This is a genomic window from Parapedobacter sp. GCM10030251, from assembly GCF_042666505.1.
Taxonomy (GTDB): domain Bacteria; phylum Bacteroidota; class Bacteroidia; order Sphingobacteriales; family Sphingobacteriaceae; genus Parapedobacter.
In genome coordinates this window covers 345,151-402,821 of record NZ_JBHTDN010000003.1, presented here as the reverse complement: position 1 = coordinate 402,821, position 57,671 = coordinate 345,151, and the positions used below count along the sequence as shown (strand labels likewise).

Below are 57,671 nucleotides of genomic sequence, written 5' to 3'. Positions count from 1 at the left end.
AATGGCCGACGAAATCCAAAAAGTTATCAAAGGTATCGTCAAAGACCCCAACGGTGCGCCTATACCGGGGGTTACGATCTCTGTCGGAACCAGCAACAACCACACTACCACGGATGAAAATGGTGGCTTTATGTTGGACGGTGTCCGCGTAGGCGATGTATTAACCTTGACTTCCATCGGTTATCAACGAACGCAGATAACTGTAGGCAGTAGCGATTTCATCAACGTGACCATGGAAGAAGACCAGGAAATGTTGGGTGAAGTCGTCGTAGTGGGTTATGGCCAGCAAAAAAAGGAAAGTGTCATCGGTTCAATCGTACAGACCACCGACAAAGAATTGAAACGGCAGGGAAACCAGCCGGACCTGGCACAAGCGCTTACCGGGCAATTACCCGGCATCGTTACGCTGACTTCTTCGGGTGAGCCTGGGGGCGTCACCACCGGTGAAAGCGCGACCAACATCTTCATCCGAGGTAAAAATACCTGGAACGGCGGACAGCCGCTGATTCTAGTCGACGGTGTTGAGCGGGCGATGAATAACATCGATGTCAACGAAGTAGCCAGTGTATCCGTACTGAAAGATGCATCGGCTACCGCCGTATTCGGGGTAAAGGGGGCCAATGGCGTTATCCTCATTACGACAAAACGGGGGATGGAAGGCAAAACCCAACTCAACTTCAATTATACCGCTATGGGAATGTCGGTATCCAAACTTCCCGAGAAACTGGATTCGTACGCGGCCATGATGGCCAGAAATGAGATCATCGAGCGAGAGGGTGTGTTGAATGAGCCTTCCTGGAACAACTACGTCCCTTATGATATCGTACAACGCTACCGGTTACCGCAAATACCCGAATACGCAGAGATTTATCCCAACGTGGATTGGCAAAAGGCCATGTTTAAGGATGTCGGATTTTCACACAAGGCGACGTTGAACGCCCGCGGCGGCAGTAAGATGGTGCAGTATTTCGGATCGCTTGCCTATCTGCATGAAGGCGATATGTTTCAGGACATGGACAACGGCAAAGGATACGAGCCCAATTACAACTTTGACCGCTTTAACTTCCGAAGTAACATCGACGTCGCGTTCACCGAACGGACCAAAATGAAAATCAATCTCGCTGGCTTCTATGGCCAGAAAAACACAAACTTCAACAACGAAGGCAGTACAAGCCGGGCCGACGCATGGATGTGGCGTTCGGTATATGGACTTGCACCCAATCTGTATCTGCCGCGGTATTCCGATGGCCGATGGGGGGCTTATCAGGAAGGAGGAAACAATACCGCAAATCCATTGGCTGTCGCCTATAACCTGGGAATACGGCAAGCCCGTTATACCGAACTAAATTCGGATTTCCATTTAGAACAAGACCTCGGCTTTATCACTGAAGGCCTAAGCGCGGTGGGATCTTTTTTTTATGATAACAACGTCCGGTCAGAAGGCGGCATTTACGATATTACCAATCATACCCGCCCCGGGGAAGCCGTAACCAACGTAGCATTTAAGCAGATTTATCCGCTACTATATAAAGGCCCCGATCAGGATCCGAATGAATATACCGTATACCTGCCCGTCAGCGACGAAGAATACGATTGGACTATCCGCCCGTGGACCATCCGCCAGGAAGAAATTGCCAACTCCAACTGGATCGGCTATATTCCCATTACCCGCCGGATGATGTACCGGGCGCAATTGAAATATGCCCGCCAATTCAACGATCACAACGTAACCGCCATGGGCTTGTTCCAGCGGGAAGAATCGGCCAGGGGCAGCGCTTTTAAAACCTATCGGGAAGATTGGGTTTTTCGCGCAACGTATGACTACAAGACCCGCTACCTCTTTGAAGCCAATGGTGCGTACAACGGTTCGGAGAAATTTGGACCGGGTTATCGATTCGATTTCTTCCCCTCATTGGGCGTGGGTTGGTACCTGTCAAATGAGCCGTTTTTTAAGGTTAATTGGGTCAATGCACTCAAATTCCGGTATAGCATTGGCGTAGTGGGCGATGACAGCGGAGGAGGGAGATGGCTGTATGCTTCGCAATACGCCTTCGGGACGGCTGCCCGGCTCAACAATGCCACCGACGGGCAGAGTCCGTACACCTTCTACCGGGAAGCAACGATCGGCAATCCGAATGTCCATTGGGAAACCGCTACCAAACAGAACCTGGGCTTGGACCTCGCCCTGTTCAAGAACCTTGTGACCGTAACCGCGGATATATTCAACGAAGATCGCACCAATATTTTGATTGCCGGCGGTAGCCGGAATGTTCCCCCGTTCTTTGGCATGACACCTCCGGCCGCAAACCTTGGGCACGTGAAATCCAAAGGTTACGAACTTGAAGTCGGCTTCAATAAAAACTTTAGTCCATCGACTTCCCTTTGGGCAAAAATTGCCATCACCCACAACGAGAATACCGTGATATTCCGTGACGATCCGCCCCTGCAATACGACCACGTCAAAGCGGCAGGATATCCCATTGATCAGCGAAAAAGCCTGATAAATACGGGATTCTACAACAATTGGGATGAGGTGTACGCTAGCGTACCCACCGAAACGAACGACCTGCAAAAATTGCCGGGCTATTACAATCTGCTCGATTTCAATGCAGATGGCATCATCAAGGCAAATGAAGATTCCGCACCGATTGGCTACTCCAGTGTCCCACAGAATACCGCCGCCTTTACACTTGGATTCGATTATAAAGGATTCAATGTAATGGCGCAACTCTACGGAGCCAGTAACGCCACCCGATACATTCCTTTCAACAACTTCAACTACGATACGGATATCGTCTTCGGGCACGTAAGCGATTATTGGTCGAAGGATAATCCCAATGCTTCCTCGTTCCTTCCCCGGTGGAAAACACAGGCCGAAAACATTGGCGACTATTACGTGTACGACGCGTCGTTCCTTCGCCTGCAGAACGCTGAGATCGGCTACTCTTTCAGCAACAGCGCATGGATCAAACGCATAGGACTGGATAATATGCGGGTCTTTGTAAATGGAACGAATTTATTTTTCTGGTCGGATCTTCCCGATGACCGCGAAGGTTCATACAGTGGGGGTAGTGACACCGAAGGATCCTATCCCAATATGCGGCGGTTTAATCTCGGGATCGATGTTTCTTTTTAATTGTTGAAACCATGAAGACTAAAATACGATTCAAACAAATACTGTTCAGAACCCTAAGCGTACTGGCATTCGCCGGAACTATTTCCTGCGAAAAGTACCTGGATAAGGCCCCTGAGGCCGATATCTCCGAGAAAGATGTGTTCGGGAATTTCATCAGTTTCCAGGGATTCGTGGAAGAGATGTACAACTGCATCATGGACCCCAATAAGGGCGGAGCGTGGAACCAATACCTGTTTGCCGACGAAACCCTTAACAACAGCCCGTATGCCTTTGACGACGGCAACTATTGGGGTAACCACGCGTACTTTTATGGACAGTCTGTACAAATGACGAACCGGGATACCCGCACCAAACGGGTTTGGGAATATGCGTGGTATGGTATCCGGAAAGCTAACGTAGCCCTGGCAAAACTGGAAGAAGAAGGGCTGTTCGAAGGCTCCCAGGAGGAACGCGATCACTTACGTGGACAAGCCCTGTTCTTCAGGGGTTGGTTTTACTTTGAGCTAGCACGCTACTGGGGCGGTATGCCTTATGTTACGCGCGCACTGGAAGCGACCGACGAACTCACCTCGGAGGAGTTCAAACGCTTGAATTTTCAGGACTGTGCCCTCCGCATGGCGGAAGACTTCCGGGCGGCGGCGGCTATACTGCCTGTCCATTGGGATCAATCCGGCCCGGGGCAGCGGACACTGGGACATAATCGCGACCGGATTAATAAATTCCACGCACTCGGCTACCTGGGTAAAGCGCTTCTCTATGCAGCCAGTCCAATGATGAATGAAGAAGCAACCGGAAACAATAGCTTTAACGCCGAATTAGCCAAACAGGCTGCCGAAGCGTTTGGTGAACTTCTCCAATTGGCGGACGAAACCGGTACGTATCGGATGCAAAGCTGGGACGCGTGGACCGACAACTTTTGGCGCTGGAACTGGGAACGACCAGGTGGCACCGAAGGCATTATGATGCCTACGATCTATCAACGCGACCGGGTACGGTGGTCCGCGCTGGGGGGCACCGTGCCCTCTTCACTTGGCCTGAACAGTGGAAGCTCGGCGGATGTACCGACCCACAACAACACCAAAAACTACGCCATGGCCAACGGTCTGCCCATCGACGATCCCGAGTCGGGTTATGATCCCAACGATCCCTGGACCGGACGTGAACCCCGGTTTTACAAGGACATCTTGAAAGATGGCGACCAGATTATCAATGAATCGGGTCCTGACCGGTATGCAGAGTTATACAACGGAGGTCGGCACCGCTCACAGATCAATCCCCCAAGTGTTACCGGATATTACGCCAAGCGCTATTCACCGATGGGCACTGAACTGACCATCTCCCGCACCGGCGCACTTCAAGCGTATATACCGTACCTGAGGCTGGCCGATATTTACCTCATGTACGCAGAAGCGGTTCTTTTCAGTCCAGGTGGAACACCGAAGGCATCGGCAAGCAATTATTTCATGACCGCCGAACAAGCGATCAATGTGGTTCGGAATCGCGCCCAACTACCGAATATGGCCGATAAATACACCGCTACAAACGATGCGTTTTTTGAGGAAATTGTACGCGAACGGGCCGTGGAATTGAATTTCGAAGGCGCCCGCTTTTGCGATCTCCGTCGGTGGAACCGGAATGGCGATCCCAGGTACCTCAATAAGACGGCTATCGACTTCGATCGTGGAAGTGACGGCAAACCGATCAACCTCCGCGAACGCGTGATCGTTAGACGGGTAGCGGAAAAAAAGCACAATTGGCTGCCGATCCAGATTCAGTTCACCACGCAATACGAAGGTTTCCCACAAAATCCGGGATGGTAGGTTAGTTCAAGTTGTAAATCTAAATGGAAAAATTGATGAACTGGAAATATAACATTCGAAGGAAGACGGTGTTGTGGGCGCTGACCGCAGTTCTAGGACAGCCGGTTATCGCTCAGGAAGCCGACACTTCTGCAACCGAACAAGAAGTGAACGTCGCTTTCCGACGCGTGAAGGCGGGCGGAATCGTTGGCGCCGTTACGAAAGTGGATGCGGTAGACGTAAACAACAAAGACAATACGATCTGGACCAATAACGTCCTCAACGGACGGGCGCTGGGAATGCTTGGCGCGACCAATATCCGCGGGCTCGGCATCAATATTAACACATCCGACGTAACCGGAACCGGAACGGAGTCTGGTAATGCGCTCTTCATCGTCGATGGCTTGCCCCGCGATGTGGAAAATATCCGTCTTTCCGAGATCGAAAGCATAACCGTATTGAAAGATGTCAACGCCGCTGTGTTATATGGTAGCGCCGCTATCAACGGCGTGGTGTTGATGACCACGAAACGCGGACAATCAGATGGCAGGCAACACGCGAATTTCGCACTCAACTATGGGGTATCAACCCCCTTGGAGTTGCCTAAATTCCTGAATTCGGCCGACTACATGCGCTACTATAACCAAGCCCGACTGAACGATGGTTTGGACGAACAGTATTCGCCACAAACTATCGAAAACTTTCGTAGTGGCAACCGGTATCGGTATCCTGACAATGATTATTACGGAGACGACTATTTGAATAATCATAAGCCGTATTTCGATTTTCTGAGTGAATTTTCGGGAGGGAATGAAAACGCCCGTTATTATGCCAATATGGGCTGGAATTCCGTGGGTAGTTTAATTGATTTCGGCGATTGGAGCAAAGCTCGCTACAACACGTTTAATGTGCGGGGAAATGTGGATCTTAAAGTGGCCGAATGGATTACCACACAAGTGGATGTAGCTGGTTATTTTGCCGTGGACCGCGGGCAACGCGGCACATTCTGGAACGGTGCCGCAAACGAGCGCCCATATGAATATGCACCTTTGCTTCCCATTGACCTGATCGATCCGGAGGACCCTGTCTTACAAGCTCGGAAAAATGATATCGGCGATCAATTTCTGCTAGGCGGCACGGCAAATTATTTGACTACCGCTGCTGGTTTTGGTTATTCAGGCGGCAGAAACGAACGGGTAGACCGGAAGTATTTGTTCAACAACCGGATCAATTTCGACCTGAGACGCATCACGGAAGGACTTTCCCTCCACACCAACATCAGTTTTGATTACTTCCTCCGATATGATCAAGCCATCAACAATCAGTTTGCCGTGTACGAACCGGTGTGGGCAGAAGACGAAGATCGGATTGTGTCATTACGGCAACATGGCACAGACGCACGACCGGGATCTTTGGATATCGGTTCACGTTCATTCAGGCGTCGCTTCGGCTTTTACGGCATGCTGGCATACGATCGGGTGTTTCAACAAGACCATCACGTGTCGGCAAACTTAATCGGCTTCGGGAGCCTTTTCAAAGAGCCGGGCAACCTACAAACGAGCTTTCAAGGGGTGAAACAGGCTCACTTGGGTATGCAGGTTACCTATGGGTTTAAAGAAAAGTATTTGGTAAACTTCAGCGGTGCCTATGTCAATTCGGTAAAGTTACCGGAGGGAAATCGGCTGGGATTGTCACCCACCCTCGGCCTCGGATGGGTCCTAAGTAAGGAAGATTTCATGTCGACCGTGAACTGGGTCGACTGGTTGAAACTCCGCTTGACTGCCGGATATATCAACTCCGACATTCCGATAGGTGATTTTTACTATTACGACAGCCGTTATGCTACTTCGGGAAGTTACAACTGGTATGAGGGTACGCGCAGCCGGAGCGGCGTGATATCCAGTTGGCCCAGCAATCCAAACCTCGGATTCGTTAAACGCAAGGAAGTTAACCTTGGATTGGAAGGCCGGTTCTTCAACAACCTGCTGGGGGTCGAGGCCAACCTCTTTTACGATCGGTATACCGACTTGATTGTCAGGCCGGCTACCCAGTACCCGAGTTTCTACGCGAACTTCATTCCTTACGAAAACTTTGGTGAAGACGCGTATAAAGGAGCTGAATTGGGTATCGATGTGCAGCGGTCATTTGGTAATTGGCGGCTCTTTGCAGGCGTAAATGCGCTCTATGTGACCTCTGAGCGCTTAACGGTGGATGAAGTCTATAACGATGCTTATCAATACCGCGCGGGACATCCGGTGGACGCGACCTTCGGCCTTGAAGCCCTGGGATTTTTCCGCGATCAGGCCGACATCGATAATAGTCCGGCGCAATCTTTTGGTACGCCTAAACCCGGTGATATCAAATACAAAGATCAAAACAACGATGGCATTGTGGACGTGAACGATGAAGTTTACCTGCGACGGTGGCAGGCGCCGCTTTCCGGCGGACTGCAACTGCAGGTAGGCTACAAAAACATAGGATTGTACGTCTTAGGTGCGGGCCAATGGGGTGCAAAGAACTTCCGCGAAGGAAACTACTTCTGGATAGACGGCAACAAGAAGTATTCAGAGGTGGTACGGGATAGCTGGACACCTGAAACGGCAACGACGGCAACTTACCCGCGGTTAAGCACACAAACCAATAATAATAATTTCCGTCGATCAAGCTTCTGGCTCTACAGTAACGACTTTTTCCAGATCCGGAAAATCCAGTTAACCTACCGCTTCCCGGATGTGTTTTCCAGAAAGCTGCTGATGGAAGGTCTTAACTTGTTTGTAGATGCGAACGACGTCTATCAATTTGCGAAAAACCGCAAAATCCGGGAAACCCGGATTGACAATGAACCGTATTATCGGACTTTCTCCGTAGGTGTGAAGGCGCAATTTTAAAAGAGAGCAAAATGGAACGTAAAATCTATATCTTTTTATCCCAACTAATGGTGGCAGTCTTATGCCTGCAATCGTGTAGCCTCCTGGAACCCGAGAACGATAACCATAACACCTTGAAACGGGTGTATGATGATCCGGCGTTCGCTGAAGGACTTTTGCTGACGGCATACACCTTGATTCCTACCAATGATTATCGATTTGACGACGTGGCTACGGACGATGCGGTTACTAACGACCGGTTCAATGATTACCTCCGCATAGCTACCGGCGAATGGTCGGCGAGTTACAACCCGCAGAACCTTTGGGACAACTGCAACCGGGCGATTTTGTATATCAACCAGTTTCTGGGCGTTGTAGACAGTGTGCCCTGGAAATGGACAAACCCCGATATTGCCGCGCTGTATATCCGCAAATTCAAAGGTGAATCATACGCCTTGCGGGGCTTATTTAAGTATTTCCTATTACGGAACCATGGAGGTCCGGCGGGTGGAGGTCAGCTGCTTGGTACCCCCGTTTATAATGAGTTCCTCACGTCGGAAGAGCAATTTGCAATGCCGCGCGCAGACTTTCAAACATTTGTAAACAGTGCTACGGCAGATTTTGAGACGGCGTTGAGCTATCTGCCCATGGATTACGGGAATGTGGGAACTCCGCCCACGGGCTTTGAGAACGTAAACGTCGATAACTATAACGAGGTTTTTGGCGACTTCGCTTTACAGCGGATGAGCGGTCGACATGTATTGGCCATGCAAGCTCGCTTAGCCTTACTGGCCGCCAGCCCGGCATTCAACCCCAATAACGATATTGCGGCCTGGGAAAATGCAGCCAACGAATTCGCAGGCCTGCTTACCGACATTGGCGGGATAGAGGGCATCGACCCCAACGGGCATCACTTTTACCTGAAGGCGCAGGTGGACGAGGCCGATATTACTACCGGCAACCGGCTGGATCTTCAGGAGATCCTTTGGCGGCGACCGATCTACAACAACAACGCAAGGGAAGCAGATCACTTTCCTCCGTCGCTTTATGGACGTGGCCGGATCAACCCAACGCAGAACCTCGTGGATGCGTTTCCGATGGCCAACGGATTTCCCATTGACGATCCTAACGGGGCTTATGATGAAGAACACCCCTATGAAAACCGGGATCCACGCCTGTCGTTGTATATCGTTTATAACGGCAGCCAATTTAAAGGGAAGACCATCAACACGAGCATTTCCGGCGGGGAAGATGGGCTGGACCGGCAACAGACTTCCACACGTACCGGCTATTATTTGAAAAAATTGTTGCGTGAGGATGTGAATATGGATCCAGCTTCCCCCTCCAACCAAAAGCATTTCAATACGCACGTCCGGTATACGGAATTATTTCTTTCTTTTGCGGAGGCAGCCAATGAAGCGTGGGGACCCGATGGAAATGCCGCGGGATTCAGTGCCCGGGACGTGATCGCTGCTATCCGAAAACGTGCAGGCATTCAACAGCCAGATGCGTACCTGGCCTCCATTGCCGATAAAGACGGGATGCGCAACTTAATCCGTAATGAGCGGCGGCTGGAATTGTGCTTTGAGGGGTTCCGCTTCTGGGATCTTCGGCGCTGGAAGGCCGATCTAACGGAGCCTGCAAAGGGCGTGCGTATCGAAGACGGCAACTACAATTATTTCACCGTCGAAGCGCGGAGCTATGACAACGATTACATGCACTACGGCCCCATCCCGCAAACGGAAGTGGTTAAATTTGGACTTGAACAAAACAACGGTTGGTAATGAAACGGTTTCTTTTATTTATTTGCATCATAGCGAGTATCGCGGGTTGTAAAAATGGCGATGCAACATTCCCGGACTTTGAGTACACCTCAGGATACTTCCCTTATCAGTTTCCGGTACGGACGCTCGTGCTGGGCGACGATATCTACGACAACACGAATGACAATGCCCATCGTTTTGTCATCTCGGTGGCCATGGGCGGCGTATATGAAAATAACGTAAACCGCGTGTTCAGTATTGAAGTCGACGAATCGTTGTGCGATCAAGTGAGCTTTGGCGGAAGTGACAATCCCATACGTCCCTTACCAAGGGCTTACTACACATTGAGTTCGGACAACCAGATCACGATTCCAAAAGGTGAAATGAATGGTGGCATCACCGTACAGCTTACCGATGCCTTCTTTGCAGATCCAGATGCAATAGGCCTCAACTACGTCGTACCGATCCGATTGACCGGCTCCAGCGATGTGGATACCATACTCAATGGACGCACGTCGCGCCCAGATGCGGATGTCCGATTTGCGGGCGACTGGGACGAGGCGCCCAAGAACTTCACGATGTTTGGCATCAAATACATCAATGAATTCCACGGAACCTATTTCCATTATGGCGAATGTACGGTAAAAGATGCGGCAGGCACAACGATTGATGAAAAGCGCTATAGCGCTGACTATGTGGAGCAAAACTCCACCGCAAAGTTGGTAACTACCAAGCGACATCAGGTATCCTTAAGCGTACCTTCCCAGTCGGAATTGATGGAGGGTTCATTAAATCTGCTCCTCGACTTCGACGGCAATTCGTGTACGGTGTCCGCTCCGGAAGGTTCGCCTCTGACGGTCAATGGGACAGGGGAATTTAAAAAAGATGCGTATTCCTGGGGGAATAAATCCCGTAATGGTCTGGAATTAACGTATACGGTATCGGATGGCACGCATACGTACGAGGCCAAGGATACGTTCGTGGTGCGTGACCGCGGAGTGGTGATGGAGGTTTTCACACCGCAATCGCTGTAGCAGCGTATTTCGTTACCTTGTTGGGCTTTTGATGAGGCATGCCATCGAAAGCCCAACTTATGACATCGCAGGATGTGTTTCACTTGTTTCACTTCGAGAATATGTAAACGTTTGCGCATTTGTTCTTAAATCGTTAATATTGTACACCAGATACCAAAATTATGATGCCCGCATTTAAGAATATATTGCGCTTTTGGCTCCTGTGGCTCAGCTTGCTGCCCGTTTCAACTAATCTTGCCCAACCAGCAGCTGATTTTATGGTAATTCGTGACCGGCTGACCACTTCGTTACTCAATATGCCTGTGAACGCCGAACAGGTGGAGCGGATCATTACCTCCATGGCCGACAATGGTACCTGGCCAACGATTAACTATAAAGATACCAGCAGGACCGGGTTTGAACATCGTATCCATTTGGGAAACCTGCTAACGATGGCCAAAGCGTATAAGCAAGCCGGAAGTACCTACACGCAGGACGCACAACTGCTCTCCGCATTTAAAAAGGCCTATCATCACTGGCTAGAAAAAGACTACCGCTGCGAGAATTGGTGGTGGAATGAGATCGGCACACCGGATGCCATGGCAAATATCCTGTTATTGATGCGCGACGAATTAACTGCCGACGAGCTTACCGCCGGACTGGCAATTGCATCGCGCTCCAATTTTGACGCATTTGGCGCGCGCCCGGGAGGAGATTTTATCAAAATGGCCGCCATTAACGCGGTGACCGAACTGGTACGGCAGGATACGGCTGCCTTCGCCCTCGCGATCAAAACCATGAGCGACCAGATTTACGTCACGGAAGATCGCGGCATAAAGCCCGATATGAGCTTCCACCACCGAACAGACGGCGTGCCCTCTACCTTGTCGTACGGACGGCAATATGCAAGCTCCTTTGCTTATTGGGCCGATCTGGTACGCGAAACGCGGTTCGCCTTCGACCCGCGGGCAATTGCACTGGTAGTCGATTATTACCTCGACGGAATGCGCAAAGCCATGCCCTTTGGCCGCTTCGACGACCCCGGAATCAAAAACCGGGATGTCTCCAGAAAATCCGCGACGGGTCATCGGGTGGATCACACGGCTCGATTGCTGGCGCGCATCAGCAGTTACCGGAAAGACGAACTGGAAAATCCCAACTTACGCAGCAATCAATATTTCTGGTATTCACATTACCACTCCCATCAACGGCCGACATATTTCGCGTCGGTACGCATGTACTCCAACCGCTCCAATAACATCGAATCGCCCTATAACGAAGAGGGATTAAAAAACCATTTCTATGCAGATGGGAGCCAATTTATCTCGCGCACGGGCCGCGAATACGTCAACATTTATCCTTCTTGGGATTGGCGGAAAATTCCTGGCACCACGGTGGTACAGGTAGATACTTTTCCGCATTCGGAAACCTTGGTCAAAAAGGGGACAACCGCCTTCGTCGGTGGTATTTCCGACGGAGAATACGGTGCAACGACTTTTGATCTGCTGAGCCCGCACTCAGGGTTAAGGGCCCATAAATCTTGGTTTTTCTTTGACGACGAAATTGTTTGCCTCGGCGCAGGGATTACGGCTACCGCAACGCAGCCGGTGATGACCACGTTGAACCAATCGCTGTCCAATGGACCCGTTTGGATAAATGACAAGCGCGTAACAACAGAGACGGAACAAGAGTTAAAAGGTCCCCTATGGCTCAATCACGACAGCATCGGATACCTGGTCCTGGATACGAATTCCGTTTGGTTACGTCAGGGAAAATCCACCGGAACCTGGCGCAGCATCAGTCACCAGGATCATGCAACGGACGAACCCGTAACACAAAATATTTTCACATTAGCCCTTGATCATGGCATACACCCGCAAGACGCGAAGTACGCATATGCAGTGTTGCCGGCCGCAAGCGAACCCCAAACCCGGGCCTATGCACAGCAAAAGCCCGTGCACATCGTGAGCAACACCAAGGAATTGCAAGCGGTATCGCACGGAAAGCTTGGCATCCATTATGCGATCTTTTACGAGCCGGGGAGCGTAGCCTTTCCGAAGGGCCTACGGGTAACCACCAACGAACCGGCCCTATTCATGATCAAATCTTCCGAGGATGGGATCGAACGGATTACCGTGGCCGATCCCACCCGTACACTTCAAAAAATCACATTCTCAATGGGGCTAGCTACCGATACGGATACCTCCCTGACGGTGCAACTTCCCCAAGGTGCGCTTGCCGGGAAATCGCTCCAATTGGTCATGCGAAAAAATGCTGACACGTTTCTCCTTCGTTCAGATACGTTAGCTGCTCACCGGAACCAAATTTGGAAAGGAGACGCGTCCTTAGCTGCCGATCTGGACACGGTGCTCCGTGCCGCGAATAAAGCACTGCTGCGCGGGCCCTATTCGGTAATGGAAAAAGAAAAAACTTCTCCCAGTGGTGATAAACACGATTACATGAGCGTAGGCCCCTACTGGTGGCCGGACACCACAAAACCCGACGGTCTGCCGTATATCCGAAAAGATGGCCAGGTCAACCCGGAGCGTTTTGCAATCAATGACGCCCAAAACCTTAAGGATCTATGTACCGATGTGCAGCTTCTTGCCGTAAGTTATTACTTCACGCAAAACAACAAATACGCCGCACATGCCGCCAAATTACTGGACACCTGGTTCCTCAATGCAGAAACAAGGATGAATCCTAACCTGAACTTCGGTCAATCCATCCCCGGCATTACGGATGGCCGGGGTATCGGATTGATCGATACGTGGTCGCTGGTCAAGCTGCTGGATGCGACTCAATTGCTGCGGACGTCTCCCCATTGGGGAAACCAACAGCATACAAGGCTACAAGCGTGGGTAACCGAGTTCCTGCGCTGGATGCGAGAAAGCAACATCGGCAAGGACGAAGCCGATGAACACAACAACCACGGCACGTACTATGATGTCCAGGTAGCCAGCTATGCCCTGTTCGTGGGTGATACCACCTTGGCCCGGCAGACCCTGGAAAGCCAGACAAAGGCTCGTTTGGAAAGTCAGCTGGAAATCGACGGAAGCCAGCCGCATGAACTGGCGCGTACCCGGTCGTGGAGTTACTCGTTGATGAACCTAACCGGATTTTTTCTGACAGCCCGCTTGGGAGAAAATATCGGAATCGACCTTTGGAACTATCAGACTCCGCAGGGTAAAAGTATCCGGAAGGCATTCGGCTTTTTACTGCCTTACGGCCTGCATCGGCAGCGGTGGACGCATCCACAGCTGGGCGAAATGGACATCAACGGATTTTACAAATTGATGCTGTTCGGCGGCCGCCAATATCTATCAGAAAAGCCCGGTCAAAACAAACGGGATCACGTACCTCCTTTTAATCGATTAACAGGAAGTTTCCTTTAAGTGTAATAACCAATAACATGAAATACAGACAAATCATGAAAAAAATGGCAGCCCTTGGACTGGGCTTAACCATGGCCGCATCACTACATGCGCAGGATCTTGCATTGACCAAAGAATTCGTCAATCAAAATATGCACGACGCCATTGCGCAATACAAGACCCTAACAGCCCGTGTGCCAGCGGGTGTTCTGCCCCGCACCATCAACAAAGCGAACGATTCCCTGATTACCGCGAAAAGTAATTCCTGGATATCCGGATTCTACCCCGGAACATTGCTATATCTCTATGAATATAGCCAGGACGCGGATCTCCTAAAGGAGGCCGAAAACCGACTCCAATTGCTGGAAAAAGAAAAAAACAACAAAGGCACGCACGACCTCGGTTTCATGCTGTATTGCAGCTTCGGCAATGCATTACGGCTCACCGATAACAAACGCTACCAGGATATTCTCCTCACAGGGGCAGAATCGCTGGCTTCCCGATTCAATCCCACCGTGGGTTGCATCCGCTCTTGGGATCACAACGGGGACAAATGGAAATTCCCGGTTATCATCGACAACATGATGAACCTCGAATTTTTGAATTGGGCGTCACGTGTTTCGGGAAATCCCAAATACGTAGACATCTCAAAAATTCACGCCAACACCACACTGAAAAATCACTTCCGCCCAGATAACAGCTCCTACCACGTGATCGATTACGATCCGGCTACGGGTGCTGTGCGTAACAAGCATACCCATCAGGGCGCCGATCACGAATCGGCGTGGGCACGGGGCCAAGCATGGGGCCTCTATGGATACACCCTCATGTACCGGGACATCAAAGACAAAGCGTATTTAAATCAAGCTCGGAAAATCGCCGCATTCATACTGGATCACCCCAATCTCCCGGAAGACGGCATCCCCTATTGGGATTACAGCGTCTCCGGTCCCGATGTACCCCGGGATGCATCGGCTGCTGCGATCACCGCATCTGCACTGCTCGAATTATCGGGCATGGTCAAAGGCAAGGAAAGCAAGCGTTATCTCCAGGCGGCCGAGCACATGCTCACCAGCCTTTCGTCGCCCGCCTACAAAGCGCCCATTGGAACAAACGGAGGATTTCTCTTGATGCATTCCACCGGGCACTTGCCCGGTAATAGCGAAATCGATGTGCCTTTGTCCTACGCCGACTATTACTATGTAGAAGCCTTGATCCGATATAACCATTTGTTGAATCGCTAAAAAGCCAAATCATGCATACGAAAACACTGCGTCCGATCCTTCGCCTGTTTGTTGTGTTGATTTCCTTCCTGTCCGTAGCTCCGGCCGTGGATGCGCAGACAGGTGCCGAGGGAATTCCAACGCTCCAGAATCCCATTACTGCTGCCTATTTAAAGAAAAATCTGCGTAAGTCGCAACCGCGTTTGGTGTTGAACCGCGATATTGAGAAGCGACTGAAACAGCAACTAAAAGCCAACCCAGCGGTACAAAACCTATATAAGGCCATCCAGCGGGATGCCGCGGCCATTCAAAACGAGCCCCTGCTGGAACGGAAACAAATTGGCAGAAGGCTGCTTGGTGTTTCCCGTGAGATGCTACGCCGGGTGAATATGTTAGGCATGGTATACCGCATTGAAAAAAACCCGGCTGTATTACGGCGGATCAACGATGAAGTGCTCGCTGTTTGCCGATTTTCTGACTGGAATCCATCGCATTACCTGGATGTTGGCGAAATGGCATTGGCGGTCGCCCTCGCACTCGACTGGACTGCGGGAGATCTGCCGAAGGCAACCATCGAAGAAGCTGAAAAGGCCCTCATTGAGAAAGGCATTCAACCGAGCTGGCCAACTGAAAATAAAAATGCCTGGTGGGCCTATGGCAACAATAATTGGAATCAGGTATGCAACGGGGGAATGATCGCAGCGTCCATCGCCATTGCCGAGCGCGATCCGGAATTAGCCGCAAAAACGATCCACCGGGCGCTCGACGGATTACCGAACGCGCTCCATGAATACATGCCTAGCGGCATTTATCCCGAAGGATCTACCTATTGGGATTACGGCACAGGTTTCTCCGTAATAACCATCGCCATGCTGGAAAGTGCTTTCGGAACCGATTTTGGCTACGGAGATTTTCCGGGATTCCTCGAAAGCGCTACATTCCGGGTACTCACCAACGCCCCTTCGGGCATGTATTATAATTTCGCAGACTGCGGCGACCGCCGCGGAGGAAATGGCGATCTGGTATTGGCATGGTTCGCAAAACGGACAGGAAACGGTGCCTATTTCGAACAGGATCGCTTCCTGAAACCCGTAGATGAAATGCGCCGCCTTGCGCGGCTGGACGGAGCGGGTTTGGTATGGGCGGCCCAGTTCGAAGAAAAGACAGCCGGAAGTATTCCTACTGCTTGGAAAGGCGATGGAGCCAATCCCGTAGTATTTTTCACAGGCGGCCCCAACGACCCCCATCAATATTATTTTGGAGGGAAAGGCGGCCGCGGTACCGTGAACCACGGCAATATGGACGCGGGTTCATTTGTCTTTGAACTGGATGGCATTCGTTGGGTAATCGATCCGGGCAATCAAAACTATGAAGACCTCGAAAAAACGGGCTTCGACCTGTGGGGGAAAAAACAAAATAGCCAACGCTGGACATTGCTTACCAAAAACAACTTCGGTCATAGCACCCTCACCGTAAACGGTCAACTGCATCGGGTAGATGGGATGGCCACGATTACCAAATTCAAAGAAGGAGCTCCGCCTGAGGCTACGGTGGATCTGACGGCCGCTTTCGGCGACCTACTGGCATCCGCCCACCGCCGGTTTGTTAAGGATAGTCCAACATCTTTACTTATCGAAGATCAATTTTCACCGTCCGAAAAAACCGAAGAGGTGACTTGGCAATTGTTAACCACGGCGGACGTAACTATCCAACCCGGTGGCGCATTACTGCAACAGGACGGGAAATCGCTGCGCATTGAGAACCTATCTCATCCTGATCTCCGGTTTTCTGTCATCTCATTGGATCCGGCACCTTTAGCCTTAGACCGGCAAATTAAGGGCTTGAAACGCATCGAACTGCGCATACCCCGATGGACGATGACGCAATCCGAAGAAACGATCCGGATACGCCTTTCCGGAAAATAGATCAATGATCTTGAACGCCAATCGTATCCAGCAGCTTTATCGAGAAGTGCTGGATACGTGGCGTATATTCGGGAGTCAAGGTAAAAAACACCTCCACGTTACGGTGTTCACATTCCATAACGAACGTGCCCCGTAGCTGGTTCCTGGGTGTAACTGCATGCACCCGGATGATCCGGCCCGCTTTATCAAAAACAGCCCCGCACTCTTCCCGAAGCATATCTATATAGAAATCCGCAAAAAAATTATCCGCAAAAATTGGGCTTTGCTCCGCGTTTTCCCACCCCGGGAGGAAGGCCACTAATTCCTGTTGCCGCTTTTGAAGAACCGGAGAGACCGGAATAGCGCGGGGCGAAAGGCCAGCTTTGTCGATAATCGATATCGCCACCAAGTTATTCGCTCGTACAGCCGGCGAGTAGGTCACGTTGCTGAAGCAAACGACACCCAGGTCATAATCCGGCAATACGATCCAGTTACTGCCGTAGCCCGGCAAACCGCCGGTATGCCCTACAGTTTTTATGCCCAATGTATCACAACTCCACCTCAATCCGTATCCGTATGCCAGCGATATGGTCCGGTTATTCATTTCGTCCAACGAATAAAATACCCAGGGCGACTGCATTTCCCGAAGGGAAGACCGACGGAGCGGTTGCGCATCCTTTCCATCGCGAGCTGGCCAGGCCTGCTGATGCAGGGCCATGTAGTTGGCAAAATCGCCGATGGTCGTCAACATTCCCCCCATAGCTCCATAAACCCCGTGGCTTACCAACGGTTGCTTTACCCATTCTCCCTTTACCCAGCGATATCCGCGCGCCAATAGTTCATCCGGCACTTGGGTGTAATCCCAATACGAGTGATCCATGCCCAAGGGCTTCCAAACATGCTGACGGATGTATTCGTCATAATGCTGTCCCGTTACACGAAAGATCACTTCGCCCAAAAGTGCCCATGCGGTATTGCTGTACTCGTATGCCACTCCCGGCGCATTGGAGAACGAAAAACCTTCCTTAATCCGCTCATGGAACTCCTGTTGACTCATATCCAGCCGCCGATCGCCCCATGGGTCATCCTGCGGTAGCCCACTGGTATGATTGAGTAAATGACGGATGGTCACGATCGGAGCATCGGTAGTGAGCGGCTTTTGCGCGGCAAACTCGGGGATAAAATTCACGAGTGGATCATCCAACTTTAGGCGACCCTCATCACGTAGTTGCAAGATGGCCACCGCCACGAAACTTTTCGTCATGGAAGCAATCCGGAACACAGACTGCTCGAATACCGGAATTCGCTTCTCCAAATCGGTATATCCGTACGCACCCGCGTGGATGACTTCCCCTTTGTAAACTACCGCATATGCCAATCCCGGTGAATGCACTTCTTCTGCAAAAGCGCGGTAAGTGCTGTCGATAAAAGGGATGAGCTGTTTGACTTTTTCCTTGGAATCTGCAGATTGTGCGCCTGCGCACAAAGGTGACAACAATAAACAGTTGAGGGAAATAACGGCAAAAAAAAGTAAAGCGAGGCGGTGTTTCATATACTCTATTTATTCTTTATCTTATTATTGTCGGCAATTATCCCGTGTTAACAGAATGGAGCTCAGGGCATATCCCACCATAGCGGCGTATCCAACGATTCCTGTTCCGGAATATTGGCTGCGTTGCGGGTCAGTTCAGACTGGGGAATAGCGACCCGTCGGATGAAATCGGGCAGTACGGCACCGATTGGCATTTCAAACCCTTCGTAGGCATAGTCGTGCCGCCGGGCATCATTCCATGCTTCAAAGTTGAGGTAGGTAACCACGTATTTTTCCTTAAAGATCAGATCCAACGTCAGATTATCCTTGCCCACACTTACTGACGGATCCTTGATATACTCCACTGCTTCGTTCCCACTGACTTCCAACTTGTCCATAGAAGCCTGGATGCCCGCTAGGTAGGCAGAATAAGCCCGTTCGGTAAGCCCGGCACGGAGTGCAGCCTCGGCTTCTACGAACTTCAACTCCTCATACGTCATGATGTAGATGGGTGATTCAGGACTCGTCACTGGGCTGGCGGAAGAGATGTAACACTCATCGTGTACGGTGTTTGCCAAGGGACCCTGGTTGCCACCACCATTGGGTGTACCCGTATAGTCACCATTGACCGTGAGTTCGGTTAGCTTCGATACCCGCGGATCGACCAAGTCATAGGTTTCGCCATTCAAGTGGTTGACTAAGTTAGTAGAAAGCCATCCGCCCAGCAAGGTATTAATATTATCGATCGATATCTGCGCCCAGGGGTTAATGCCCTCGAATACGGCCATGCCCATGTCATCGTCAGCCGATTGGAACGATTGATCCAGTGCGTCCAACACGCCCTGGGGATTGTATGACGCTTTCCGACTTAGCTTATTCAAGTGACGTGCTTTCAAACCATAGGCACTGCGGATCCATTTGTCGACATCTCCCCCATAGATCACATCAAGCGACGCATCGAGTGCATAGGTTGCGTCGGGACTTTGCAACGCCGCGATACCTTCGTCGAGCAAGCGACCAATTGTATCATACAATTGCTCCGGCGAATCATACTTCGGTGTAAGCGTTTCCACTTTGTTAAACGCCTCGGTGTAAGGAGCAGTTCCCCACGTGTCAAACACCAGACTCAGGTTATAGGCCATCAGTATTTTCCCGACGCCGACGTACAGGATCGCGTCTTGTTCTTCAGCGAAGGTAATCAAATCGTATGCATCGGACATGCCGTAGTAGGCTTCTGACCAGGAAGTGGACAGGTCTGTGATGTCGTAAATATCTGTCGCTGATCTAGATGTAGAGCTGGCTGTATACTGAACGTAACTGGAAACAGCGCTACCATACCGATAGGAATTCCAACCCGCACGGTGGGTGACCGACCCCAGCAGCGTAACCAGGGTAGGTTCTTCCACAAGGTTGGGGTTGTTGCCCACGTCGAAGTAATCGCCACAGCTTTGGAATGCCAATAGCGTGGTCAGCAAAGCCAAACCGGCATGTTTTATCGTTTTTTTACCCAATTGTATCATGATGATGCCTCCAACTTAAAATCCAATATTCAATGTAAACAAATAACTCCGCAGCGCAGGATAAGTCATCCCGGCAAAACCTTCGGCGCTTGACCCGCTATTGGTTGTGGAGTTTTCCGGGTCATACCCGTTGAAATCGGTAAATACCAACAAGTTATTACCTGTAAGGCCTAGCGATGCCCTACGGATCGAGCCCGAGCCAAACCACCGGGCCGGAAGGTTGTAGCTAACGGATACCGAACGGAGTTTCACCCAGGTCGCATCCTGCACGAAAAATTCCGAATTGCCCCGGTACCAATCACGGTAGTACCCGTTCGGGTAGGTGCGATCTGTCACCTCATCATACCCCTGGCCCAGCCAGACCTGTTGCGTATTGGGCGACCCATCGGCCAGCACCCCTTCAAACACCACGTGGTCGTTCCGATTCAATGTGTAATCGGCCATGCCGAACGCCGCCAGGAAATTGTCCATCTGGTTGTAGTATTTCTGACCAAACTGGCCATCAATCAATAGGGCAACAGACAAGTTCTTGTAAGTAAAATTATTATACCAACCGCCGATCAGATCGGGGAACACACTGCCCAACTGTTTCACGTCGGCCACGGGGCTCAGCATCGGGAAGCCATCGTTGCCGATCAGCAACGGTCGGTTTTCGTCGAGTTTGATCGATTTGTTAACCCCCGCAGCGATTTCATCCGGACTGTAATACCGCCGGTATGTGCGCCCGTAGAGGATACCATACGGTTCACCCGGGATCACCCGCATGGTGACATTGGAGCTCAGGTAACCAAATTCCTCCGCAACAACGATTTCTCCTCCATCGCCACCTATGCCTTCATTGATCGAAAGCACCTTATTGCGGTTGGCTGATAGGTTTACCTCCGTATTCCAAGTGAAGTTACCGTTCTTAACGGGTGTACCTCCGACGGTCAACTCGAACCCGCTATTGCGGATATCACCGAGGTTGATTGCCTTGGTCGTGAAACCGGTAGTGGTCGAAACGGGCACGCCAAGAATTTGATCTTCCGATACGGACCGGTAGTAGTTCCCGTCAAACCGCAACCGGTTGTCGAAGAAATTCAATACCAGGCCTGCCTCGTAGGTATTGGTAAATTCAGGCCGCAGATCCGGATTGCCCAGTTGCGCTGCACGGGTAAAACCTGTATAGCCCGTTGGTAAATCATCATATGCCGTGTACCCAAGACTGGTGGCATAGGCCAATGCGTCTTTCCCAATCTGCGCATACGACAGCCGTAGCCGTGCGTGATTGATCACATCCGGTAGCTTCAGGTGGTCGGACACCACATAGCTAAGGCTAACTGACGGGTAGAAGAAGGAGTTGTTCGGTTTAAGTAACGACGAGGTAATATCGTTCCGGATCGTCGCATTCAGATAGAGGTAATCCCGGAAGTTCAATGTCAGGTCGGCAAAGGTACCCATTAGCCGGTAGTCCTCCCGGTAGGTTTCGCTATTGAACGTGTTTGCGTTTTGCAATGCAAACCAATTGTAAGCGGATAAGTTGGATCCTTCGGTGGCCGACCGGTAAATACGTCGGTCATAAATGTCATTGCCTAAGCGGAGTGACCCGCCAAAGGCCGGCGTAAACTGGTGGGACAAGTTGGCCATGAACGTGCTATTGAACGCCCGGTATTTGGTGCTGTAAACGTTGTAGAATCCCCGGCCAGGTGCCGCGTCAGTGCCATTTTCCGACACAAGAATCTCATCCTCCAACCCCTGGAAACCCAGCGCCGTGCCCTCCCGGCTGTCGCGATAGGTATCCAACCCGAACGTATAGGTCAGGTCCAGCCAGTCGGTCGGCTTGTAATTTAAGCTGGTGTTACCAATAAACCGGAGCACGTCGTCTTCAAACCGGTTGGTTTCGGCTACATATATTGGGTTGTTTGACAGACCTGAAAAGCCCATATACATGGTACCGTCTTCCTTTTTATAGTTGCGCACATCGTAGCGCGGCACCCAATAGGCCAACTGCTCGTTGTACCGGCCGGCATTCCCGCGGTTTCCGCCACTGTTGGTGACGTTCATATTGGTAGTGATGGAAAATTTATTACTGGCTTTAACCGTGGTGTTGAGGCGTGCTGAAATATTCTGGAAGTCGGAAAACGGCATAATCCCATCCTGACTGAAATGCGAAAGAGAGGAGTAATAGGTGATCTTTTCGGATCCACCCGACAGGCTAAGCGAGTTTTTATATTGAAAACCGGTTTCGTAGGCATCCTCTAGGTAATTATAGAGCTGTGCCGGGTGACTGGGATCGATGGCGCGGGCTTCTTCCACGGTAGGACCAAAAGCCGGCCAAAACGAACCCGTATCGTAGACGCCGGCCCAACCCTGTGTATAAACATCTTGCATCTTTGGGAATTTATTGACCTCATCCAGACCAATGGAACCCTGGTAGTCGATGCGAAGCTGGCCGCTCCGTCCCTGTTTGGTGGTAATCACCACCACGCCATTGGAACCACGGAGACCATAAAGCGCAGTAGCCGCCCCTCCACGGAGGATATTCATCGATTCAATGTCGTCCGGGTTGATATCCACCCCGCGGTTACTCATGCCCCGACCTGCAGCACCTTCACCCTGTGTAGAGGTACTGTTATCCATCAACACCCCGTCAATCACGAACAACGGTTGGTTGTCACGGTTCGGATCCAATGAGTTTATTCCCCGGATCTGGATCTTGGCACCTTGCCCAGGGGCCCCGCCGGTACTCCGGATCTGTACACCGGCAGTCTTCCCCTGCAGTGCGTTGACCATATTCGGTTGTTTATTGACCGTTAGCTCTTCCGCCGTTACGGATTGCGCGGTATAGCCTAAGGAACGCTCCTCACGCCTAATGCCAAAGGCTGTAACCGCTACTTCATCCAACGTTGATGAAGCGGGTGACAACGTTACATTCAGCGTGCTTGAGGTTCCAACCCGTAATTCCTGGACTTCCATGCCAACATAACGGAATTCCAGAACCGCATCCGCACCCGGAATCTGGATTGAATAGCGTCCGCCATCGTCCGTCTGTACACTGATGGGAGTTCCCTTCACAGTTACGGTAACGCCTGAAAGCGTTTCTCCATCCGAAGTGGTTACTTTGCCGTTTAATGTCCGTTGTTGGCCATACCCCACTTCAACCAGCCACAGTAAGGCCAGAAGAAGCCCGCCAAGCCTTTTTAAGTTAACTTTTCTCATAATGCGTGTTATTGATTTTTGATAGTAAACATTCGCAATCGCTATATTTCGCATCCACCGGAGACAGTCTTTGCAATCCGCGCCCTCGATCCCGAATTTAACTAGAATATAATTGGTCTGTCAGCAAGACAAGAATACAAAAAAGTATTTAGAAATACGCATGTTTTCGCATGTTTTTTTGTAGAATAATCAAAAAAACATGCGAAAACCCCAAAATCACTTCAAGATAACGCCCAAAATTCCCATAACACACAAAAATCAGCAGAAAAACGCATTAGGGTATGAACCAGCGATTCCGACTCTGACTAAATCTTAGCTAGTGCTTCATCAACATCGGCAATAAGATCTTCCACATTCTCTATCCCTACGGAAAAACGGATCAACGCTTCGGGAATTCCGAGTGCTGCACGCTGTGCATCGGTCAGCTCCACGTGGCTCGTTGTGCGGGGCGGCCCCACCAATGTCCCTACAGACCCCAAACTAGCGGCCATATGCGAATATGTCAGCTTGGAAAGCAATTTCTTTACCTTTTCAAACGTACCGTCGAGCGTGAAACTCAGCATCCCACCAAAGCCCGACATCTGCTGCTTTGCCAGTTCATGTCCCGGGTGGGTAGGCAAGCCGGGATAAAACACGTCCGCAACCTTGGGATGGTTCTGCAAATACATTGCAATTTTCTGGGCGTTGCTGTTTTGGCGTTCAATCCGTAGTGCCAAGGTTTTCATTCCACGTTCAATAAGATAGGCTGCGTCTGCTTGCAGGCTCGCTCCTGTTATTTCACGGTATTCAAATACCTGTTTCACCAAATCCGCTCGCCCGGTTAGCAATCCTCCCATGGCGTCCGAATGGCCACAGAGAAACTTAGTGGCGCTGTGCAGCACCAAATCCGCACCCAGCGCAAGCGGGTTTTGATTGATAGGGGTTGCAAATGTATTATCAACCACCACCAGCGCCCCTACTTTCCGGGCCGCAATACTCAACCGTGACAGATCAACTACTTTCAATGTTGGGTTGGTTGGCGACTCCAAGTAAACCACATCGCATCCCTGAAGAATACACGCCTCCAATCCATCTAAATCGGTGGTATCATATAACGCAACTTTAACGCCCCTAATGGGTAAAAAATCAAGGAATAATTTGCTTGTTCCACCGTAAGTATCTTTGATGGAAACCACACGGCTGCCCGGTTTCAGCAGCGTAAAGAGCGTGTTGCTGATAGCCCCCATTCCGGTAGCGAACGACGTTGCAGCCTCCCCGCCTTCCAACAACCGGATTTTTTCCTCTAACACCGCTACCGTGGGATTGGTGTTTCGGCTGTAGATGTGGCCTTTTTGTTCACCGACGGCAACTGCTTCCCAACGATCAACATCGTCATAAGCAAAAGCCACACTGCGAACCACAGGGGTCGCAATGTATTTTCCATCAAAACCTTCTCCTCCCCAGACAGATTGGGTACTTTTTCCGATCGTTTTTGAATCCATGTATCAAGCATTTTTACTGTTTTTCACTGATATAATCGTATATCAATTTGGATACCTGCGCCAACGTAGGTCTGGACATCCCTTCGGGTATTTGATCAGACAGCAACACCACGACATACGCCCGCCCGTCGGGCAGGTAAACAATGCCACTATCATGACGTACCTGAGGAAGAGAACCTGTTTTATGCGCAACGACTACATCGTCAGGGAGTAGGGCAGGGATCACACTATTAAACTTTTGCGCTTTTAATATGGTCAACATGTCATCACTTGCCGCTTGGCTAACCACCGATTTGTTAGCCAGTTGTTCAAAAATTAACATCAAGTCGTAGGCGGTTGTCGTATTGTTCATTCCGCGCTCGTAGGCCTTGGTGTCCTCGACACCACGAAGCACCTGTATATCGTTCACCCCCATAGCCTTCATGGTTTTCATGACGTTTTTAGCGCCTACTTGATCAATCAGGATATTGGTCGCCAGGTTGCTACTTTCGGTGATCATCCGGAAAACAATGTCGCGATAAGTGAGCTTGGAGCCTACACGTGCATAAAGATCCCCTTCACTATCGGTATTTGCAGGCAGCGAAAACTTACTTTTATCTACAATACTCCGGAAGGTGTTGTACACGTTAAGGGAATCGTTGATGTTAAATTTGCCTGCAGCCGCCTGCTTATATACCTCAATCATGACGGGGGTTTTCATCGTGCTGGCGGCGTGGAAAGTTTCCCGTGCGTTATATAAGAGCTGCTCGCCGCTTTGCAGGTCCATGACTGCATAGGCAAAACGGCCTTCCGGATGTTTTTTGAAAAGTTTATTTATGCGGGTTCGGAGGTCGGCCGTATCGAGGATAGCCTCTTTGTCTGGTGCCAGCACAATATCGGACCAGTCGCTGCTCCCTCCTTCCTTTTCAGAAACGAAATGGCCTTCACGGATGGACTTGTCGGCATTGAACAAGAACGTGAGGAAAGGCCCTTCGCCGCGATCGGTATTATCATAAATCAACTGGAACTGGTCGCCATGAAAATAACGCAGCTGGCCGCTGTATTGTGGTGATTTAGTAAAATCGATACGTAATGTACTATCTCCGATAAGGCTGATTACCCCGCGGCCCAGTAACCGGTCGCGGTAGGCGCCTGCATACGAGGACAGCGGCAACGAACGCTTCCATTCCGGATCCCGCGCCACGGGCTTGTATTTCGCCCTTGCCGAATCTTGCCGGGCTAACGACTGGTCCAACTCTTTTTTGTAACCAGCAATCCAATCAAAGGATTCGTTACCCAGGTAATAGTCGAGCACATGGTTAATAATGGCCCAGTATGCGCCCGAAGAAAGCTGATTCGTCAGTACGACAACGCCCAGGCCGTGATCGGGAACCATCGCAATCTGCGAAACAAACCCCGTCAATAACCCGCCATGACCGATCACTTTCACCCCGCGGTAATCGTAGGCGCGGAAGCCAAGGGCATAACCATAAAAGTTTTTCTGGTTGGGTTTGAGCCATTCGGGTTCTTTATCGATCGGCATCGGCCGTATAATTTTCCATAATTGTTCGGTTGCCGCCGGCTCGAATATCCGGAATCCATCCGGTGTACGTCCGGAATCGAGTTGGGTAATTAACCAGCGTGACATGTCGGCGGCTGAAGAGGCGATACCGCCGGCAGGATTGCCGTTATCGCCTATATTGGTTTCGAAGTAACGCTCACGCACTTCCACCTTCCCGTTGCGGCGTGCGTGCGCGTATGCTACATTTGGTTGATCCTTCAACGTCGAGTAACGCGAAATGGTATTTTCCATACCGACCCGATCAAAAATCCGGGTTTTTACAAAATCTTCCCACGCCATACCGGAGACAGCTCCTACTACTTCTCCTGCTGCCACGTATAAGATGTTGTCATACGCATAGACCGACCGGAAGTCATACTGCAAGGGCACACCTTTCAGCTTTTTGAGCAATTCCTTGCGGCTATAGGTGGATGGTGGAAACAACAAAAAATCATTGGCATACGCCGGAAGGCCACTATGATGCACGAGTAAATCGCGGACCGTTAGGTTTTGGGTCACATAATCGTCTGAGAATTGCAGATACGGCAAGTACTTGATCACAGGGTCTTCCCACTTTAGCTTCCCCTCTTCCACCAACATAGCCAATGCAGTCGCCGTAAACGCCTTACTGTTTGACGCAATGTTAAATAGCGTGTGTTCATCCACCGGATCGGGATCGCCCAGTTTTTTTACTCCGTAACCTTTCGCCAATATTACCTTGCCGTCCTTAACGATTCCTATACCGACTCCGGGCACCTCAAACTCCCGGAGCACCCGGTTTACGTAGTCGTCTAATCCAGGGGGAAGTGTAGCTTCCTGGGCCCATGTGGTTTCACCAACTCCCAGCGCCAGCAATGCGCTGCACATGATTGTAATTACCGTTTGTTTCATTTTAAATCTGTTAATCCAATGGTTTGGGGTTAATATCGACTTTCTGTCTTCTGATAAAGTAAAAATAAATAGGGATGCCGGCGGCAATGAGTCCCAGGCCCATTAATGAGCGTAGCGGATTTCCATAAATCGTGATGACAACCAATGCAAGGCAAAACGTAAAAAACAGCATAGGCAACACCGGATAACCAAGCGCACGGTAAGGGCGTTCCAGGGCAGGTGCCCTGCGGCGCATCAATACGACACCGAGTGCCGTGGCGCCGTAAAAGATGAACGCCGCAAAGATCAGCAGGTCCGTTAACTGATCAAAAGAACCCATCCAGATCATCAGACAGGCCCACATCCCTTGGAGAACAATCGCGTTGGAAGGAGTGCCAAAGCGTGGATGCACTTTGGAGGCAAACGGAAGAAACAACCGGTCTTTGCTCAGTGCATAAAATATCCGCGAAGAAAGCAGGATCGTGCTGTTTGTACAGTTAAACGTACTGCATAAGATGAGAACCGATAATACTGCCCCGCCTACAGGGCCGCTCATGACCGAAGCCGCCTCAACAGCTGCAATCTTTTCAGGGGTTTCCATCATCGCGGCATACGCCTCCACCGGCATGATCCGTAGGTATGCGGCGTTCATGACGATGTACAGAAGGATGATAATCCCCGTACCCAGGATCAACGCCAAAGGGATGTTCCGTTGCGGGTTCTTCACTTCCTCACCGATGTAGCCCACGTTGTTCCACCCTTCATATCCCCAGAACGCGGCGAGGGAAGCCGCAAAAAATGCCGTTATCCAACCAAATCCTTCGGGTGCAGTACGTGACACTGTAAAAGAAGCATCCACTACCGGAGCCGGTTCATACCCGAAGTATGCATATCCAATAAAGAATACCATGGCGAGTATAATACCCAGGATAAAAACCCGGCTCAGCGATGCGCCGAAAACCATCCCCCGATAGTTGACTGCACTAAGTCCGACCACCAGCAAGGAGGCAAAGATCTTAACGACGATGGTCGCTTCCCCCCAGTTGCCGACTGTACTTGCAGGCAACAGCGCATACACAGATTGCGAAAACACAAACGCCAGCGCGGCAATGGTCGCTGAACGCATCACCACCAGATTTGCCCAGCCATACAGAAATGCGAAAAAACGTCCGTAAATCTTCCGGAAGTAGACATATTCACCCCCCGAACCCGGCATCATGGCCGCCAACTCGGCGGTACACAGCGCCCCGATCATGCTCAGTAAACCCGCAGCCAGCCAACAGATCAAGATAAGTGCACCGTCATGCAGGCTGTCAGCCATCGGAACAATTTTCTTGAATACGCCAGACCCGATTACAGCACTGATCATCAGTAATACGGCGGACCATCCACTTACCGTTCGTTTTAACGTGTTTGTTGCTTCCATTTTTTCAATTCATGTGCAAGCCCAACCCCGGTGCGTCCGGTAGCCGCATCAGGCCGTTCTCCAATATAAATCCTCCCGCCACGAAATCCGCCGCGAGATCCAAGCTCCCATCCAGGTCGATGTACCGTGTATGCGGACAGGCGAATGCGGCGTGCAGTGCTCCGGTTATGCTCGCAATGCTCTCGTCATTACAGCCCCAAAAAAGTTTAATATCGCGCTGTTTGGCCACTGTGGCGATGTCCATGGCTCCGGTAATCCCGCCGCATTTCATCAATTTGATGTTATAGATCCCATACGGTTCGCCTTCACACAACTCCACCGCAGACACTGCATTTTTGAGCGACTCGTCAGCAGCTAACCGCTGCCTGAATATCCGCGGCAAGGTGCGGATGGCGTCTTCGTTGCCCGGGGGCATCGGCTGCTCAACCAGTTCGACGTCCAATGGGGCAGTCGCCTCCATAAAGCGGATCAATTGCGCTAAGGTGTAGCCGGTGTTTGCGTCTACACGTATTCCGAAATAGGCACCGAAACGCTCACGCAACTTCACAATGCGTTCGATATCCTCCGCTACGTCCAAACCGGTTTTCACCTTAAGCACCCGGAAACCACGATCCTGATATTCTTGTGCTTCTTCCAGCGTGTCGTCAACCCCTTTTATACCGATGGTAACCGATGTCGGCAATTGTACGTGGTATCGGCCGTAAAAGTCTACCACTGGAAGACCCATCCATTTACCGAACGCGTCGTGTAAGGCTAGATCAATCACGGCCTGTGTACCGGGTTGTAGCGGGAACGTCCGCTGCGTCTCGCGGATGAGCCCCATAAACGTGCGGATGTCCTTTCCGACCAGCCATTGCGCACCGCCATTTTCCAGATTGGCGATCGTATCGTCCGCACACTCGCCGACCACGTCAGCGTCCGTACTGGCAGATCCGATCCCCACGGTTCCGTCGGCCAGCTGTATTTTCACGAAAACCATCTCCACGGCCGAAACCGTTGTCCGCGCAATGGTATATGGCCGTGTCAGTGGCAAAGACCGCTTTTCAAAACTAACTGCTGTAATGTTCATCCAACGGTTTATTAGCAAGTGTCCTTAACAATGGGATGGCAGCAGCACACCCCTCTTCCAATGGAAGCAAAACAGGGATTCCCAGCTCGGCATGGTATTGTGCTTTCCATTCAAGTGCCTCCGCCTCCGTACAGTCTTCCGTATTCAATGCCAAAGCGATGACCGTTGCACCATACTGGGCAATCAATTCAATTTCCGAGGCGATCGAAGGAATTTCGCCCCACTCGGGCGTATGTTCATAATACCGCCGCTTGGGTGCGTGTACTAGAATGACGTGCTTAGCCTGCCCGGATATCAGAAATTCTGCGCCTCCGGGGCCACTGGGATTCCGTAATGCGGATTGGCCTTCAAGCAGGATCACATCGGGCTGCGCCTCCCGCGCACATTGCAGAATAGCATCTTCCAACTCACCCGAGACAAAGTCATTCAACGTTGAATCAAAGATAAACCCATATTCACCACCCTGCAGCCAGCCGGTCTGCCCGGTATACACCATCTCGACGTTTAAGCCCGATCGCCGTCCTTCTTGAACAAGCAACCGGGCGGTAGTCCGTTTGCCGAGGGCACAGTCCGTTCCCATCACCGCAATCACAGGTGTTTGGAGCTTAAGGATTTCACCACTCCAAAACTTCAGCTCGCGGAACGGCTTAGGTTTACGGATGTCAATCAACTTCGCCCCGCTGGCCGACGCCAGGGATACAACGTCCGGATGTTCCGTCAAGTAGTCGTGCAGGCCGTTTACTACGGAAACGCCTGCCTTCAAAACCTGTCGAATATCATCCAACATCGCGGGAGGGAAATATCCCCCTATCGTTGCCACGCCAACAATACAATAGGTGGGTTCTAGGGCCAAACCGGCTTCGACGTCTTTCACGACGGGAATCTGCCGGTGTTTTCCGTCAAGCACTTCACCGGCATCGCTGCCTGCATGGACGGGATCTACCACGCCGATGATCTGAAACCGCCCGCTTTCGCGAATCAGGCCATGCGCGGTTTTTGCATCGCCGGTGTGCAGGATACCCGCCGTCAATATTATTGCTGTTTCCTTCATAAATGGTATTATCTTTCTTTTATCAGTTTTCTCTCCAGGTAGTCGGCCACCGCCCGATCTACGTTTAACAAATGCTCATATCGCATCCAATGGTGCGTCTCGTCGGGTATCATCAGCGTCTCGATCTCAACGGGCTTATCCTGCAACCGCAGCAGCAGGTCGATCGTTTGATCGAAATCAACATTCCCGTCATCGTCGCCATGGATAAAAAGCACAGGCGACCGCCACGTGTCCACATAGGATACCGGCGAAGAGATGCGTGCCATTTCGATCGCCGCTTGCGCATCCGGGGCGGGTTCAGCGCTAACCGATGGGATCCGTCCGATGTAATTGTGTACCCCGTGTATATCCACCCCCGCGGCAAATAAATCGGAATCTTTCCCCAAGGCCAACGCCGTCAGAAAACCACCGTACGACCCCCCGTAAACGCCGATCCTGTCTGCATCCACCTGAGGTTGGGAAGCCAGCCACTCGCCCGCCGCTTTGATGTCCTGGTATTCCGAAGCCCCGTATCGCCCAGCCTGCAGCGGCTTGTGAAAGTCGAACCCATAACCGATCCCCAGCCGATAGTTCACAGACAACACCACAAATCCCTTGCTTGCCAAGTATTGGTTAAGGGCGTAGGTATTGGCGTAGTAGTCACCGTAATGCCATCCCAGCAACATCTGCCGTTGCGGGCCGCCATGGATGAACACAACTGCCGGTGCCTTTTTTGGAGCGTCGGCCGGCTCAAACAGCTGGGCATATACCGTCGTCCCGTCGGGGGCCTTGAATTCAACCCGCTTGGGTGTTATCAATTTGGCGGAGGCCAATGCTTCCGGAATCAATTCTTCGCCCAGCAATTGCGGCTTTCCAGTGGGTTCAGGCCATGGCAAGACGCTTACCAGCGTAGGCCGCTGGTCGGTAGCGCTGAAGAAGACCAAATGTTTACCGTCGCCGGTCACCGCCGGAAAGGTTTCGATACCCTTCCCCGGGGTCAAGACCTCCATGGCCGGCTCATCAACGGGTACACGGATGAGATGGCGACGGTCGATGTCGTCTGCGTCGGAGCCAGCATTTGCGCTGGCCAGCAACCAATTCCCATCGGGCGACGGCTTCACGTGCTCAACCATGAAATTCCCGGGCGTCAATAATAGTTCCTCGCCTCCGCTCGCTGGCACACTATATAAATGAGGCCAACCATCGTGGTAAGAAACAAAAGCGATACGTCCCTTCCCCATCCAATGCAGGTTAGTACCGCCATGGGTGGTGGGTACCGCCCCACGGGGCGTCACCGGCGCTTTCCAAATTGCCTCGGCCGCCCCGGTTTCCACTTTGGCTACCCAGATCTCCCAAGGATCAATAACCGGAGCCAGCAACGAATCCGGCGCTCCTCCAGATGCCTTCCGGCGGATAAATGCCACCTGATTACCGTCCGGCGACCAACGGACGGAAGCGTCGCGTGAAAAGGTAGGTGCTATCCATTGGATGGTTTCCGCACCCCGCCGGTAAATGCCAATAAGGGAATGGCTGCCCCGGGATGAAACAAAAGCCAGCGATTGCCCATCCGGCGACCATTGGAGCCCGCTGATTGATCCCCGTGCATAAAACAACCGCGTTGCCTTTGTGCTGCCGTCTATGGCACAATGATACACCTCGTCGCGTTGCGTAAACACCACCTGTTTGCCATCGGGGTGGATAACCGGATAATCGCCCTCGCCCAGCAATTCCGGTGTACCGCCTTCAAACGGTACGCTCCATACCTGCACACGGGGTTCGGTGGTTAGCGAGGCTGGATTCCGGGGAACGCTTTCCAGGTAAGCACCGTGATCGCCTCCTTTCACAAAGACCACCTGTTTGCCATCCGGCGACAAGGTCAGGCTGGTGATTTCGTCACCGAGATCGCTGTCGTATTCGGTAAGTTTCCGGTAGGTAAAGCCTGGCGCCTCCGCAACGTAAATGTTGCGTCTTCCCTGTTCGTTGATTGCCACTGCCAGGCGATTGCCCTCCGATGCCGTAGTGAGTTCTGACGGAAAGGGATATGCCGTAAGCGTTTCGAGTGTGGGTTGCTGGCCCACGGCTGCCTGATTGACCGATATGCAGCCAACCAAACAGCAAAAACCATAATAAATGAGCTTATTCATATATATCACAATTGTCTACTAATTAATCATTAACGTTTCTATGGAACTCTCATTTCCAAGCCGGTCTACCGCACTGACCGCCAACGAACTGCGCTTGGTTAAGCACTGTCAGCCGCTGCCGGTTTTCTACCCGAACGACCTTCTTGGTCTTCGGGTCGTGGAGAGAAAAGGGTAGCGTTTCGGCGGCAAGCATATCGGATGGCTGCAAGGTATATTCGCCGCGATAAACCCCACTTACGCCTGTTTCTGTCGAGTCCGCTTCGAACATCGGAATGCCCTTATAGAAAGTCGCCTGTATTCCAGGAGTAGCTTTCATCTCCACTTGTAACAAATCACCGGGTTGCAGCGATAGATCTCCCCCTGAAGACAATCTGGTGTATTCGATGGCAAATCCGGCCATAGGTGAAGGCCGCGTAGGCTTTTGATAAACCACAACCAATCGTCTCTGCATCGTATCACGATCCAACACATGTGCTACCTGGAATTCGTTCATTCCCTCCTGCAAATACAAGGGAGCCGCAAAGACGCACGTACCGTAAATTTTCACTTCCTCACCGTTTAAAAACAGCTGACCAGATGGATCTGCCATTCCCTGGAAAAAAGCAACAGAATCATTTATGGCCAAGCTATCCATTTCAGCGGAAACAATCTTTAGGCGACGACCTTCCTGACCGACCGCTTCAACCGGATGAGACAACGCACCACCGAACACCAACAGAACAAACAAAAAAAAGTATGATTTCTGCATATTTATATCTTTTCACGCCATTTAATTTCGGTATGGGTCTTCCCTTCGATTTAATGGGTTTAATTGGTTTAGACAACGTTACAAAAAAGAATTCAGAAATATGCGTTTTTATGCAACAATAATAAAATATGCTGCAAAAAAATGTATTTTCACAAAAAGTGCCGCACTTTCCACTTCCCTACTTTTTAAGTAAACTTGTACCATGGAAACTACGTCCTTATACTCCTATTTTCTAGCGCATCCGATTATCAGCACCGATACGCGCAATATCCAAGCGCAGAGTTTATTTTTTGCCCTAAAGGGGGATACGTTCAACGGCAATGCATTCGCTGCCGAAGCCCTCGAAAAGGGCGCTTCTTATGTCGTTATCGACGAAGCGCAATATCAAGCAGATGACCGCTTTCTGCTCGTTCCGGACGTACTCACCGCGTTGCAGGACTTGGCCAGGCACCATCGAAGCCAGTTGCAGATTCCGGTGATCGGCATTACGGGCACCAATGGCAAAACAACCACCAAAGAGCTGATTCATTCCGTGTTGTCGCAGCAGTTTGACACGTATGCAACCCGGGGAAACTTAAACAACCACATCGGTGTACCGCTGAGCATCCTGTCGATCCGCCCGCAAACGGAGATGGCGATCATCGAAATGGGCGCCAACCATGTTGGAGAGATCGCGTTCCTCTGCGGAATCGCACAACCTACACACGGATTGATCACCAATGTGGGAAAAGCCCACCTGGAAGGCTTTGGTAGTTTTGAAGGTGTTAAGCAAGCGAAAGGTGAACTATACGATTACCTGGCAAGCCGTCAAGGCACCTTATTTTTACAGTCCGACAATCCGTTTCTTCGCGGCATGGCCGCCACACGTCAGATCGATCAGGTAGTTACCTACGGATTTTCGCCCGACAATCAGCTCACCGGGCAATTGATCGAAGCCAGTCCGCTTTTGGAGGTGAGGTGGGCAGAAAACGGAGATCAGGCATCCCATACGGTTCATACCCAACTCACGGGATCTTATAACACCGAAAATGTACTCGCGGCTATCTGCATCGGCCGGTTTTTTGGCTTATCGCCTGAAAAAATTAATCGGGGAATATCGGGGTATGCCCCCGCTAACAATCGCTCGCAACTGACCAAAACGCCGAATAACACCGTCATCCGAGACTATTACAATGCCAATGCCAGCAGCATGGCCGCCGCATTGGAAAACTTGCGTGTCCTCAAGGCCGACAAAAAAGTGATCATTCTGGGTGATATGTTTGAGTTGGGCAACGAGTCGTATGAAGAACACGGTAAGGTTGTCGCCGAAGCCTGTTCACTCAATGCTTCTCGGGTGTTATTTGTCGGCCAGGCATTCGCCCAACACCGCCGAACGGGCGCGGAATTTTACGATACAACCGAAGAAGCCAGCGAGGCCCTGCGCAAACAACCGGTGCAGGGTGCACTGGTCTTGCTCAAGGCCTCGCGTGGCATGGCTTTTGAAAAGCTGGTGGAGCTGCTCTGATCTTTACTCAAAAAAATCGATGATCAACTGTTTGAGATTCGCAAACGCCGTGAAGGGAAGCGTCTCGTATCGATCGTTGATGTCATGGTACGCCGCAGTCCCTCCGTGCGTATAAATGAAAAAACTGGGCACACCCTTTTCATAAAATGGGCAATGATCGCTGTTACAGGATTCCCCGCGGCTATTTATTGCCTTCAAATAATTCTTGTCTTTATTAATCGCAATCAGCTTGCTGAACGCTTCCGGAAACATCGGCGCATTGACCACCGTCATCCCATCTTCTCCGGTACCCACCATGTCAAAATTGATCAAAAATTTGATACTGGATAGATCAAACGGTGGATTTTTGACAAACGCTTTCGATCCCAAAAGTCCGGATTCTTCGCCGGAGAAAGCGATAAAAACCATCGTATATGCCGGTGGATTTGCTGCATAATACCTAGCGAGGTCCATGATAAAGGCCGTTCCGCTGGCATTGTCATTGGCACCCGGAATGTAGTTTTTCTTACCCATACGGCCCAGATGGTCATAATGCGCACATACCACAATTAAGGAATCCGGGTTCGTCTTACCCCGTATAATCCCCGCAACATTTTGTGTCTCGTAGTCCGGTGTCCAAACCGATTCCACGTTTAGCGCAACCGACGTAACCGCCAGCGGGTCGACAGCGGGTTGATTTACGAAGATCACCGGCCGGGCGCTCGGCTTGGTTTGGGACGACCAGGTGAGCTTGGCATGGTCACACAGGATGACTCCGGGCAAGGCAAGTTCATCCGCATTCCGGAGATGCAAAATCGCAGCATTTGCTTTCTCCGCCAGTTCCTTGGACTCTCCCGCCTCCCTACGATTGTCGATCAGCAGGTAATGCGTAGAATTTACATGTCGAAGCGCATCCGACAGTGAACCGTATAAATCGCTCCGTTTGATGACATTCACCGGGAATTGCCCCTTCACAGCGGGACTTCCGGACCAGACAATAAAGTCTACGCCCGGTTCCAAACTTTTGCCATTAAGTGATACCTGAAGTTTTCCTGGAAATGTGTTGGCACCCAATTCAAACGGTTGATAATAAGAGTCGCCGAATAATGGCTCCACTCCCTGCTTTCTGAAGGCCTTCGCAATGAATGCGGCCGCCTTTTTGTCGCCATCCTTCCGGTAGCCACGACCGTTGAATGCCGGCGATGCCAGCTTCTTCACTACGTGCCTGGCGTATGAAAGGTCTGCTTCCTGCGCTCCGGCAAAAACGCTGGTCAATAACCAGCAAATGGTAAGTATGTATCTGATTGTTGTCATCTCTTGAAGTAATTAATTTTCAATGACCATAAGGTCTACGTTTGAGGGATATTGCGGAGTAAAGAACACGCGGTGCCAAGCAGGTTTGAAATCCGTTGCGTCCGCTTGGTAGATATCCATAAATTGCTGTGGATTACGATCTACCAATGGGAACCATGAACTTTGGATCTGCACCATAATCCGATGTCCTTTTTTAAACGTATGCGCTGCGTCCTGCATATCGAAAGAAACCTGATTGACGGCGGCTGTATCAAGTGGCTCGGGATGTTCGAAGCTGTTTCGGAATTTGGCGCGCATTACTTCTCCGCGAACCATGAGCTGGTATCCGCCCATAACCGCCGTGGGCTTTTCCGGATGGTTCGGTGTATTGTCCGGAAACACGTCAATCAATTTGACAATAAAGTCCGCATCCGTCCCCGTTGTCCTGACGAACAGATTTGCCGTTAACCGTCCTGCTATTTGCAGCGGTTCCTCCAATGGATCGGAAACAAACACCAACACGTCGGGTCTGCGGGCAGCGAAACGTTGGTCTTCTACCATGTATTCCCTGCCGCGCATCAACCGGGTCTCCGCTGTATACGGAACCGGCCGATTCGGATCGCTGTAATAGGCAGCAAATCCGCTTGCATCGCCTGAAGGAGGCGGTACAAAGGCAAGTTCTCCCTTAGGTTGGAGATAAAGCTTTCGAGAGGTTGCCTGTTTCGGAGGCCATTGATCGTAGGCCCTCCAGTGGAGTGCACCCGTATCAAAAATGTATGCCGGGGGCAAATGCGGGTCCGGTTTACCTTTCAGGTGATGCATAAAAAAGGGAAATTCGATGGTTTCCCGGTAGAAGTCGCCGGTTGCCGAACCAAAGGGAATGTTTTCCAGCCAATCGCCCTTGTCACGGGCCCAGGTACCGTGATACCAGGGCCCCATCACAAAGGTCTGCCGGGTTGCCGGGCTTTGGCTCGCAATCGCCGCCTGCGTCTTTAATGGGCCGTACAGATCCTCCTGATCGAACCATCCTCCTACGGTCAATACCGCCGGTTGGACATTCTTCAAATGCGGCAGCGGCGTACGCGCTTTCCAGAACGCATCGTACGTGCCATGGCTCATCAGGTCATCCCACAGCGGATTTTCCATCGGTTCCAGTAATTTCGAAAGGTTCTTCAAGGTGCCGTGCCTCAAATAAAAATCGTAACCATCCGGCGTACCGTAACCTCCATAACCAGCGAGTCCGCGGGTGGAAATACTATCCCTCGCCCTGCCATAGGAAGACACAAAGGAGAACGATCCCATCAGCATAAACGCACCGTTATGATGACGATCGTCGCCCATAAACCAATCGGTTACGGGGGCCTGCGGGGAAACGGCAACCAGATTAGGGTGAGCATCCAGCAGCGCCGCCGTCGCGTAACCGCCCGGAGCGGAAATCCCCCAGATTCCCACGCGGCCATTATGGCCCTTGATGTTTTTCAGCAGCCAATCAATGGTATCGTACGCATCCGAACTTTCATCAACGTCGTGCTTGCTCCGCTTGTCTTTTATATACGGCCGAACCGCCACGAAATCCCCTTCCGATAAGTACTTCCCCCGTATGTCCTGATAAACAAAAATAAACCCTTCATGCATAAATTGCCTGTTGGGTCCAAGCGGCACCTTGTTGCGGCCTTCGCCGTATGGGGCAACGCTGTAGGGTGTACGCATGAAGAGGATCGGATAGGTCCTCGTCGTATCTTTTGGAACATAAACCGCCGTAAACAGGTGTACGCCATCGCGCATCGGTATCCGCACTTCTCGCTTCGTGTAATGCTGTTCCACAAAGAAGGAATCTGCCGGCGTCGGCTGTGCATGCAATAGCCCGCAGGTTGCAATAATGGCGAGTAATACGGCGGTTGTCTGTTTAAAAAACATAGTTAAGTCACTTAATTTTGATAGTTGTCGTTCCCATTTACAACTTCGCACTACGGATTCTGCTCCGTGATATTCGGATTAAGCAGCAGCTCTGACTCCAAGGGCAACTGAAACGTATAGTCTTTTTGCGGAGACAACGTTACTTCCTTGTAGAGATGGTTGGGCGAATCCGTCCGATCCACCGGAATATTCCATCGCTTGTTGTCATAAAATTCGAAACCACCCTCGCCCCAGAGTTCTATCCGGCGATGCAGCTGGATTTCAGCCAGCAGTGCCTCGCCGGTCTTTGTAGATTTCACGTACGCCGGGTCCCGCTTTGACACCAACTGGAACAACGTATTTTGCGCGGCGGCATCATCACCTGAGCGGGCTTCCGCCTCGGCTTTTACCAGAATCAATTCCGAGGCGCGCATATAGATCTCGTTTTGATAATACGCGGTTGTCATACCCGTCAGTGTGCCAGCGGCAAACTTCGTACTGTTATATTTTGGATAGTGAACCGTAGACCCGGAAGAAGGATAGGTAATTTCCATGAAGTCTTCCGCTACGAAATTTGCCTTGCGGTAATCCGTTTCCGGAATTTGATCGTACAACCGACGGTCAATGGCCAGCCATGAGGCCTGCGATCCACCATAACCACCTTCTCCCAACGGGTTCATCCAACCGGGGAATGAGGAAGTGCCTTTGCTGGTATTGATGTCTACCTTGTAACCGAAAATCGCTTCGTTGTCCAGCAACGTCATTCCCGATGTGGTATATTGCGTTTCATTCATCAATGTCGGGTAGGCTGCTACCACCCGTCCTGCGGCTGAAGCAGCCGTTTCCCAATCGCCGGTAGTAAGTGCCGCACGGGCGAGAACTACCTCCGCAACGGTACCATCGATATCGGTGCGATCTTCCGTCTGATACGAACCTGCCGCTTCAAACAGGCGGACCGCTTCGCGGGCATCGGCTAGGATTTGTGCCCACACCTGCGCAGCCGGTGCACGATCCTTGAACGGATCCTTGTTGTCGAGATGCAACGGTACACCCGCCTTATCTTTGCCTCCATGCAGGTAATCATCCTGATATAGCCACATCAGATACGTGTATGAAAAAGCACGCATCGTCAATGCAGCGGCCTTATACCGCATGATTTTTTCGTTGGTTCCCGTAGCAGCGCTTAAATCCACGTCGGGCGGGATCAAGGTGAGGATTTCATTGGCATAGTAAATATACTTGTAAAAAGTACCCCAATACACGGCTACACGGGCCGTGCTTTGTTCCCGATAAGCGCGGAGTTCGTAATCATTTACCAGCCATCCGCCGTTACGGTTTGCCAACACCATATCATTCCCTTTCAGATTCAAGAGCATGTTGATGACCTGAAAATTGCGGGTATCCACTGAACTCGAATAGGTAAATCCATTTATGGCCGCTACCATGACGTTAAGCATCGGTTGCAGTACCAGATCGGGATCCTGTTTGACCAGCTTCTGAATGTCTTCTTCCGTTACCCGGTCGCCGGTCGGATCAATATCCAACTGGTTGTTACAGGCCCCCGCCAGCAAAAAGACCCCGACGGATAACAGGTAATATATATTTTTCATTTTTTTCATGTTCATTTCTATTAAATGCTGATATTCAACCCAAATGAAATGGCCTTGGTCTGCGGATAGTTAAACGGATTGATGCTCGTTCCGTCCAATAACTGCCGGGGATCCAATCCTTTTTTGGCCGATATAAAAAACAAGTTATCAGCCGCCACATATACCCGCAACCCATCTAAATACAAGCGCCTCGCCAAGTTCGACGAAAAGCGATAACCCAGGTTGATGCTACGGAGATTGAAGTAATCGGCATCAAAAAGGCTAAAATCGGAGTACTGGCCCTCGCCTCCGCCGATCGGGGAAACGCCGAAGTTCGTTCCACCCAGTGCGACCATCGGAATATTTGAATTGGGGTTTTCCGGCGTCCATCCATTCAGCATGTCGACGTGTACGCCGCGGCCGATGGTCTGCGAAGTCAAGTACTGATACGTGCGGGATACGACTTTCCCACCCAATTGCCAGCTTGCAGCTACTCCCAGATCAAAATTCTTATAGCGGATGGTTGTCGAAGCACCGCCCACCAGATCGGGCGTAGCCGATCCCAGTTCAAAGCGTGTTGCCTGCGAACCTTCAGTCGTCGTCACTATATCGCCAATGGCATGGCCGGGATAATTGGGCAGGTCGGCCTCTTTGAGCTGCTTGTACAACCTACCAAGGCCCGTCTCTTGATCGACGCCGGCATATCGGTACATATACAAATTGAAATAATCTGTCCCTTCGCGCCTCAGGTAGTTCCCCGATAGATAGCCGCCATTCAGATCGTTTGACTTCATGTTATCCGGAATTTCCAGCAACGTCGTACGGTAGCGGGAAGCGTTCACATTAAACGACCAGGCAAAGTCCTGTTTACGGATAATATCGACACCCAGCTCCACCTCGACACCGGTATTCAGCAATTTGCCTACATTCCGCAATGCGCCGGCGCGACCGGCGGATGCCGGATAGGAAACGCTCAACAGCATGTCTACCGTCTTGCGGCGGAAGTAATCGACCGTACCATAAAACCGGTTCCAAAAGCGGAAATCCAGTCCGACGTCCACAATATGATTTGACTCCCAGGTAATGGAAGGATCTCCCCAGGTACTTGCAGCCAGCGCAAATTGTGCATCGGTAATGCTGCCCACTCCCGATAGGGTATAGGTATTGGTCCAAGCATACCGAGTGGAGGGGTGTACCCCATTGTTGCCCTGCACACCATAACTGGCCCTCAACCGTAAGTCATTCAGCCAGCTGATATTGTCTTTAATAAACGCTTCTTCCGCAATGCGGTAGGCACCGCCCACCGACCAGAATGTGCCCCAGCGGTTGCCCCGGAAATACGAAGATCCGTCGGTACGCAGACTGCCGGACAGGTAGTATTTGCCAGCGAAATTATAGTTTAGACGGCTGAAATAACCTTCCAGTGCATTTTCTTCGTCACCGCCCGACAATGATAACACACGCACCGCATTCCCCATGCTGGGGTTATCCAGCGCAAACATCTTGTATTTGGTGCCGTCCATCTGATCCAAGCGGTATTTATTGAACTCGTGGCCAACCAGTGCGTCCACGTTGTGCTCGCCGAATGATCGATTCCACGTCAATAACTGCGTCAGGTTGATGGTCATCGCCTTATTCCATCTTCCCCGAATGGAGCCTTCGTAGTCGCGCGCAGCCGTACCGCTTTCATTATTTCCGTACTCGCGGCTGTTTTGATATTGATTGTCAATTGACAAGTCCGTCCGCAACGTAAAGTCTTTCAGGAATTTCGCTTCCAGATAACCCCTTCCTGAGAAAAAGTCGCGCGTGGTCTCGGTAAGGTCTTTCTCGAAATACACCGCCGGCGAATACCCGTTAAACGCACTGCGTGCCGTGGGGCCATATGGAGAATACGTCTGATTGGTTCCCATATCGTACGTCGGGTTGCCGTTCGCATCGCGGACGATATTTCCATCCCGGTCGTACGCATAGATAGGATACGTAGGCGCAAAAAGGTTCATGAAGGTGAAGATGTTGGTATTCACCGTACCGCCGGTATAACCTTCAGGTGCATTGGAATACGTCTTCGAATACGCCATATTCGCGCCACCTTTCAGCCAAGAAGCTATTTTCGTGTTCAGGCTCACCCGCGCAGAATGGCGATCAAAATCCGATCCCATTACAAACGAGGGGTTTTTAAGCATGCCCAGGGACACGTAATAATCGGTATTTTCGTTTGCTCCGCTGATATTGGTATTATACTCCTGCCGGAATGCGGTTTGCAGAAAATAGTCCTGCCAATCATCGTTATACAGCAATTGGGCCTCCGGCCGGATTTTCCCCGTTGCGGGATCAATCAACGTCGTTCCTTCCGGAAGTTTATAATTCATGTAGTTGCCCAATCCGTTTCCATTATTGCTGGAGCCATTGGCCGTAAACAGATTGTTGCTGGCATATTGCCGGGCGTCCGCATCGGAATAACCCTGGCGATAGCGCATAAAATTGTAGATACCGCTCCAGGTATATTCATAATAAGTAGCCGGATTGCGAATGATTTCCATGTCAGGCACCCCTTGGCTTACACCGCCCCAGCGGAAATCAACACCGATTTTAGGCTTTCCGGTCTTTCCTTTTTTTGTTGTCACCAAGATCAATCCGTTTGCCGCCCGCGATCCGTAGACCGCATTGGCGGCCGCGTCTTTGGATACCACAATCGACTCAACGTCGTCCGGGTTCAATGCCGAAAGGGGCAGGTTGGACACAGCGCCATCAACCACAATCAGGGGGTCGTTTGAGGCATTGATACTCCCCATCCCACGCACGCGGATACGGGCGTCACGACCCGGTTGACCGGATTCGCTGGTAAGTTGTATGCCCGCCACAGCACCCTCCAGGGCCTGCGAAACCGAAGACACCTGCTGTTGTTTGATGTTATCGGCCGAAATTGCCGATACCGAGCCCGTAAAATCTTTCTTTTTTGCTGTTCCGTAGGCAACAACGATCACCTCGTCAATTTCCTGCGAAACCGCCGACAGCACCACGGTAAGATTGGTTTGCGTGCCTACCGGTATTTCGCGTGTCTGGTAACCCGTGTTCGAAATCACGAGAATCGCGCCGGGGTTCACCCCGGATAACGCAAAGCGGCCATCCGCATCGGTCATCATGCCTTTATTCGTTCCTTTGACATACACACTTGCACCCACGATGGGTGCGCCCGTGCTGTCGGTTACAACGCCTTGCACGGCCTCTTGCATCGCGACCTGCCTGGCGGCCACTTCCGGCCGCTTCGGCTTCAGTGTAATGATCTTTCCATTGACTGCATAGTCAAATTGCTGATTAGCAAATAACATAGGAAGGACATTACCTACTTCCATTTCAGACACGTCCACAGAGACCGGCCGCAATTTGCCTAGGTATTCTTCCTTAATCAAAAAATCATAGCCGCTTTGCTTTCTGATCTCGCGCAGCACGCTTTCGAGCGGTGCATTGTTTGCCCGGATGCTGACCCGCTGGGCCAATGAGGTTTCCGCATAGGTATTCAGTACCAGCAGGATAACCACTAAAGGGGTTAGTTTCATAGCTAATGGACATCGAGGAGTCAGGCGGAAAATTGTGGCCACGGTACTGGCCGCAATTTTCACTGCCTCCCTAAAGTAAGGGACATATTTCATACATTTGTTACGTTTGGTTATGAATTTAGTTCAAGCAATCCTAAGGGAAATTAAGTTTCATGGCCAAACAGTCTGGCTGGAGTTGTTGGCGCAATTCCAGCCTCTTATGCGTGCCCATGACGTTGAATAGTCATTATTTAGTCACAGCAATCCTCCTTCCTTTTCGTTCAAAATGCAATCCGGTATTGGCTGAAAGCGCTTCAAGCACCACAGATAGTTTTTTGTCTTTCCCAATTTCTCCATACAACCGGATATCCACCGGCATGTCGACTGGGTCAAATTCCACATCGTACCACCGTTCTATCTGCCGCAAAATACCTGGGAGGTCCGTACGGTAGAAATAGAATACGTTATTTCTCCACGCCATAACCGATTCGGTATCGACCGGCAAAACTGAAAACGCTGTTCCGGTTGCAGCACATTGCTCACCAGGCTGCAATACACGTGAAAACCTGCCCGTTTTGTCGGTCACCCGTACCGCTCCTTCCAATAAGGTTGTCTTGGTAGTAGGTTCGTCGGCATAAGCGTTCACATTGAAATGTGTGCCAAGCACCTCGACTTGCTGAATTCCGGCTTCAACCACGAAGGGTATGGGTATCTTCCGCGCATTTGGGGAATATTGTCGATTGACCTCAAAATACGCCTCGCCGACTAAGGTGACCCGGCGTTCGGCATCCGCAAACCGCGTGGGGTAGGTGAGTGAAGAAGCGGCGTTCAGCCAAACGTTGGTGCCATCCGGCAGGATAACCTTATATTGCCCGCCCCTGGGCGTTTCAATGGTATTCAGCGCAGTCACATGGTCGGCTTCCCCGCCGATCTCATAGACGACTTCGCCCGCATCGGTTTTATAAATACGGATGCCGCGATCGACAGCCAGTTGCCCCGTATCCGCTTCATCTAAAAGAATCTTCCTACCATCGGCTAATGTCAGGGTAGCACGTTCACCGCCCGGATCGATGTCCGCAACCTCCGCCTGTGTGACGGCCGATGGATCCGGCCTGCCAACCGGCAACTGCCACACAATGCCCACGATAATCAGTACGGCAGCAGCAACTGCCCAATACAGGTATTTGTTAGGTAGGTGTGCGTTTACGCGGCGGAATACCCCCTTCCGAATCGCGCGATTCGCACGCATCCAATCCGCCTCATCGGGCAGTTCTTTTGATTCATGGATATATTCCGTAAACCCACGCTCTATCCAAGCGCGTTCCTCATCGGAACAATGGCCCCGTCGATAACGTTCTAAAAGTTCTTTTATGTCTTTCCGCTCCATGAATTCCCGGAAACCGTTGCGTTTCTAAGATCATGGAAGCGAAGCCCCAAAAAAGTCCCGATTTTTTTTTAAAAATTTTGCAACGTAATCATGATGAGCAGGGAAATCACCCGGCCTAGCTTAAATCGTAATTGCTTCAAGGCGGCGGTTGAAAGGTTTTTGACAGTTTTAATGGATAAATTCAATTTCCCAGCAATTTCGTCATTACGGAAACCCTGTCGTTTCAACCAAAAGACCTCCGCCATGTGGATCGAAAAACGTTTGGAGACGCTATCCAGGTAATCCATCAGCTCCTTCTCCTCCAAATCACGGGTAGTGGTATCCAGGGCATAATCGCCACGGTGCTGCAGATAATCCACAAACTTCTCCTGTACTTTGCGGTGGTCCGAAAGGTTCAGGAATCGGTGCCGCACACATTCGTAAAGATAAGGGAGGAGTGCTCCGGTCAAGCGCAAATCACGGCGCTTCTCCCACAGATAGACAAACACTTCCTGCACCATGTCTGCCGCCTCGTCCGCATCTTTCACCAGCTTAAATGCATATAGGTAGAGATTGTTATGATAGGCCTCGTAGATGGCAGTAAACGCGTTCTTGTTGTCTGCACTCAATGCCTCCAGCCAATCCCGGTCCTTTGTCCGACTGCGTTCATCCATCGCTTGCATTATCTTGCATTATTTAGTAACGCCATCATACCGCACAGCGTAATCTTTGGGTAGACAAAACTAACCAATGAAAATGACATAAGCAATTTTCCTTCATTGTCCGCTACCGCACATCAGGTGTCCGATTCCGAACAGTTTTCTTTTTTTATCAATTTCAATAGACTGTTTTCAAATCAGTTATACTTTTGGCACGAGGTTATCTATAAGTTTGAAGAGCAGTAACGTCGTTGGCCGAAAAGGCATGGGCCAAACGCCGTAACCGATAGCAATAAAAACATGGACAGAGCATTACCCAAAAAAAAATGGAATAGTAAACGTATTACCTTGGTTGTGGGCGGAGTAGGCATCCTAGCCTTGATATTTGCCAGTTACTATTTTACTTCCGGCAACTCAAAGCTCAATGTCGACGCCGAACGCATTACCATATCCGAAGTCAAAGAAGATTCCTTTCGCGAGTTTATTCCTGTAAATGGCACCGTTCTGCCCATCACCAGTATTTTTCTGGATGCTTCCGTCGGCGGGCGTGTGGAAGAGAAATATGTGGAAGACGGAGCACACCTCAAAAAGGGCGATCCGATTATGCGGCTCTCGAACACGGACCTTGAATTGAGTCTTGTCAATCAGGAAACACAGGTACTGAACCTGCTGACACAATCGCAGATTGCCCAAATCAATGCTCAACAGGTGTCGATCAATAACCGAAACCAGATGGCAGATGTCGAAAATGCATTGAAAGAAGCCGAGCGGGTATATAACCTCAATGAAACGTTGTATAAACAGAAAGCGATTGGCTCACAGGAATACCAGCAGTCGCTGAATGATTATAACTATCAAAAAGAACGGATGCAACTGACCAAGCAAATCCTCACGCAGGATTCGCTTTCCATTGCCCAACAAGCCAAGCAAGACCGCCAGACTTATGAGCGCACGCAGAGTGCATTAGGCTTGATGCGTAAAAAAGTAGACGACCTTATCCTCCGCGCTCCGGTCGATGGCCAGCTTACCTCGTTTGATGCGGAAATCGGACAGAACAAACCGGCCGGCGAGCGCCTGGGGCAAATCGATGTGCTAACTGGGTTCAAAGTACGCGCCGATATCGACGAGCACTACATTTCCCGCATTTACCCCGATCTGGAAGGCGAATTTACGTTTGCCGGAAAAAGCTACAAGCTCGTCATCAAAAAAGTCTACACGCAAGTCACAAACGGACGCTTCCAAGTGGATATGGAATTTGTAAACGAGGTACCCGACGGCATCCGCCGGGGGCAGACCTTGCAAATTCGCCTTGCCCTCAGCGATGAAACCAAGGCGGTTCTGTTAGCCAAAGGCGGTTTCTATCAGCAAACCGGCGGCAACTGGGTTTTCAAACTTACCGAAGATGGAAAGACCGCATACCGGGTCGATGTACAGCTCGGCCGCCAGAATCCCGATTATTATGAGGTCGTAAGCGGACTGGAACCGGGCGACAAAGTGGTGACTTCAAGTTACGAGACGTACGACCGAGTACAGGAATTGAATATCAGTAATTAAGCTGGAATTTCATAGCCATGTTAAAAAACTACGTAAAAACCGCTTTCCGGACACTCATCAAGAGCAAATCGTATACTGCTATTAATATAACAGGCTTGGCCATAAGCCTGACGGCTTCCGTGTTGTTGTTACTCTGGGTTACCGACGAATTGAGCTATGATCGCATGCACAGCAAGGCCGACCGCATTTACGTAGCAGCGGCGGCTATCGGGAAAGGAAAAGATCAGATATGGCCGGTCACAAGCGCACCGTTAGCCATTTTCGGAAAAACAGAAATCCCTGCTATCGAAGATGCCTGCCGTACATCCACGTTCAACAACAGCATCTTACTGGAATATCAGGACAAGAAGTTCAATGAACCGAGTGTTTACGTAGATCAAAACTTCTTTAACATCTTTGATTTTAAGCTACTGGAGGGGAATCCCGCACAGCCATTTCCCGATAACCGGTCGATTGTATTAAGCAAAACCACTGCCGAAAAATATTTCGGCAACGAACCTGCGATGGGCAAAATCTTGCAGGTACGAGAGGGGCATGCTTATAAGGTGACCGGTGTTATGGAAGACTTGCCCAAAAATTCCAGCTTACAGTTTCCGTTGATAATGCCTTTTGAAGTACTGGCAGAAAACAGGGCGCAGAACCCCCTGAATGCCGACTGGGGAAACCTCAATTACCAAACGTATTTTTTGCTCAAGGCCGGTACCGACCCAGTCGCGGTGGGTAAACAGCTGGCCGATATCCACCGGAAAAATCAGCCCGCGGATTTTTGGAAAGACCTCAATTACCTGATGCAGCCGCTGACCAAGTACCACCTGTACACGGCAGATGGCGATGAACAGGGCATGAAACAGGTCAAAATCTTCGCGTTGGTAGCTGTCGTGATTCTCCTGATTGCCTGTATTAACTACGTCAACCTGGTGACGGCACGGGCCACCCGAAGAAGCAAAGAAGTGAGTGTACGCAAGGTAGTGGGCGCCAACAAAGGGCATCTCTTCTGGCAGTTTATCGCTGAATCCCTCGTCGTATTCGTTATTTCCATGCTGGTCGCCATCGGCTTGCTGTATGCATTGATGCCGATGTATAACAACCTGTCGGGAAAGGAAATGGTCTTCAGCTTATCGGATCGCAACGTATGGGCAATATTCGGTGTGTCCTTATTGGCGGTACTGGCATTGGCTGGGGTATACCCGGCGCTGATGCTGTCTTCGTTCAATCCGGCGCTGGCACTGAAAGGCATCATACCCGGACTGGGGAAGAACAGCGGATTCCGAAAAGCACTGGTCGTCGTCCAATTCACCTGTTCCGTCGTCCTCATCGTAGCGACCCTGATTATCAGCAGGCAGTTGGCATACATCCGAAACATGAATCTGGGATATTCCAAAGAAAATATCTTTACGTTTGAAGCCCATAATTTCCGGAAAAACTACGAAGGTATCCGGCAGCAGTTGGAACAGCAGCCCGGCATATTGGGAGTAACGGCGTCCACGCAGCGCATACTGAACGTCCAAAGCTCGACAGGCAGCCTGGAATGGGAAGGAAAACCGGCAAATATGAGTTCCTTCATGATTAATCAGCTGTCGGCAGACCGGACATTCCCGGAAGTGCTGGGAATGGAACTCGTGGCCGGACAGGGTTTTACCGGTACACCTGCGGACAGTAACCATTACCTGCTGAATGAAACCGCTATTAAGGTCATTGGTTTAGAAGATCCCGTCGGCAAGGCCATCACCTTCCATGATGAACCAGGGATTATCGCGGGCGTACTCAAGGATTTCCATTTCAAGGATATGAAAACGGCGATCGAGCCCTGCATTCTGTTTATGGATCCCGATTGGGGTTGGAACACCTTCTATGTAAAAACAACGGGGGCTCAGGCCAAACAGGCACTCGCAGCCGTCGAGAAACTATGGAAACAACACAATGCCGACTACGAATTCGATTACCAGTTCTTGGACGAGTCGTTCGATGCATTGTACAAAAGCGATATCCGCGCCGGAAAACTGTTCAACCTGTTCGCGGGTGTGGCGATCTTGCTTTGCTGCCTCGGTTTATTTGGACTGGTAACCTTTACCGCAGAGACCAAGGTGAAAGAAATCGGCATCCGGAAGACACTGGGGGCCAGCGTAAGCCATATCATTTTCCTGATATCAAAGGATTTCCTGAAGCTGGTCACGATCTCTTTTTTGGTAGCATTTCCGCTTGGATGGTGGATGATGAACCGCTGGTTGGACAGCTATGTCTACCGCACAGTCATCGAGTGGTGGGTGTTTGCAGCAGCCGGTTTTGCCGCATTTGCCATCGCAGCCATTACCGTATGTGGTAAATCGCTGCGGGCGGCACAGGAGAATCCGATTAAGGCAATCAGGACGGAGTAGACCTGCCTGAGGCCGGTTTAATGACTAAGCATGTCGTATTAACTACGAAAGAATGATTAAGAATTATTTCAAAACCGCTTTCCGCACCCTGGCAAAAAACAGGTCGTATTCCGCCATCAACATTGCGGGGTTGGCGGTTAGCCTTTCTGCAGCTATCCTTATTTTGCTATGGGTATGGGATGAGCTGAGCTTCGATCGCATGCACAGCAAGGCGGACCGGATTTATCAGCTATCCACAACGTTCGACGCCTCATCCGATAATGTCTGGCCTGTGGGTCCGCCACCGTTGGCGCTGTTTGGAAAAGCCGAATTGTCCGCGATTGAAGCTGCCTGTCGATTCGCCAACAGCGAAGCCATCATCACCAAAGCCAATGATCATCAAAAATTCGACGAAGAGGGGCACATGGTCGACACCTCCTTCTTTCAAATCTTTGATTTTCCGTTACTGGAAGGAAGCCGGCAAAACCCCTTTCCGGACAACAATTCCATCATCCTTACCCGGTCGTTAGCACGCCGATATTTTGGCGATGTGCCTGCCATGGGCAAGGTGGTTTCGCTAAACACCGGCCTTTCAGCGTCGGATGCTAAACGAAGCTTCCGTGTCACCGGGATCATCGAGGACTTCCCCCTTAATTCATCCGTCGACGCCGACTTCTTGCTACCGCTTGATTTGCTTGAAGAAAATCAAGAGGGTAATGACATGAATGCCGAATGGGGCAGCTTTCATTACCGGACCTTCTTTCTGCTTCAGGAGGGCAGCGATCCGAAAGCTGTTGCACAACAACTTGCAGACCTTCATCGGAAAAATGATGGGGCCGACATCTTCAAGACCCTGGTATATTATCTCCAACCCCTCAAAAACCTGCACCTGTACAACGGCAAAGGTGAAGAGCGGGGGATGCAACAGGTACGGATATTCATTCTCGTAGCCGGAATTATCTTACTTATTGCCTGTATCAACTATGTCAACCTCGTTACGGCACGCTCCACACGTCGCAGCAAGGAGGTCAGTGTCAGAAAGGTGGTAGGAGCCGATCGTTGGCACCTCTTTTGGCAGTTCATTTCCGAATCTGTGGTCGTGTTTGTCATTGCGCTGATGTTGGCTATTGGGCTTACCTATGCGGCAATGCCACTTTATAACGGCCTATCGGGCAAAGAAATGAGTTTCAGCTTGTTGGACACCCGGGTATGGCTGCTTTTCGGAAGCACCCTTTTGGCTGTGGTGCTGCTGGCAGGTGTCTACCCAGCCCTCCTGCTATCAACCTTCAAGCCCGCCCAGGCACTGAAAGGTATTTTACCCGGAATCGGTAAAAACAATGGATTCCGTAAGGCGCTTGTGGTGGTGCAATTCAGCTGCTCCGTGGTACTTATCATAGCAACCATCATCATCAGTCGACAGCTGGAATACATCCGCAAAAAGGAATTGGGTTATGACAAAGAAAATGTCTTTCTTTTTAATCAGCGCAATTTCATGGGCCGATTTGACGCGATACGAACTGAGCTGGAAAGCCAGCCCGGCATCAAGGGCGTTACGGCCGCCAGCAGCGATATCAGCAACATAGGAAGCGGCACTGGAGACATTGAATGGGAGGGCAAACCTGCTAGTATGGCCAATTTTATGGTCAACCAAATGGCCGTTGACCATAAATTTCTGGAGGTCTTGGATATTCCGTTGGTAGCAGGCAAGGGCTACTCGGGCATGCCAGCGGACACCGGTTACATCGTACTTAATGAAACCGCCGTTAAACAAATGGGACTCAAAGATCCCGTGGGAATGGCCATCACGTTCCGCAACAGCCCCAGGACCGTCATTGGTGTTGCAAAGGACTTCCATTTCAACGATTTAAAAAAAGCGATCGGCCCGTGCGTGCTTTTTTCAGAAAAAAGTGTACCCCTTACCGGTATGTACGTAAAAACTACGGGAATCAATGCGGCACAGGCGATAACCGCCGTTGAAAAACTTTGGAAACAGTACAACAGTGAGTTTGAATTTGATTACCGGTTCATGGACGAATCATTTGACAACTTGTATAAAAGCGATATTCAAGCCGGTAAATTATTCAACGTCTTTGCAGGTATCGCGATTGTAATATCCTGCCTTGGTCTTTTCGGCCTCGTCACTTTTACGGCCGAAACGAAGGTAAAAGAAATCGGCATCCGAAAAACACTAGGTGCCAGCATTTCAAACATCATTTTGCTGATATCAAAAGATTTTCTCCGATTGGTAGGCGTATCGCTTCTGATTGCCTTTCCGGTAGGATGGTGGATGATGGACAAATGGCTGACCAATTACGTATACCGAACTGGAATCGAGTGGTGGGTGTTTGCTGTGGCGGGTTTCACCGCGTTTGCCATTGCCGCCGTTACGGTATGCGGCAAATCCCTGCGTGCGGCAAGGGAGAATCCCATTAAGGCAATAAGGACGGAGTGAACAAACTACGCAGGAAGCTGATAACTGACTGCTGAAGCCTGATAACTATGATAAAAAATTACCTCAAAACCACCTTCCGCAATCTCTGGAAAACGCGGGGGTACAGCTTCCTCAACATTTTCGGGCTGGCGATCGGCATCACGTGTGCGTCGCTTATTTTCTTATGGGTGGAAGAAGAGGTAAGCTATGATAATCATTTTCCAAACAAGGAACACATTTATATGTCCAAGTCGCGGCAGACCCACGATGGCGGCACCTATGTGTTTGAAGCCAATCCCGGGCCCTTGGCTCCCGCAATTAAAGCTGAGCTGCCTGGCATCAAGTATGCCGCACGGGTAAACTGGCCAATGCCCTTACTGTTTAATGTGGGCGAAAAGAACCTCTACCAGACCGGATTCTATGCCGACCCCGACTTTCTCGATATTTTCTCGCTGGAATTCATCGAGGGCAGCCGGGGTTCTGCGATGAACAATCTTAATGACATCGTGCTTACCCAAAACGCTGCTGAACGGCTTTTCGGCAACGAAAAGGCCATGGGCAAACAGGTACGGATAAACAACGAAGAAGGCTATACCGTAGCCGGCGTAGTGGCGGATCTGCCTAAGAATAGCAGCGTGCAGTTTGATTGGATAATTCCATTTAAAAAACTTGAAAGCCAGAGCGAAGGCCGGATTGAGAATTGGGGCAACAATAGCTTTCTAACCTATGTGCAATTGGAATCCTCGGCCGATCTGGCAAACGTCAACAAACAGCTGTATGATTTCGCGGAGCGTAAAGAGGGGAACGGTCTCTTTTATAAAAACTTCCTGTATCCGATGGAACGGTGGCGGCTATACAATAGCTTCGACCGGGATGGGAACGAACAGGAAGGCCGCATCAAATTCGTGCGGCTGTTCAGCATGATTGCTTGGGTAGTACTCCTCATTGCCTGCATCAACTTCATGAACCTCGCTACGGCACGCTCCGAAAAACGTGCCAAGGAGGTGGGCATGCGCAAGGTGGTGGGCGCGACGAAAACTTCCCTGATTAGCCAATTTCTCGGCGAATCGCTGATTCTCGCCACGCTATCGGCGTTGCTTGCGATCGGACTTATTTTCGTATTCATCGGACCTTTCAATGGTCTGGTCGAAAAAGAGCTGACCGTTGGATTGTTCGAGCCCATACACCTCGCTTTCCTGGTGTCCGTCGTGGTGGTATGTGGACTCGTTTCCGGTAGTTATCCGGCATTCTACCTTTCATCCTTTAACCCAATCACTACCTTGAAGGGAGCCCGGCAAAAGGCTGGCGTGGCAGGGTTTATTCGCAGGGGGCTGGTTATTATTCAATACGCCGCTTCCGTTACGCTTACTGTCTGTACAGTTATTATTTTCCAACAAATCCAGTATGTAAAAGGTCGCGATATGGGCTTCGAACATAACCAGGTAATGACCACACCGTTGCGGGGTAAGATGCTGGAACACATCGACGTCATCAAGGAAAAGCTGATCGCTACCGGTAACATCGAAACCGCGGGGCTCAGCAACATGAGCGTGTTGAATATTGGTTCGAATACCTGGGGCATCGATTGGGAAAGAAAAGATCCAAACAAACAAATATTGATTGGCGTTCTCCATACCGACGCCGACTTCATTCCCGCCATGGGAATGCAATTGATCGATGGACGCAACTTCCGGCCACATATGGTAGGCGACAGCAGTAGCATAGTCATCAATGAAGCATTTGCCAAGCTTATTCAGCCCGATGGCCAGGTTGCCGGACAAACGGTGCGTTGGGGTGAAGACACCCACACGATTGTCGGCGTCGTGAAGGATTTCGTGTACAACAACGTATATACACCTGCCGAACCTGTCCTTTTCTGCCCGTTTGCCACGAAGTGGGGAATGCTTAATGTCAAGACCAAAGCAGGAGTCAATCTTTCCAAAACGGTTTCTCAGATAGGTAGTATCCTTAAGGAAACCAATCCGGGATATCCATTTGAATACGAGTTTCTGGACAATGTTTTTAGTGAAAAATTCAAGTCGGAAATGCTTATCCAGAAGCTGGCGGGTGTATTTGCGATACTATCCATTATTATTTCCTGTCTTGGCTTATTCGGCCTCGCTGCTTTCACCGCCGAACGGCGCACAAAGGAAATGGGAATCCGTAAGGTATTGGGAGCGTCCATTGCGTCACTGATTGGATTGCTCAACCGCGAGTTCGTCGTACTCGTACTGCTCTCCTGTGCTGTCGCATTTCCCATTGCATGGTGGATCATGAACGACTGGCTTGGCGATTATCAATACCACACCGACCTACACTGGTGGGTATTTATCCTGGCTGGCGGGAGTGCGTTGTTTATCGCATTGCTTACAGTAAGTTCCCAGGCCGTTAAGGCCGCATTAACGAACCCGACGAGAAGCCTGCGGAGTGAATAAGTAAGGGTACCTTAGATTGATTAATATTGGGTTACAGCTTTTCTCTTATGCGATGAACTTCTGCGGCATCGATAGCATCCTCCGCTTTGGCTAATTGCTGCCTGGTATAGTTCAAAATTTCAGCAAGTTCCTGATCCTTTAAGAAATGGAAAGCAGGCATTTCCCTGCGACCGGACAACACCAAACGTATCAACGGATCCGGCGATTTCCCGAGCACCAAAGGCGACTCGGTTAAGTCCGGAAAAACATCCGCAACACCCTTTCCGTCGGCTTTGTGGCACGCCGCACAATAGTTGGTATATAACGCCTTTGCGTTTCTTTGTTCGCCATTCCCTTCCTCCGGCGTCGCGGCAGGCAGTACCTTACGATTACCCACTTCCCTCTTCCCAACTCTCCGGATCCGTAAAATCCGATCGTCATTAGGTTTGGGCGTACCATTCGGGTTCCAATCCCGGTTGCTCGTCCCAAAGTAGACATCTCCGTTTGAATCGACACATAATGCCCGAAGACGTCCAAATACCTGACGAAATAAGACGCTGTCGCCTATAACTTGTGTTCCTTTATCATCCAGTTTCAACACATGAAGTGCATTTCCCTTCAACGTGGCCAACAACAGGGAATGGTTGAACGCCGGTATCTGGGATTCATCGTAGGCAACCACAGCCGCCGGAGCAACGGTAGGGGTCCACGCCTTCAACGGCTCGGCTACTGGAACGTCCTGGGCGAAGCCCAACTCTTTCTTCGTATCGATATATCCCTCAACTTCCGGCCAACCGTAATTATGCCCCTTTTGTATCAAGTTTACCTCGTCGTCCGTTGCATCGCCATGATCCGAATTATACAACAAGCCATTGCGCCCAAACGCCAGCCCCTGTGGATTCCGCAACCCCCACGACCAAACCGGACTGCCGGCTATTGGATTATCCGTGGGCACACTGCCATCGATATTAAACCGCAGTATCTTTCCAAGTACCACGCTGGTATCCTGCGCATAGCCGTCCTGTGCACCGTCGCCGCTGGTCACCATCAATTTTCCATCCGGAGCGATTTGGATACGTGCCCCGAAGTGAGACGTCCATGCTCCGAATTCCCGAATAACAAGCGGATCAAGCAACGTATCCTGTTTTGCGTCGTAGGAATACCGCATGATCCGCGAACAGCGTTTGTCTCCCTCTTCTGCGGTATAGGCCAAAAACACATAGGGATGGGTATCCATATCCGGATGCAGCGCCAAACCCAATAGACCGGAGGTCCGCAACACAAACACATCATCCAACTGGAGCAGCCGCTTTCGTTCTCCCGTGGTTAAATCGACACGGCTCACCGTACCGTGTTGCTCTGTATACCACAAATCACCCTGCGGTCCGAGGGCTATTTCCCAGGGCACCTGCAAGCTGTCCACCACCGTGGTAATCCCCAACGTATCTCCCGCAAGCGTATAAAATGATTCGAATACTTCCATCCGTTCACCACTTGTACAGCTTATTCCGCACAACACAGAACCCACACTACACAACCATGCGCTTACGTACCCAACGCACCGCGAAGAAAACCACCGATTCATGGCTACTCATTTAAAAATGCATGGACAAATCCGTCGTCAATCAAATGCGGGTATGCCTTAATTACCCGATCAATTTCTTCCGACTGTCCAGGAGAGAGCGTTTCATCGGGATCTAGGCACCAGATTCCCTCCATCAATCTCTGTCTCCGCAATACTTCGTGGATACCGGCAATGCAACCATGAAATCCGTGGGCAACATCAAAGATCGCTGCATTCATATCCGTCACTTCCACCCCCCGCTGCAGCAGACGTTCGCATCCCGCATATCCGGCGTTACGACAGTCCTGAATATCCTTGAACAACGATACCGCAGCATGAGTCCACACCGCCCAATGCCCTAACAGTCCTCCTGCAAATTTTCGTTCCTTCCGCTGCCCATTTACTTCAAACGAAAAAGGCGTCAGCAGGTCTGCTACGATGTTGTCATCGTTACCAGTATACAACGCAATTTCATCACCTCGTTCCGACGCGCAAACCGCGCGCACCACATCCAAGGTCTGGTAGCGGTTAAACGCGGCGACTTTGATTGCTCTTACGTTTTCTATGGCGGCAAACTGCTCCCAAAAGCGGTAACTCAATATCCTTCCACCCACTGCCGGCTGCAGATAGAAGCCAAACACGGGAATCACGGCGGCCACTTCGCGCACGTGGCCAATTAACTGATCTTCGTCCCATTCGTTCAATCCCCCCAGACTTAACAGCCCTAGGTGATAGCCATGTTTCACTGCAATTTCCGCTTCACTTACCGCCTGCATGGTATGACCGCAGATGCCTGCCACTTTTATAAAAGGCCGTTGCAATGCTGCCGCCGCAATCTCCTGGGCCGCCAAATCGAGCACCCGCTCGTACAGACCGTATTCGGGTTTCCGTATTTCAAATTGCGTGGTATGTACGCCTACCGCCACACCGCCAGCCCCGCTGTTTAGGTAGTAGCGTGTAAGCCTGCGCTGCCGGTATTCATCCAGTTGCTTAACTTCCGTCAAAACCAGCGGATGTGCCGGAATGACCGTACCTTCCTGCAATAATGTTGTTATTTCTTTACTAAGTGTCGTCATATTTAAAATTTTCCTTTGCGTTCCTGAAAATGCGTGGGTTTATTCAATAACGGCTTATCAGCCTTCAGCCATTCGGCAATCAGTTGGATCATCTCCTTGAGGGATACATTCGGGTACCCAAACAACCGGAAAGATTCTGCCGCGTTATTCAACAATGCGGTCGGTTGTTCTTCGCCTTCAAAGATCGCCTGCTTACCGAACAATGCACCGAATTCATGCGCCAACCAACGGACAGAGGAAGTCTCGGGCCCCGTAATGTTCAGGACCCGCGGCGGATAGGTGCAATGTAGCAATGAACGTAGCGCGTATTCGTTGGCATCCGCCTGCCACAGTACGTTTACATTCCCCATATCTAGATTGATCGGACGCTCTTCGCGCACAGCGCGCGCGATTTCAACCAGTACTCCATAGCTCACATCATTCGCATAATTCAACCGGTAAATTACCATCGGCGTCTTGTTTTTCAATGCGTGATACTCAAAAATCCGTTCGCGTCCCAAACACGATTGTGCATATTCTCCAATGGGTTCTGGGGCTACTTTTTCACAGGCTCCTCCCGAAGCAGCGGGTAGGAACGGATAAATATTGCCTGAAGAAAACACGACAATGCGAGCGTTCCGGTACTGATCAGCCACTCTGCCCGGAAGGTAGGTGTTCATTGCCCAGGTAAACGACTCGTTTCCCGCTGTGCCAAATTTATGCCCGGCCATGTAGATGACATTAGGAACATCCGGCAGCGCCGCGAGCGCTGCATCGTCCAGCAGGTCGGCAGCGATGGTCTGGACGCCGTCACGTTCAAGCGCTTCCCGGGTCTGCGGAT

32 protein-coding genes (2 of these 32 only partly in view) are annotated in these 57,671 nt (G+C 50.8%); 13 read left to right on the top strand and 19 right to left on the bottom strand.

The annotated features are described in order from the left end of the window. From ACFQRK_RS10905 to ACFQRK_RS10870, 8 genes are all read left to right on the top strand, one after another. Positions 1-3,136 carry the 3' portion of a SusC/RagA family TonB-linked outer membrane protein gene (locus ACFQRK_RS10905; protein ID WP_379006487.1) on the top strand. It extends 83 nt beyond the left edge of the window, so the window shows 3,136 of its 3,219 coding nt (coding positions 84-3,219); the start codon falls outside the window, past its left edge; it ends in the stop codon at positions 3,134-3,136. 11 nt (positions 3,137-3,147) lie between these two features. Then, the gene (locus ACFQRK_RS10900) at positions 3,148-4,956 is read left to right on the top strand and encodes a RagB/SusD family nutrient uptake outer membrane protein (protein WP_379006485.1); all 1,809 of its coding nucleotides are present in this window, start codon (positions 3,148-3,150) and stop codon (positions 4,954-4,956) included. A gap of 23 nt (positions 4,957-4,979) precedes the next feature. After that, complete coding sequence (locus tag ACFQRK_RS10895) at positions 4,980-7,823, top strand: SusC/RagA family TonB-linked outer membrane protein (RefSeq protein ID WP_379006483.1); 2,844 nt, start codon at positions 4,980-4,982, stop codon at positions 7,821-7,823. Between the two features lie 11 nt (positions 7,824-7,834). After that, a complete protein-coding gene (locus tag ACFQRK_RS10890; protein ID WP_379006481.1) occupies positions 7,835-9,586 on the top strand; it encodes a RagB/SusD family nutrient uptake outer membrane protein in 1,752 nt (583 codons plus the stop codon). After that, complete coding sequence (locus tag ACFQRK_RS10885) at positions 9,586-10,599, top strand: DUF5627 domain-containing protein (protein WP_379006479.1); 1,014 nt, start codon at positions 9,586-9,588, stop codon at positions 10,597-10,599. Before ACFQRK_RS10890 ends, ACFQRK_RS10885 begins: the two co-directional genes overlap by 1 nt. A 257-nt stretch (positions 10,600-10,856) precedes the next feature. Next, entirely contained in the window at positions 10,857-13,973 is a 3,117-nt protein-coding gene (locus tag ACFQRK_RS10880) for an alginate lyase family protein (protein WP_379006476.1), read from the top strand. A 17-nt stretch (positions 13,974-13,990) separates the two neighbouring features. Continuing rightward, the gene (locus ACFQRK_RS10875) at positions 13,991-15,196 is read left to right on the top strand and encodes a glycoside hydrolase family 88 protein (protein WP_379006474.1); all 1,206 of its coding nucleotides are present in this window, start codon (positions 13,991-13,993) and stop codon (positions 15,194-15,196) included. An 11-nt stretch (positions 15,197-15,207) separates the two neighbouring features. Beyond that, positions 15,208-17,100, top strand: a complete 1,893-nt coding sequence (locus ACFQRK_RS10870) for a heparinase II/III family protein (protein ID WP_379006473.1) — start codon at positions 15,208-15,210, stop codon at positions 17,098-17,100. A gap of 1 nt (position 17,101) precedes the next feature. Here the strand turns inward: ACFQRK_RS10870 and ACFQRK_RS10865 are convergent, their stop codons facing one another. The 10 genes from ACFQRK_RS10865 to ACFQRK_RS10820 form a co-directional block, all read right to left on the bottom strand. After that, positions 17,102-18,631: a serine hydrolase domain-containing protein gene (locus tag ACFQRK_RS10865; RefSeq protein ID WP_379006471.1), complete on the bottom strand. Its 1,530-nt coding sequence runs from the start codon at positions 18,629-18,631 to the stop codon at positions 17,102-17,104. 62 nt (positions 18,632-18,693) lie between these two features. Beyond that, positions 18,694-20,091, bottom strand: a complete 1,398-nt coding sequence (locus ACFQRK_RS10860) for a SusD/RagB family nutrient-binding outer membrane lipoprotein (RefSeq protein ID WP_379006469.1) — start codon at positions 20,089-20,091, stop codon at positions 18,694-18,696. 54 nt (positions 20,092-20,145) lie between these two features. After that, a complete protein-coding gene (locus ACFQRK_RS10855) occupies positions 20,146-23,328 on the bottom strand; it encodes a SusC/RagA family TonB-linked outer membrane protein (protein ID WP_379006467.1) in 3,183 nt (1,060 codons plus the stop codon). Between the two features lie 305 nt (positions 23,329-23,633). Then, positions 23,634-24,809 carry a cystathionine gamma-synthase family protein gene (locus tag ACFQRK_RS10850; RefSeq protein ID WP_379006465.1) on the bottom strand — a complete coding sequence of 392 codons (1,176 nt, stop codon included), beginning with the start codon at positions 24,807-24,809 and terminating at the stop codon, positions 23,634-23,636. Between the two features lie 13 nt (positions 24,810-24,822). Further along, positions 24,823-27,240, bottom strand: coding sequence for a serine hydrolase (locus ACFQRK_RS10845; protein ID WP_379006464.1), 2,418 nt, complete (start codon positions 27,238-27,240; stop codon positions 24,823-24,825). A gap of 10 nt (positions 27,241-27,250) precedes the next feature. Beyond that, complete coding sequence (locus ACFQRK_RS10840) at positions 27,251-28,645, bottom strand: APC family permease (RefSeq protein ID WP_379006463.1); 1,395 nt, start codon at positions 28,643-28,645, stop codon at positions 27,251-27,253. A gap of 4 nt (positions 28,646-28,649) precedes the next feature. Further along, positions 28,650-29,714: a mandelate racemase/muconate lactonizing enzyme family protein gene (locus ACFQRK_RS10835; protein WP_379006461.1), complete on the bottom strand. Its 1,065-nt coding sequence runs from the start codon at positions 29,712-29,714 to the stop codon at positions 28,650-28,652. Beyond that, a complete protein-coding gene (locus ACFQRK_RS10830; RefSeq protein ID WP_379006459.1) occupies positions 29,695-30,765 on the bottom strand; it encodes a DUF1611 domain-containing protein in 1,071 nt (356 codons plus the stop codon). The genes ACFQRK_RS10835 and ACFQRK_RS10830 overlap by 20 nt, the downstream gene beginning before the upstream one ends. Before the next feature lie 8 nt (positions 30,766-30,773). Beyond that, positions 30,774-32,888: a prolyl oligopeptidase family serine peptidase gene (locus tag ACFQRK_RS10825; protein WP_379006456.1), complete on the bottom strand. Its 2,115-nt coding sequence runs from the start codon at positions 32,886-32,888 to the stop codon at positions 30,774-30,776. A gap of 49 nt (positions 32,889-32,937) precedes the next feature. Continuing rightward, positions 32,938-33,636, bottom strand: a complete 699-nt coding sequence (locus ACFQRK_RS10820) for a hypothetical protein (protein WP_379006454.1) — start codon at positions 33,634-33,636, stop codon at positions 32,938-32,940. 202 nt (positions 33,637-33,838) lie between these two features. Between ACFQRK_RS10820 and murF the strand changes: the two genes are divergently transcribed. Beyond that, positions 33,839-35,140, top strand: a complete 1,302-nt coding sequence (gene murF / locus ACFQRK_RS10815) for a UDP-N-acetylmuramoyl-tripeptide--D-alanyl-D-alanine ligase (RefSeq protein WP_379006451.1) — start codon at positions 33,839-33,841, stop codon at positions 35,138-35,140. A gap of 3 nt (positions 35,141-35,143) precedes the next feature. Here the strand turns inward: murF and ACFQRK_RS10810 are convergent, their stop codons facing one another. The 6 genes from ACFQRK_RS10810 to ACFQRK_RS10785 form a co-directional block, all read right to left on the bottom strand. Beyond that, complete coding sequence (locus ACFQRK_RS10810) at positions 35,144-36,433, bottom strand: M28 family metallopeptidase (RefSeq protein ID WP_379006449.1); 1,290 nt, start codon at positions 36,431-36,433, stop codon at positions 35,144-35,146. Between the two features lie 12 nt (positions 36,434-36,445). Further along, positions 36,446-38,329, bottom strand: a complete 1,884-nt coding sequence (locus ACFQRK_RS10805) for a CocE/NonD family hydrolase (protein ID WP_379006447.1) — start codon at positions 38,327-38,329, stop codon at positions 36,446-36,448. A 50-nt stretch (positions 38,330-38,379) separates the two neighbouring features. Then, complete coding sequence (locus ACFQRK_RS10800) at positions 38,380-39,927, bottom strand: RagB/SusD family nutrient uptake outer membrane protein (protein ID WP_379006445.1); 1,548 nt, start codon at positions 39,925-39,927, stop codon at positions 38,380-38,382. 11 nt (positions 39,928-39,938) lie between these two features. Continuing rightward, positions 39,939-43,454, bottom strand: a complete 3,516-nt coding sequence (locus ACFQRK_RS10795; RefSeq protein WP_379006443.1) for a SusC/RagA family TonB-linked outer membrane protein — start codon at positions 43,452-43,454, stop codon at positions 39,939-39,941. Positions 43,455-43,680: 226 nt separating this feature from the next. Continuing rightward, positions 43,681-44,820 (bottom strand): FecR family protein, encoded by a 1,140-nt coding sequence (locus tag ACFQRK_RS10790; RefSeq protein ID WP_379006441.1) that lies wholly within the window; start codon positions 44,818-44,820, stop codon positions 43,681-43,683. Between the two features lie 68 nt (positions 44,821-44,888). Then, the gene (locus tag ACFQRK_RS10785) at positions 44,889-45,473 is read right to left on the bottom strand and encodes a sigma-70 family RNA polymerase sigma factor (protein WP_379006439.1); all 585 of its coding nucleotides are present in this window, start codon (positions 45,471-45,473) and stop codon (positions 44,889-44,891) included. A gap of 285 nt (positions 45,474-45,758) precedes the next feature. Here ACFQRK_RS10785 and ACFQRK_RS10780 point away from each other — a divergent pair, with 285 nt between their 5' ends. From ACFQRK_RS10780 to ACFQRK_RS10765, 4 genes are read left to right on the top strand one after another with little or no spacing between them, the layout of a single operon-like run. Next, positions 45,759-47,012 (top strand): efflux RND transporter periplasmic adaptor subunit, encoded by a 1,254-nt coding sequence (locus ACFQRK_RS10780; protein ID WP_379006436.1) that lies wholly within the window; start codon positions 45,759-45,761, stop codon positions 47,010-47,012. Between the two features lie 17 nt (positions 47,013-47,029). Then, complete coding sequence (locus ACFQRK_RS10775) at positions 47,030-49,387, top strand: ABC transporter permease (RefSeq protein ID WP_379006434.1); 2,358 nt, start codon at positions 47,030-47,032, stop codon at positions 49,385-49,387. A 52-nt stretch (positions 49,388-49,439) separates the two neighbouring features. Further along, positions 49,440-51,818 carry an ABC transporter permease gene (locus ACFQRK_RS10770; protein WP_379006432.1) on the top strand — a complete coding sequence of 793 codons (2,379 nt, stop codon included), beginning with the start codon at positions 49,440-49,442 and terminating at the stop codon, positions 51,816-51,818. Between the two features lie 47 nt (positions 51,819-51,865). After that, on the top strand, positions 51,866-54,232 hold the full coding sequence (locus ACFQRK_RS10765; RefSeq protein ID WP_379006429.1) for an ABC transporter permease: 2,367 nt from the start codon (positions 51,866-51,868) through the stop codon (positions 54,230-54,232). Between the two features lie 31 nt (positions 54,233-54,263). Here the strand turns inward: ACFQRK_RS10765 and ACFQRK_RS10760 are convergent, their stop codons facing one another. The 3 genes from ACFQRK_RS10760 to ACFQRK_RS10750 form a co-directional block, all read right to left on the bottom strand. Then, positions 54,264-55,694, bottom strand: coding sequence for a PQQ-dependent sugar dehydrogenase (locus tag ACFQRK_RS10760; RefSeq protein WP_379006426.1), 1,431 nt, complete (start codon positions 55,692-55,694; stop codon positions 54,264-54,266). A gap of 104 nt (positions 55,695-55,798) precedes the next feature. Next, positions 55,799-56,851 carry a dihydrodipicolinate synthase family protein gene (locus ACFQRK_RS10755; RefSeq protein ID WP_379006424.1) on the bottom strand — a complete coding sequence of 351 codons (1,053 nt, stop codon included), beginning with the start codon at positions 56,849-56,851 and terminating at the stop codon, positions 55,799-55,801. A gap of 2 nt (positions 56,852-56,853) precedes the next feature. Beyond that, on the bottom strand, positions 56,854-57,671 hold the 3' portion of the coding sequence (locus ACFQRK_RS10750) for an epimerase (RefSeq protein ID WP_379006423.1). 208 nt of this gene lie beyond the right edge of the window; only the last 818 of its 1,026 coding nucleotides appear in the window; its start codon lies beyond the right edge, outside the window — the gene reads right to left on this strand; it ends in the stop codon at positions 56,854-56,856.

Excerpts from the sequence above, each read along its gene's own strand:
- ACFQRK_RS10885 (WP_379006479.1), top strand. The coding sequence starts at position 9,586 with ATGAAACGGTTTCTTTTATTTATTTGCATCATAGCGAGTATCGCGGGT.
- ACFQRK_RS10880 (WP_379006476.1), top strand. The coding sequence starts at position 10,857 with ATGGTAATTCGTGACCGGCTGACCACTTCGTTACTCAATATGCCTGTG.
- ACFQRK_RS10810 (WP_379006449.1), bottom strand. The coding sequence starts at position 36,433 with ATGACAACAATCAGATACATACTTACCATTTGCTGGTTATTGACCAGC.
- ACFQRK_RS10850 (WP_379006465.1), bottom strand. The coding sequence starts at position 24,809 with ATGGATTCAAAAACGATCGGAAAAAGTACCCAATCTGTCTGGGGAGGA.
- ACFQRK_RS10825 (WP_379006456.1), bottom strand. The coding sequence starts at position 32,888 with ATGAATAAGCTCATTTATTATGGTTTTTGCTGTTTGGTTGGCTGCATA.
- ACFQRK_RS10805 (WP_379006447.1), bottom strand. The coding sequence starts at position 38,329 with ATGTTTTTTAAACAGACAACCGCCGTATTACTCGCCATTATTGCAACC.
- ACFQRK_RS10855 (WP_379006467.1), bottom strand. The coding sequence starts at position 23,328 with ATGAGAAAAGTTAACTTAAAAAGGCTTGGCGGGCTTCTTCTGGCCTTA.
- murF (WP_379006451.1), top strand. The coding sequence starts at position 33,839 with ATGGAAACTACGTCCTTATACTCCTATTTTCTAGCGCATCCGATTATC.
- ACFQRK_RS10755 (WP_379006424.1), bottom strand. The coding sequence starts at position 56,851 with ATGACGACACTTAGTAAAGAAATAACAACATTATTGCAGGAAGGTACG.
- ACFQRK_RS10830 (WP_379006459.1), bottom strand. The coding sequence starts at position 30,765 with ATGAAGGAAACAGCAATAATATTGACGGCGGGTATCCTGCACACCGGC.
- ACFQRK_RS10840 (WP_379006463.1), bottom strand. The coding sequence starts at position 28,645 with ATGGAAGCAACAAACACGTTAAAACGAACGGTAAGTGGATGGTCCGCC.
- ACFQRK_RS10785 (WP_379006439.1), bottom strand. The coding sequence starts at position 45,473 with ATGGATGAACGCAGTCGGACAAAGGACCGGGATTGGCTGGAGGCATTG.
- ACFQRK_RS10845 (WP_379006464.1), bottom strand. The coding sequence starts at position 27,240 with ATGAAACAAACGGTAATTACAATCATGTGCAGCGCATTGCTGGCGCTG.
- ACFQRK_RS10895 (WP_379006483.1), top strand. The coding sequence starts at position 4,980 with ATGGAAAAATTGATGAACTGGAAATATAACATTCGAAGGAAGACGGTG.
- ACFQRK_RS10795 (WP_379006443.1), bottom strand. The coding sequence starts at position 43,454 with ATGAAACTAACCCCTTTAGTGGTTATCCTGCTGGTACTGAATACCTAT.
- ACFQRK_RS10790 (WP_379006441.1), bottom strand. The coding sequence starts at position 44,820 with ATGGAGCGGAAAGACATAAAAGAACTTTTAGAACGTTATCGACGGGGC.
- ACFQRK_RS10875 (WP_379006474.1), top strand. The coding sequence starts at position 13,991 with ATGAAATACAGACAAATCATGAAAAAAATGGCAGCCCTTGGACTGGGC.
- ACFQRK_RS10775 (WP_379006434.1), top strand. The coding sequence starts at position 47,030 with ATGTTAAAAAACTACGTAAAAACCGCTTTCCGGACACTCATCAAGAGC.
- ACFQRK_RS10760 (WP_379006426.1), bottom strand. The coding sequence starts at position 55,694 with ATGGAAGTATTCGAATCATTTTATACGCTTGCGGGAGATACGTTGGGG.
- ACFQRK_RS10765 (WP_379006429.1), top strand. The coding sequence starts at position 51,866 with ATGATAAAAAATTACCTCAAAACCACCTTCCGCAATCTCTGGAAAACG.
- ACFQRK_RS10820 (WP_379006454.1), bottom strand. The coding sequence starts at position 33,636 with ATGCAGAAATCATACTTTTTTTTGTTTGTTCTGTTGGTGTTCGGTGGT.
- ACFQRK_RS10890 (WP_379006481.1), top strand. The coding sequence starts at position 7,835 with ATGGAACGTAAAATCTATATCTTTTTATCCCAACTAATGGTGGCAGTC.
- ACFQRK_RS10800 (WP_379006445.1), bottom strand. The coding sequence starts at position 39,927 with ATGAAAAAAATGAAAAATATATATTACCTGTTATCCGTCGGGGTCTTT.
- ACFQRK_RS10770 (WP_379006432.1), top strand. The coding sequence starts at position 49,440 with ATGATTAAGAATTATTTCAAAACCGCTTTCCGCACCCTGGCAAAAAAC.
- ACFQRK_RS10900 (WP_379006485.1), top strand. The coding sequence starts at position 3,148 with ATGAAGACTAAAATACGATTCAAACAAATACTGTTCAGAACCCTAAGC.
- ACFQRK_RS10870 (WP_379006473.1), top strand. The coding sequence starts at position 15,208 with ATGCATACGAAAACACTGCGTCCGATCCTTCGCCTGTTTGTTGTGTTG.
- ACFQRK_RS10835 (WP_379006461.1), bottom strand. The coding sequence starts at position 29,714 with ATGAACATTACAGCAGTTAGTTTTGAAAAGCGGTCTTTGCCACTGACA.
- ACFQRK_RS10780 (WP_379006436.1), top strand. The coding sequence starts at position 45,759 with ATGGACAGAGCATTACCCAAAAAAAAATGGAATAGTAAACGTATTACC.
- ACFQRK_RS10865 (WP_379006471.1), bottom strand. The coding sequence starts at position 18,631 with ATGAAACACCGCCTCGCTTTACTTTTTTTTGCCGTTATTTCCCTCAAC.